This is a genomic window from Hoylesella enoeca JCM 12259 (genome assembly GCF_000613405.1).
Classification (GTDB): Bacteria; Bacteroidota; Bacteroidia; order Bacteroidales; family Bacteroidaceae; genus Prevotella; species Prevotella enoeca.
Map to the genome: position 1 here is coordinate 1 of NZ_BAIX01000013.1, position 57,671 is coordinate 57,671.

Annotated in this window: 42 protein-coding genes, 1 tRNA gene, 1 other RNA gene and 8 pseudogenes (1 of these 52 running past the window's edge); 19 read left to right on the top strand and 33 right to left on the bottom strand. The window is 46.9% G+C overall.

Annotated elements, in window-relative coordinates; genetic code table 11:
* Positions 1–795: DUF6261 family protein (locus tag JCM12259_RS16715; RefSeq protein WP_036888620.1), on the top strand; the 795-nt coding region annotated here is incomplete at its 5' end.
* 158 nt (positions 796–953) lie between these two features.
* Here the strand turns inward: JCM12259_RS16715 and JCM12259_RS05710 are convergent.
* The 7 genes from JCM12259_RS05710 to JCM12259_RS05740 all read right to left on the bottom strand — a co-directional run bounded on the left by JCM12259_RS05710 (position 954) and on the right by JCM12259_RS05740 (position 5,892).
* Positions 954–1,027 (bottom strand) — tRNA-Thr (locus tag JCM12259_RS05710).
* A gap of 200 nt (positions 1,028–1,227) precedes the next feature.
* Complete coding sequence (locus tag JCM12259_RS05715; protein ID WP_025065726.1) at positions 1,228–1,497, bottom strand: PqqD family protein; 270 nt, start codon at positions 1,495–1,497, stop codon at positions 1,228–1,230.
* Between the two features lie 3 nt (positions 1,498–1,500).
* Positions 1,501–1,986: a S24/S26 family peptidase gene (locus tag JCM12259_RS05720; protein ID WP_025065727.1), complete on the bottom strand. Its 486-nt coding sequence runs from the start codon at positions 1,984–1,986 to the stop codon at positions 1,501–1,503.
* Positions 1,962–2,855, bottom strand: coding sequence for a hypothetical protein (locus JCM12259_RS05725; protein ID WP_025065728.1), 894 nt, complete (start codon positions 2,853–2,855; stop codon positions 1,962–1,964). Before JCM12259_RS05725 ends, JCM12259_RS05720 begins: the two co-directional genes overlap by 25 nt.
* 34 nt (positions 2,856–2,889) lie before the next feature.
* The gene (locus JCM12259_RS05730) at positions 2,890–3,324 is read right to left on the bottom strand and encodes a hypothetical protein (RefSeq protein WP_234396567.1); all 435 of its coding nucleotides are present in this window, start codon (positions 3,322–3,324) and stop codon (positions 2,890–2,892) included.
* 39 nt (positions 3,325–3,363) lie between these two features.
* Positions 3,364–4,227: a sigma-70 family RNA polymerase sigma factor gene (locus JCM12259_RS05735; protein WP_025065730.1), complete on the bottom strand. Its 864-nt coding sequence runs from the start codon at positions 4,225–4,227 to the stop codon at positions 3,364–3,366.
* 204 nt (positions 4,228–4,431) lie between these two features.
* Positions 4,432–5,892: a Do family serine endopeptidase gene (locus JCM12259_RS05740; protein ID WP_025065731.1), complete on the bottom strand. Its 1,461-nt coding sequence runs from the start codon at positions 5,890–5,892 to the stop codon at positions 4,432–4,434.
* Positions 5,893–6,404: 512 nt separating this feature from the next.
* Between JCM12259_RS05740 and rnpB the strand changes: the two genes are divergently transcribed.
* From rnpB to mnmE, 7 genes are all read left to right on the top strand, one after another.
* Positions 6,405–6,788, top strand: an RNA gene (rnpB, locus tag JCM12259_RS15800) — RNase P RNA component class A.
* A 63-nt stretch (positions 6,789–6,851) separates the two neighbouring features.
* Entirely contained in the window at positions 6,852–8,177 is a 1,326-nt protein-coding gene (locus JCM12259_RS05745) for a YihY/virulence factor BrkB family protein (RefSeq protein WP_025065732.1), read from the top strand.
* Between the two features lie 16 nt (positions 8,178–8,193).
* Positions 8,194–8,592 carry a hypothetical protein gene (locus tag JCM12259_RS14065; RefSeq protein ID WP_036888622.1) on the top strand — a complete coding sequence of 133 codons (399 nt, stop codon included), beginning with the start codon at positions 8,194–8,196 and terminating at the stop codon, positions 8,590–8,592.
* A gap of 11 nt (positions 8,593–8,603) precedes the next feature.
* Positions 8,604–9,020 carry a YkvA family protein gene (locus JCM12259_RS05755; RefSeq protein ID WP_025065733.1) on the top strand — a complete coding sequence of 139 codons (417 nt, stop codon included), beginning with the start codon at positions 8,604–8,606 and terminating at the stop codon, positions 9,018–9,020.
* Between the two features lie 129 nt (positions 9,021–9,149).
* The gene (locus JCM12259_RS05760) at positions 9,150–10,310 is read left to right on the top strand and encodes a hypothetical protein (RefSeq protein ID WP_025065734.1); all 1,161 of its coding nucleotides are present in this window, start codon (positions 9,150–9,152) and stop codon (positions 10,308–10,310) included.
* 38 nt (positions 10,311–10,348) lie between these two features.
* Positions 10,349–11,221: a nucleoside phosphorylase gene (locus JCM12259_RS05765; RefSeq protein WP_025065735.1), complete on the top strand. Its 873-nt coding sequence runs from the start codon at positions 10,349–10,351 to the stop codon at positions 11,219–11,221.
* Positions 11,218–12,570: a tRNA uridine-5-carboxymethylaminomethyl(34) synthesis GTPase MnmE gene (mnmE, locus tag JCM12259_RS05770; RefSeq protein ID WP_025065736.1), complete on the top strand. Its 1,353-nt coding sequence runs from the start codon at positions 11,218–11,220 to the stop codon at positions 12,568–12,570. Before JCM12259_RS05765 ends, mnmE begins: the two co-directional genes overlap by 4 nt.
* A gap of 103 nt (positions 12,571–12,673) precedes the next feature.
* Here the strand turns inward: mnmE and rpmA are convergent, their stop codons facing one another.
* Positions 12,674–12,937 (bottom strand): 50S ribosomal protein L27, encoded by a 264-nt coding sequence (rpmA, locus tag JCM12259_RS05775; protein ID WP_025065737.1) that lies wholly within the window; start codon positions 12,935–12,937, stop codon positions 12,674–12,676.
* Between the two features lie 20 nt (positions 12,938–12,957).
* On the bottom strand, positions 12,958–13,275 hold the full coding sequence (gene rplU / locus JCM12259_RS05780; RefSeq protein WP_025065738.1) for a 50S ribosomal protein L21: 318 nt from the start codon (positions 13,273–13,275) through the stop codon (positions 12,958–12,960).
* Between the two features lie 616 nt (positions 13,276–13,891).
* On the opposite strand from rplU, the gene JCM12259_RS17250 reads away from it, so the two are divergent.
* A complete protein-coding gene (locus JCM12259_RS17250; RefSeq protein ID WP_051559189.1) occupies positions 13,892–15,103 on the top strand; it encodes a hypothetical protein in 1,212 nt (403 codons plus the stop codon).
* A gap of 2 nt (positions 15,104–15,105) precedes the next feature.
* Positions 15,106–15,936, top strand: a complete 831-nt coding sequence (locus JCM12259_RS17255; protein WP_234396568.1) for a CotH kinase family protein — start codon at positions 15,106–15,108, stop codon at positions 15,934–15,936.
* 236 nt (positions 15,937–16,172) lie between these two features.
* On the opposite strand, the pseudogene JCM12259_RS14080 reads toward JCM12259_RS17255, so the two are convergent.
* The 3 genes and pseudogenes from JCM12259_RS14080 to JCM12259_RS05800 all read right to left on the bottom strand — a co-directional run bounded on the left by JCM12259_RS14080 (position 16,173) and on the right by JCM12259_RS05800 (position 20,852).
* Positions 16,173–17,587 (bottom strand): annotated as a pseudogene (locus tag JCM12259_RS14080) (glycoside hydrolase family 57 protein).
* Between the two features lie 40 nt (positions 17,588–17,627).
* On the bottom strand, positions 17,628–18,896 hold the full coding sequence (locus JCM12259_RS05795; protein ID WP_025065739.1) for a glycosyltransferase family 4 protein: 1,269 nt from the start codon (positions 18,894–18,896) through the stop codon (positions 17,628–17,630).
* 12 nt (positions 18,897–18,908) lie between these two features.
* On the bottom strand, positions 18,909–20,852 hold the full coding sequence (locus tag JCM12259_RS05800; RefSeq protein WP_025065740.1) for a glycogen debranching enzyme N-terminal domain-containing protein: 1,944 nt from the start codon (positions 20,850–20,852) through the stop codon (positions 18,909–18,911).
* A gap of 260 nt (positions 20,853–21,112) precedes the next feature.
* Here JCM12259_RS05800 and JCM12259_RS05805 point away from each other — a divergent pair, with 260 nt between their 5' ends.
* Positions 21,113–21,817 (top strand): Crp/Fnr family transcriptional regulator, encoded by a 705-nt coding sequence (locus tag JCM12259_RS05805; RefSeq protein WP_025065741.1) that lies wholly within the window; start codon positions 21,113–21,115, stop codon positions 21,815–21,817.
* Here JCM12259_RS05805 and JCM12259_RS05810 read toward each other — a convergent pair.
* The 3 genes from JCM12259_RS05810 to gap form a co-directional block, all read right to left on the bottom strand.
* On the bottom strand, positions 21,814–22,746 hold the full coding sequence (locus JCM12259_RS05810) for a diacylglycerol/lipid kinase family protein (protein ID WP_025065742.1): 933 nt from the start codon (positions 22,744–22,746) through the stop codon (positions 21,814–21,816). The two genes, JCM12259_RS05805 and JCM12259_RS05810, sit on opposite strands and share 4 nt — an antisense overlap.
* Positions 22,737–23,660, bottom strand: coding sequence for a tRNA (adenosine(37)-N6)-dimethylallyltransferase MiaA (gene miaA, locus JCM12259_RS05815; RefSeq protein ID WP_025065743.1), 924 nt, complete (start codon positions 23,658–23,660; stop codon positions 22,737–22,739). The genes JCM12259_RS05810 and miaA overlap by 10 nt, the downstream gene beginning before the upstream one ends.
* A 142-nt stretch (positions 23,661–23,802) precedes the next feature.
* Positions 23,803–24,822: a type I glyceraldehyde-3-phosphate dehydrogenase gene (gene gap / locus JCM12259_RS05820; RefSeq protein WP_025065744.1), complete on the bottom strand. Its 1,020-nt coding sequence runs from the start codon at positions 24,820–24,822 to the stop codon at positions 23,803–23,805.
* A 191-nt stretch (positions 24,823–25,013) separates the two neighbouring features.
* On the opposite strand from gap, the gene mscL reads away from it, so the two are divergent.
* From mscL to JCM12259_RS05835, 3 genes are all read left to right on the top strand, one after another.
* Positions 25,014–25,406 (top strand): large-conductance mechanosensitive channel protein MscL, encoded by a 393-nt coding sequence (mscL, locus tag JCM12259_RS05825; RefSeq protein WP_025065745.1) that lies wholly within the window; start codon positions 25,014–25,016, stop codon positions 25,404–25,406.
* Between the two features lie 111 nt (positions 25,407–25,517).
* Positions 25,518–26,234 carry a hypothetical protein gene (locus JCM12259_RS05830; RefSeq protein ID WP_051559196.1) on the top strand — a complete coding sequence of 239 codons (717 nt, stop codon included), beginning with the start codon at positions 25,518–25,520 and terminating at the stop codon, positions 26,232–26,234.
* A gap of 114 nt (positions 26,235–26,348) precedes the next feature.
* A complete protein-coding gene (locus JCM12259_RS05835; protein ID WP_051559202.1) occupies positions 26,349–28,574 on the top strand; it encodes a GH92 family glycosyl hydrolase in 2,226 nt (741 codons plus the stop codon).
* A gap of 99 nt (positions 28,575–28,673) precedes the next feature.
* Here JCM12259_RS05835 and JCM12259_RS14085 read toward each other — a convergent pair.
* From JCM12259_RS14085 to ppdK, 11 genes and pseudogenes are all read right to left on the bottom strand, one after another.
* Positions 28,674–30,103: pseudogene (locus tag JCM12259_RS14085) on the bottom strand (NADH-quinone oxidoreductase subunit N).
* A gap of 16 nt (positions 30,104–30,119) precedes the next feature.
* A pseudogene (locus tag JCM12259_RS14090) lies at positions 30,120–31,624 on the bottom strand (complex I subunit 4 family protein).
* Positions 31,625–31,639: 15 nt separating this feature from the next.
* Positions 31,640–33,598, bottom strand: coding sequence for an NADH-quinone oxidoreductase subunit 5 family protein (locus JCM12259_RS05850; RefSeq protein ID WP_025065748.1), 1,959 nt, complete (start codon positions 33,596–33,598; stop codon positions 31,640–31,642).
* 4 nt (positions 33,599–33,602) lie between these two features.
* Positions 33,603–33,911 (bottom strand): NADH-quinone oxidoreductase subunit NuoK, encoded by a 309-nt coding sequence (nuoK, locus tag JCM12259_RS05855; RefSeq protein ID WP_025065749.1) that lies wholly within the window; start codon positions 33,909–33,911, stop codon positions 33,603–33,605.
* On the bottom strand, positions 33,908–34,429 hold the full coding sequence (locus JCM12259_RS05860; protein ID WP_025065750.1) for an NADH-quinone oxidoreductase subunit J family protein: 522 nt from the start codon (positions 34,427–34,429) through the stop codon (positions 33,908–33,910). The genes nuoK and JCM12259_RS05860 overlap by 4 nt, the downstream gene beginning before the upstream one ends.
* Before the next feature lie 17 nt (positions 34,430–34,446).
* Positions 34,447–34,977 (bottom strand): NuoI/complex I 23 kDa subunit family protein, encoded by a 531-nt coding sequence (locus JCM12259_RS05865; protein ID WP_025065751.1) that lies wholly within the window; start codon positions 34,975–34,977, stop codon positions 34,447–34,449.
* 10 nt (positions 34,978–34,987) lie between these two features.
* Complete coding sequence (gene nuoH, locus JCM12259_RS05870; protein WP_025065752.1) at positions 34,988–36,076, bottom strand: NADH-quinone oxidoreductase subunit NuoH; 1,089 nt, start codon at positions 36,074–36,076, stop codon at positions 34,988–34,990.
* 2 nt (positions 36,077–36,078) lie between these two features.
* A complete protein-coding gene (locus tag JCM12259_RS05875; protein WP_025065753.1) occupies positions 36,079–37,647 on the bottom strand; it encodes an NADH-quinone oxidoreductase subunit D in 1,569 nt (522 codons plus the stop codon).
* Between the two features lie 6 nt (positions 37,648–37,653).
* Positions 37,654–38,276: pseudogene (locus tag JCM12259_RS14095) on the bottom strand (NADH-quinone oxidoreductase subunit B).
* The gene (locus tag JCM12259_RS05885) at positions 38,267–38,617 is read right to left on the bottom strand and encodes an NADH-quinone oxidoreductase subunit A (protein WP_025065754.1); all 351 of its coding nucleotides are present in this window, start codon (positions 38,615–38,617) and stop codon (positions 38,267–38,269) included. Before JCM12259_RS05885 ends, JCM12259_RS14095 begins: the two are co-directional and overlap by 10 nt.
* Positions 38,618–38,843: 226 nt before the next feature.
* Positions 38,844–41,561 (bottom strand): pyruvate, phosphate dikinase, encoded by a 2,718-nt coding sequence (gene ppdK / locus JCM12259_RS05890; protein WP_025065755.1) that lies wholly within the window; start codon positions 41,559–41,561, stop codon positions 38,844–38,846.
* 616 nt (positions 41,562–42,177) lie between these two features.
* On the opposite strand from ppdK, the gene JCM12259_RS05900 reads away from it, so the two are divergent.
* The gene (locus tag JCM12259_RS05900) at positions 42,178–43,713 is read left to right on the top strand and encodes a sensor histidine kinase (RefSeq protein WP_025065757.1); all 1,536 of its coding nucleotides are present in this window, start codon (positions 42,178–42,180) and stop codon (positions 43,711–43,713) included.
* A gap of 39 nt (positions 43,714–43,752) precedes the next feature.
* On the top strand, positions 43,753–44,451 hold the full coding sequence (gene rprY / locus JCM12259_RS05905; RefSeq protein ID WP_025065758.1) for a response regulator transcription factor RprY: 699 nt from the start codon (positions 43,753–43,755) through the stop codon (positions 44,449–44,451).
* A 313-nt stretch (positions 44,452–44,764) separates the two neighbouring features.
* Here the strand turns inward: rprY and JCM12259_RS05910 are convergent, their stop codons facing one another.
* A complete protein-coding gene (locus tag JCM12259_RS05910; RefSeq protein WP_025065759.1) occupies positions 44,765–44,944 on the bottom strand; it encodes a hypothetical protein in 180 nt (59 codons plus the stop codon).
* A gap of 189 nt (positions 44,945–45,133) precedes the next feature.
* Here JCM12259_RS05910 and JCM12259_RS14100 point away from each other — a divergent pair.
* Positions 45,134–47,220 (top strand): annotated as a pseudogene (locus JCM12259_RS14100) (LTA synthase family protein).
* A 217-nt stretch (positions 47,221–47,437) separates the two neighbouring features.
* Here JCM12259_RS14100 and JCM12259_RS15795 read toward each other — a convergent pair.
* A pseudogene (locus tag JCM12259_RS15795) lies at positions 47,438–48,903 on the bottom strand (anaerobic C4-dicarboxylate transporter).
* Between the two features lie 332 nt (positions 48,904–49,235).
* Positions 49,236–50,272: pseudogene (gene hisC / locus JCM12259_RS14115) on the bottom strand (histidinol-phosphate transaminase).
* Positions 50,273–50,358: 86 nt separating this feature from the next.
* On the opposite strand from hisC, the gene JCM12259_RS05930 reads away from it, so the two are divergent.
* Positions 50,359–51,534, top strand: coding sequence for an MltF family protein (locus JCM12259_RS05930; protein ID WP_025065760.1), 1,176 nt, complete (start codon positions 50,359–50,361; stop codon positions 51,532–51,534).
* Here JCM12259_RS05930 and JCM12259_RS05935 read toward each other — a convergent pair.
* The gene (locus JCM12259_RS05935) at positions 51,525–52,400 is read right to left on the bottom strand and encodes a hypothetical protein (protein WP_025065761.1); all 876 of its coding nucleotides are present in this window, start codon (positions 52,398–52,400) and stop codon (positions 51,525–51,527) included. The genes JCM12259_RS05930 and JCM12259_RS05935 overlap by 10 nt on opposite strands.
* Positions 52,401–52,425: 25 nt before the next feature.
* Positions 52,426–53,189, bottom strand: a pseudogene (locus JCM12259_RS14120) (RNA methyltransferase).
* A 313-nt stretch (positions 53,190–53,502) separates the two neighbouring features.
* Here JCM12259_RS14120 and tamL point away from each other — a divergent pair.
* On the top strand, positions 53,503–55,710 hold the full coding sequence (gene tamL / locus JCM12259_RS05945) for a translocation and assembly module lipoprotein TamL (RefSeq protein ID WP_025065762.1): 2,208 nt from the start codon (positions 53,503–53,505) through the stop codon (positions 55,708–55,710).
* Positions 55,711–55,836: 126 nt separating this feature from the next.
* Here the strand turns inward: tamL and JCM12259_RS05950 are convergent, their stop codons facing one another.
* Complete coding sequence (locus JCM12259_RS05950; RefSeq protein WP_025065763.1) at positions 55,837–56,289, bottom strand: HU family DNA-binding protein; 453 nt, start codon at positions 56,287–56,289, stop codon at positions 55,837–55,839.
* Positions 56,290–56,625: 336 nt separating this feature from the next.
* On the bottom strand, positions 56,626–57,671 hold the 3' portion of the coding sequence (locus JCM12259_RS05955) for a hypothetical protein (protein WP_025065764.1). 577 nt of this gene lie beyond the right edge of the window; 1,046 of the gene's 1,623 nt are visible here — the last part of the coding sequence; the start codon falls outside the window, past its right edge; it ends in the stop codon at positions 56,626–56,628.

Genomic DNA, 57,671 nt, shown 5'->3' on the forward strand with positions numbered 1-57,671 from the left:
ACGGCCTGCGTGGCCGACGAAGATCGGGTGCTGAACCAGCCGCGCGCCGGGGCCGATACCAAGGCGCTGGAAGAGGCCGATCGCAAGCGCGACAAATCCTATCAATCATTGCGGTTGCTCGTGGCACTGCATCTCAACAGCGCCGACAAGGCCGTGTTGGCCGCCGCCGAAGCCGTGGACCGCGTGATGAAGGCCTATCCCGACGTGGCCGCGAGCAATTACGACAAGGAGACGGGACTGATCAAAAACCTCGTGGCCGACCTGCGCACGGCTGCACTCGCACCACACGTGGCGCGGATTCAAGCGCAGGTGTATGTCAACCTGCTCGATGCCGACAACAAAGCATTTGACACGCTGTTCCACGCTCGGGTGAAGTCGGGCGCTCCCGCCGGCTCGTTCGACATCAAACCGCTGCGCGCCGCCACCGACAAAGCCCTCAACGCCGTGCTCCGCCGCATCGACGCCCTCGACGAATTGGAGCCGTCGGCCCCAATCACCGCACTCATCACACAATACAACAACTTGGTGGATAACCGTCGGACACTGTTGGCCGGTCGCGCGGCTACCAACAAGGCACACGCCGACAAACAAGCCGAAGAATTGCGCAAAGAACTCGAGCCGCTGATCCGCAAATTCGAGGAAGTAAACGGCATCGCTCCCAATGTCCTCTTCTTTACCGGCAAAACCAAAGGGACTGGCAAGAGCAAGCTCTATGAGCTGGCTTACAGCACCGATCCGAAACGTACGCTGTGGGTCGTACGCGAGAAAGACGCGCTGAAAGAAGTGAAAGAGTGAACGAGACGAAGAATCGAAACGCGTAGCGTAATGGATTTATGAGAAATGACGGATTGTTTGGGCAATCCGTCATTTTTTGATTCATGAAATAAGAGGAGATAATTAAAGGTGAAAGGGTGATAACAACTGCATTGTGTTTTGATACATCTGCTTTTGTGAGCCTCTTGTCGGATTCGAACCAACGACCCCGAGATTACAAATCACGTGCTCTGGCCAACTGAGCTAAAGAGGCGGGGGTGGGTGAGCTACTTACATCGCGCCGCTACAACCAACTACCTTTGCTACGTTCCCGTCCTGGAGGATTCGAAGGGAGCTGGCCGTGCAAGACTCACCCGTATTGCGGTTGCAAAGATAGTTAAAATAGTTTGTATCGATGCATGATTGGCTTGAAAGTTATTTCTTTTAACACTTATTGGAGTGCGGGCTTGGGGTTTATGCTTCGATGATTCCGATTTTGAGGAATTGCTCGATGAGTTCTGTCACATCTTTGCGAGCCTCTTCTTCGCTGACTTCATAGTGGGTGGTGAGAAGCCTGACGAGGTCGTCGGTGGTGAACTCTTTGTTGCCGATCTGTTTCCAGAGGAATGCCGACGTTTCGTTCATGGTGATGATATTGCTGAAATCGATGTTCTCTTCGCCTTCGGCAACGATAATCTGTCTGCCGCAGATGGTGCGGAGGTTGAATCCTTTTTTTGCTTTCATATTTTAAATGGGTTTGAAAAATCTGAGCCAAATATGCCGGTAAGCTGCCAAGAGGTAGCGCCGGATGGGGTAAAGGGACGTCCATAGCCGGGAATAAAGTAGCCACTTGAAGCTGTTGGTCTTGTCGATTGTCTTTCTCCCTTTGCGGTAGAAGCCGATGGCAAAGCCTTTCACGTCCTCGCGTCGGCAATGCTCTTCGAGGAGGTTTCCATCTCCTCGGAGCGTGATATGGTCGCCGTCTATGTTGATGATTCGGTGGAGTACATAGTGTTTCGGAGCAGTTTCGGCTAAGACGACATCGCCTTTATGAATTTCTTTGGCTTTGGTGAGCAAGGCTTTATCGCGATCATTCTCTAAGAATGGGCGCATGCTGAATCCTCGCAGGTTGATGGTGACGGTGTGTCCTTCGTCCATGAGTCGGACCACTTCGGGCAGAAGTTCGGCATTGGAGAACTTGATCTCTTTCACTTCGCTATGGTCTTGTTGCATAAGATGGCGGCTTCTTGGTTGGGTAAGCAATGTAATGTGTAAATACCTGTGGTCTCGACGATTCGCGTGATGGTGTCGCACGCTTTGTTGTATATGTCTGAATCCCATTTCATTGACGAACAGGAAGGGAGCAATGAGGTGAAAGCCTCAATGGGTGAAAGCTTGTCTATGCTGTTTGCCGGCGCTCGATCGATTCGCGTAATGGCACCCAACCGTGCTTTGACGTTGCGATAACAGGGTGTTTTTCCACTCCATGGGCTACCGTAAATATAAGGTTTGCCGTCGATTATACGGATGATCGGATTGTCGTCGTTCATCAAATCGCATCCTGGTATGTATCGAAGCCACAGACTGACGTGCGTGCTTTTGCCTGTTCCGCTCTTAGCATTGAATGCGTATCCATAGCCGTTTTGCCGGACAAGTGAGGCATGAATCAGCAGTGTTTCATACCGACTTCCCCCGAAGGAGAATATCATCATCAATGCATTTTGCAATCCGAAGTAACGCATATTATAATCGCCTTGGAGTCTGCACACGCAGTTTGAGAAATCTTTATCCGTCTGTAACAAACAGCATGTCTGCCCGTCGAGACTCTTGATGATATATTGATAACCGCCGTTATCGAGTCGGTCGACAATCGTGTCACCATTACCTGTTTCGAAAGCTCTAATTCTTTTGCGGCGCTCTTCGGGCACTTCGGTCAGCGTGTCGTTGATAACAAGTTGAAAAAACAGATCTTTTGGCTCGCCCGAATACCTAAAAGGCTCGAAAGAAGGGAGTAAATTTACATTGTCGATAGCGGTATCTTGAAAGATAACGCGGATGTATAAGTCTGCTATGCAATAATGATTGATGCTGTTATTTGCCATTCCTCGTTGTGCTTCCTGCGCTCATTCTCATGTCTTACTTACTCAAAACAGCCTCCGTATTGTCGTCATCCGTGGGACTGACGGCTTGGAATCGAAAGTCGGAAAGTTTGATATACTTCACGTTGAAATTACCTTTGTCTGTATATCTCTTGCGCATTGCGAGAAATTTTTTCTCCACATCGCTACGCTTTTCTTTGTAAACGATGATGCAAGTGCGATGTTGCATGCCTTTATTCGACAGATAGTCGCGTAGCTGATTGGCATAATTCTCTCTGCCGTAAAGAAAGTGCGACTTATCGCTTATATATGCAGCATCAATGGGTTGAATGTCTGTAAAGTAGACCGTAGAATCATTAAAGGACGCCGATAGTCCGTAAGCATAAACCAATGTGCGTTTGTTCTTAGCGGAAGCGCTTGAGAATGCCAGCAAAGCACAAGCAAAGAATGCTATCCGAAAAAGTTTGTTCAATCTCATTTTACCTTAATTATATCAATCTGGAAGCTGACTTTATAGCCCGAGATAGGACTTCAGCATCTTATTCTTCGTATTCTTTCTGAGTCGGCGAAGCGCCTTCTCCTTGATTTGTCGCACTCGTTCGCGCGAGAGTCCATATTTGTCGCCGATTTCTTCAAGTGTCATTTCTGGTTGGTTAATACCGAAAAAACCTTCGATAATGTTCCGCTCGCGTTCATTCAAAGCCAGCAATGCGTGCGAAATCTCATCGCGGAGTGATTCCAACACCAGCTCTCGGTCGGCCATCGGTGCATCGGCGTTGGGCAAAATATCCAAAAGGCTATGATCTTCGCCGTCGATGAATGGGGCATCCACAGAGATATGTTTGCTCGGAGCCTTCATGGCGTCCACGATTTTTTCTTCGGACAAATCCACTTTGTCGGCTATTTCGTCGATGCTTGGGCGTCGCTCGTTTTCCTGTTCAAATTTATTTAATATGCGGTTGATCTTATTCACTGATCCCACTTGATTCAACGGGATTCGCACGATGCGGCTTTGTTCGGCGATGGCTTGCAATATACTCTGCCTAATCCACCACACAGCATAAGATATGAACTTAAATCCACGTGTCTCATCAAATTTTTCTGCGGCCTTGATCAGTCCTAAGTTACCCTCGTTGATGAGATCGGACAGACTCAAACCTTGGTTCTGATATTGCTTGGCAACAGACACCACGAATCGCAGATTGGCTTTGGTCAATCGTTCGAGAGCTTTTTTATCGCCTTTTTTGATGCGTTGGGCCAATTCCACTTCTTCCTCGATAGAGATGAGTTCTTCATGACCTATCTCTTGAAGATACTTGTCGAGTGAGGCATTCTCTCGATTAGTTATTGATTTCGTGATTTTCAGTTGTCTCATTAAGTTCAATCTCTTTATGCGTGATGCAAATTTAATCGATTTCCCGCAGCTTCGCAAATATTTTGCAGTTTATTTGACAAAACAAGCCTGATTTGACTTAATTATACGCCCGTTTGAAACAAATCAGGGACTCGGTTGACTCTCTTTGCTTGTTGTGAGCAAGTGAATCACACCGAGCCCCTGCTGTTCTCAACCTCTCATTGATTATTCGAGCGGAACAGCGAAATAACCTTTCTTACCCGTGGGATAAATTCCTTGGATGTAGAGAACGGGATCTTTGCTTGTCGAGGCATCTTTCACCAGTTGCTGCATAGCGTCGATCGACTTCACCGGTGTATCGTTGACTTTCTGAATAATGAAACCTTTATTGATGCCGGCATCTTTCAATTTGCCGTTGTTTACCTTGATAACTTCGAGCCCGAAACTGATATTGAGCTGTTTCTTTAAGGCTTCTGGCACTTCGCGGAAATTGCCGCCGAGCACGTCTAAGTCTGCTTTCTTGACGATATTCGTATTGCCTTGTTCGTTTTTCAGCGTGATCGTAGCCGTCTTCTTAACTTTATTGTGAAGATAAGTCAGCGTAATCTTATCACCCGGACGTTTGTTGGCGAGAATAGCAGACAGTTCACCGAACTTGGTGATCTTCTTTCCATCAACGGAAACTATGACATCTCCCTCCTTGATACCAGCTGCTTGTGCACCACTCTCTTCCGAAACCTTTGCCACATAAACACCTTCCATCGTGCCGAGATCAATCTCTTTGCCTTGATTCTTTTGATCGTCGATATAGGTTTTCACATCGCCGCCCTGAATACCGATAAAGGCTCGCTGAACTGTTCCGTAAGTTCTGAGATCAGCCACCACCTTATTCATAATAGCAGTGGGGATTGCAAAACCGTAGCCGCTATACGAACCGGTCTCCGAATAGAGCATAGCATTGATGCCGATGAGTTCGCCGCGCGTGTTGACCAGTGCTCCGCCGGAATTACCGCGATTGATGGCGGCATCGGTCTGGATGAATGATTCCACGCCGTTGGCATACAAGGTGCGGGCTTTGGCACTCACAATACCAGCCGTGACTGTATTGGTCAGATTGAAAGGATTACCTATGGCGAGCACCCATTCGCCCACTTTCAGATTGTCGCTGTTGCCGATTACAATCGCGGGGAAGCTCTTTCCCTCGATCTTGATCAGTGCGAGATCGGTGGTTTTGTCTGTTCCGATGATGCGAGCAGAATATTCTTTGTTGTCGTTTGTTGTCACAGTGAGTTCGTCGGCGCCCTCAACCACGTGGTTGTTAGTGACGATGTAGCCGTCTGCCGAGATGATCACGCCCGACCCTGAACCTTGTTGCTTCGGCGTGCGAACCTGTCTTTTCTGCGTACCTCCATTGCCTTGCCCCGGATTTCCGAAGAATCCGAACGGATCACCAAAGAAGTCGCTGAACGGATCCGACTGCACATCGACCGTCTGCACTTTGCTGTTGCGCGTGTTCAATATGTGGACTACACTGGGCAGTGCTTTCTCTGCGGCATACGTCAAATCAACAGGTTGCCCCGCAGGAACGGTGGCTGCTGCGGCGTTGGCTTTGATAAAAGCCCCCGTCGAGAATGCAACGGCAATGACACACATGGCCGTGAGCAAATACTTGGAATACTTCTTCATTGTCTTCTTATTTTGTTTAAACATTCTTTCTGATCGTTTTGAAACGATGATCGGGCTTGAACCCTTGTTTGCAATGCCTGCAAATATAAGGTCAAAAAACGGATTCCTGCCAATCTGTCTTGCTTCTTTATCCCATTTTAACAGTCGAATTTAACATATTAACGGCTCTTAATGAAGCCAGATGAGGCTTTTTACATTCGTTTAATAGTGGTTGGCGACAGGTTGGTCAGATGTTGGCCTACCTTGCTTTTAATATTGCTTATAATTCGTTGTATATCAGCTATTTGTTTCTTCATTGTGAATGACTTTGCAAGTAAGCGTCAATGGCACGTCAATTAATGCTTACATGCACGGTCATTAACGGTTAATCAGTATGCAACTAACGGCTAATTGCGCAGCATTTGGTTGTATTTTGCGAATCTATTTGACTATCAGCGTATTGCGACCGATTGAAAAATAATCTCGATTGGGCGTCATTTGTCGATAAAATTACCTATCTTTGCACATTGAAAGCAGTGTCTCGGCTCTGCCGCCGGTTGAATTTTACTTCACGGGAGGAAAGTCCGGGCAGCACAGGGCACTCCGCTTCCGAAAATAGAAGCTATTGGCAACAGTAGGCTCAGGCAGAAGAAAACAACCGCCATTCGCATGAATGGTAAGGGTGAGAAGGCGGTGTAAGAGACCACCAACAGATGGGTGATCATCTGGTTGTGCCCGCCGGAGGCTGCAAGTTCGCGTAAACCGTCGCATGCGGGTTGCCCGCCCGTTTCGATAAGAGCGGCGGAGGGTGGAACGCTCAAGCTGTGGGGCGACTCACAGATTAGATAAATGGCAGGCATTCCGATGGCTGAAAAGACATCGGGAAACAGAACCCGGCTTATAGAGGCGCTGCTTTCGCTTTTTCATGTCGTCTGTGGTGCGGTTGCGATGAACGCATAAACCCTTTGAAAATGAAATCGATGAGCAAAAGACTTCAACGCATCATACAATTTATGAAGGTAGACATTTGGCGGCTGACACCGGCAGATGTGCCGCCGCCTTACAACGTCGCAGTGAGTGCTTTGAAGAAATTGCTGCTGGCAGTGAGATTTTTCACCACGAAAGGCGTATTCGAGTCGGCCGCGGCCCTGACTTATTCCACGCTCTTGGCCATCGTTCCCATCTCGGCGGTTGTGTTTGCGATCGCGCGCGGTTTCGGCTTTTCTAAATATATAGAAGATTGGTTTCGCAGTGCATTGTCGAGTCAGCCTCAGGCTGCCGACACGATTATCCGCTTCGTAAACTCTTATTTGGTGCACACGCATAGCGGTGTGATTTTGGGTATCGGACTCGTTTTTATGTTGTGGACAGTGCTGATGCTCACTCGAAACATCGAACAAACGTTCAACAATATTTGGCAGGTGGAGCGCGAACGGAGTCTTGTCCGCACCGTGACCGACTATTTGGCGATGTTTTTTATGCTGCCCATCATCATCATATTGATCTCCGGTGTGTCGGTGTTTCTCACGGCAGTGGTCAAGCAGACACATGAATATTTGTTGCTCGGACCGATGATGCGCTTGAGCATCGACATCATGCCTTATGTCATTATGTCGGCCGTTTTTATTGCGCTTTATGTCTTCATGCCCAACACCAAGGTCAAAATCGGTTATACAATCATACCAGGTATTCTGGCAGGTGTGGCTATGCAATTGCTGCAACTGTTCTATGTGCATTGCCAGTTGTTTCTTTCGAGCTATAATGCCGTGTACGGTTCGTTTGCCGCATTGCCTCTTTTCATGCTTTGGGTGCAGATATCGTGGACCATTTGTTTGTTCGGTGCCGAACTGAGTTATACCAATCAGAATCTGGAAACATTCGCTTTCTTGGCCAAGACCGATGATATCAGTCATCGTTATCGCCTGATGATGAGCGCACTGTTGCTAAACAAGATCTGCAAACGATTTGCTGAGGGACGCAAACCTTATTCGGCGCTCGAACTGAAACTGGAAACCGGCATTCCGATTCGCGTCACCACCGATCTGCTTCATGACATGGTGAAGATTCATTTGCTGAGTGAAAGCATCGGCGGGAAACGTTCTGATGATGAGGTGCTTTATCAACCGGCCGAGGATTTGGAGCGAATCACCGTAGGCGTGTTGGTCGATCGATTGGAAGCGACAGGCAGTTGGCGACTCGATTTAGACTTGCATCTGCATTTGGACAGCGTCGCCTGGCGACAGGTGATGCAATCTCGCGAACAATATTTTGGTCAGTTGCGGATGATCAAAGTGCAGGATTTGTAACAAAAAGGAATGAAATATGGAACCGAGAATCATGGATTATGAACACATGGTGACTGACAAGATTGCCGACCACACAGAAGATACCGGCTTTCCCGCCATGGCCGATTATGGAATTACGCGTCGGGAGCTGGACGATTATCTCTTTGACAAACAGGCCATCTTTGATAGTCGCGGAACAGAAAAGAGCCAATACACCGTTTTAGGTATCTGTATCATTATTCCGGTGTTGATTCTTTCTGCTTTTCCCGACCGCTATATGCCCGGCGGCAGATGGTCTTTGCTCTTGGGCGTAGGTGTCGGACTGGTATTTGCTTTGCTTGTTCGATTGTTTACAGATTTATCGATTAAAAAGCGCCTTAGCAAGATTCGCAATGAGAAAATTGAACGGTATATTGCCGATGTGTTGAAATATTGAAAGGACAAAAAATGGATTTGACACAGCTTCCCGACTTTATGAAATATAAAGATAGGTTCACTCAGAGTGGATTTGTTGAAAAAATATCTCGCATTGCCAAACGAGCAGGCGTTAAATTGGTGTATGCCGCCCTGATCCTTTATTATACATTGGAAAGCGATCGGGTGTCGATCAAAGACAAAGCCATCATTATCGGCGCATTGGGTTATTTGATCAGTCCTTTGGATGTTATCCCCGATGCAATCCCCATAGCCGGTCTCGGTGATGATTTAGCCGTCTTGATCTACGTTCTTCGCAAGATTTGGGGCGAGGTTTCTGATGATGTAAAAAGCAAGGCCAAGACCAAATTGTCTCAGTGGTTTGACAATGATGAACTGTCGGAAGCCGTTCGTCTCTTTGACGATAATCCCGATTGGGGCGAAGAATAGTTGATAATTGAGCGTTGAGAATTGATGGTTGAGAGATTCGTTCACTCTAAAAAAATATAAATATTGGTGCAGACAAAGGAATGCTTAGATTCATATTTGCTACCTTTGTTTAGCCAAACGAAATCATAAATGAGGAAACACTATATTCTAACAATGGGCTTACTGTTGGCGATTCACATCGCCGCATTCGCACAGAAGTCGAAAGGGCGTACGCCAAAACGTGTGAAAACCGTTGTAGTGACGGAAGAAACACCTGCGCAAAAACTATATCAGAGTATGCTGTCAGCCACAGCGCGGGTGATGTTTATCGATAGTACGGTGGTTGACAAGAGTGATTTCTTACGTCATGTACCGCTCAACGCCGAGTCGGGATCGCTGATGACGTATGAACAATTCTTCAATACGGATCGAATGCAAGATGGAGCGGTGTTTCAAAATGAATTCCGCAATCGTTGTTATTATTCCGATGGCGGGCGATTGATGACAAAAGATAGGATCGGGGAGCAATGGGCATCGCCACAAGTGATTGAAGGTATCGGCGACGAATTTGTAGAACCGGATTATCCTTTTATGATGGCCGATGGCATCACACTCTATTTCGCGGCGAAAGGAGCCAATAGCATCGGAGGATATGATATTTTTATGACGCTTTTTGACAGCGAGTCTGATCGTTTTTATAAGCCCGAGAATTATGGATTGCCTTTTAATTCCACAGCCAATGACTACTTGTTGGCTATTGATGAGTTGGATTCGCTGGGGTGGCTTGTCAGCGATCGCTATCAGCCCGAAGATAAAGTGTGCATTTATACATTTGTTCCCGTTTCGCCACGGGTGAGTTTGGGAACAGAAGAAGGTATCACGGGAGCAGCATTGGAGCGCTATGCCCGACTTGAACGAATCAAAGATACATGGCGATTCGGCAATCGAAATCGGGCAATGGAACGCTTGCAACAGATGATCAAGCGGTCTTCTCGGAAACAGATGCAGCAAGATTTCTCTTTTGTCGTGAATGATGACGTGACGTATCATCGGTTGACTGATTTTCGTTCGACATCGGCACGAGAGATGTATGTCCGTTTGGAAGCGCAACATAAATCGTTGGCCGATCATGAGAATATGCTGGAGCAACGACGAACGGAATACCATAATGCTTCGGCAAGCGCACGACGTGAGATGCGTGAAGAGCTATTGCGGCGTGAACGAGTGATAGAACAACAGCGGATTGATATTGCACGCTTGGAAAAGGAAGTGCGCAATGCCGAAAATAAGGCGTTGGGTGTGGATCGTTGATATATGAATATTGTCGAACGAATTAAAGAATAAAGATTATGAAGAAGTATTTTGCCGAATCGGAACTGATTATCAATGGAGATGGAAGTATCTTTCATTTGCATCTCAAGCCAGAACAGTTGGCCGATAAGGTGATTCTCGTGGGTGATCCGGGACGAGTGGCGATGGTTGCCGCGCATTTTGAAACAAGGGAATGCGAAGTGAGTAATCGAGAGTTTATGTCTGTCACGGGTACATACCATGGCAAACGCATCACTGTTCAAAGCACGGGTATTGGATGTGACAATATCGATATTGTGGTTAATGAATTGGATGCGCTCGCCAATATTGATTTCCACACTCGTGAAGAGCGTGACCAGTTACGGCAGTTGACGCTTGTGCGCATCGGGACTTGTGGTGGTTTGCAGCCCAATACACCTGTGGGCACATTCATAGCCAGCGAGAAGAGCATCGGTTTTGATGGTCTGCTTAACTTCTATGCTGGTCGAAATGATGTTTGCGATTTGGCTTTTGAGAAAGCATTCACGACATATATGGATTGGAATCCGCAACTCTGTGCTCCCTATGTGATCGATGCCGACACTGAGCTTCTCGATCGTATTGCCGGTAAGGATATGGTGCGCGGCGTGACCATTGCATGTGGCGGCTTTTTCGGTCCGCAAGGTCGAGAATTGCGTATACCGCTCGCTGATCCGAAGCAGAATGAGAAAGTAGAAAACTTTGAATACAATGGTCATCGTATCACCAACTTCGAGATGGAAAGTTCGGCCCTTGCTGGTCTTGCACGATTGATGGGGCACAAGGCAATGACTTGCTGCATGGTGATTGCCAATCGATTGGCTAAGGGAGCAAACACGAATTATAAGAATAGCATCGATAACTTGATAGAAACAGTTTTGGAAAGAATATGATGGGCGACACGATTTGTGCGCTTGCCACATCTGCGGGTGGAGCAATTGGAATCATACGTGTCTCAGGGCAGAATGCAATAGCGTTGACCGATATTGTTTTTCGTCCTGCCGGTGGAAAGTCTTTATGCAAAGCCGAGGGTTATACCATTCATTATGGTGAAATCATTGACAAGACGAGTGAAGTTATCGACGAGGTCTTGGTTTCGGTCTTTCGTGCACCTCATTCTTATACGGGTGAAGACAGCACAGAAATCAGTTGCCATGGCAGTCGATATATTTTGCGCCAAGTGTTGCAGACGCTAATCGATCGAGGATGCCGACAGGCTCAGCCTGGTGAATATACGCAGCGGGCCTATCTCAACGGTAAGATGGATCTGAGCCAGGCCGAAGCTGTGGCCGACTTAATTGCTGCCGGTAATCGTGCTACACATCGTTTGGCATTAGGACAACTCAAAGGACATTTCAGTGAAGAATTGGCGCGTCTTCGCGAACAGTTGTTGAAGATGACTTCACTTCTTGAATTGGAATTGGATTTCAGTGATCAAGACGTTAACTTTGCCGATCGGCACGAGTTGTTGGAATTGGCACTCACAATTGATCGTCGCATCGTATCGTTGGCTCACTCTTTCGAAGCTGGGAATGCTTTGAAGAAAGGAGTTCCTGTGGCTATTGTCGGCAAGACCAATGTCGGAAAAAGTACGCTGCTCAATCGGCTACTTCATGAAGAACGTGCCATTGTGAGCGATATCCATGGTACTACACGCGATGTGATCGAAGATACTGTTGATATTCGTGGCATCACATTTCGCTTTATCGACACTGCCGGTATTCGTCACACTGTCGACCGAATCGAGCAGTTGGGTATTGAGCGCACTTATCGGAAATTGGATGAAGCTACCATTATTCTTTGGCTCTTTGATGAACCGCCGACCACAGAAGAATATGATCAGATGAAAGTTCGCACGGCTGGTAAGAAACTCATCAAAGTATTCAATAAAGTTGATTTGCCACGTGTTACACCATCTTTGCCACAGGACATTCTTCTCCTTTCAGCCAAGCAAGGTGATGGTGTTGCGCAACTGGAAGAGGCGCTGTGTCAGGCAGCAGATATTCCTGAATTCAATGAGAATGATGTTGTCGTCACCAGTGCCCGTCACTACGATGCGCTTACACATGCTCATGACGCACTTGTTCGTGTCATTGATAGCTTGGAGCAGGATGTTAGTGGCGATCTTCTCAGCGAAGATCTTCGTCAGGTTCTTACCTATCTTGCTAATATTACCGGGGGTGTTATCACTACGGATGAAGTTTTGAATTCTATTTTCAAGAATTTCTGCATCGGGAAATGATATTTGTCCACTATTCGGGACATGATAGAAAAGTAAATGTGCCAACTTTCATGTAGAGAGTTGCACATTATGCTATTTGTTTGGAATAAGTTGTTATTATTGACTAAGCCTCAGCCTCGGGTATAACCGATACCACGCTCTTGTCGTGACGACCTCTGTGGAAATTAACCACGCCGTCGGTCAGTGCATAGAGCGTATCGTCCTTACCGATACCGACATTCTTGCCGGGATTATGCTTCGTGCCACGCTGGCGAATAATGATGTTACCGGCAATCACTTTCTGGCCGCCCCAAATCTTAACGCCTAATCTCTGTGAAGCGGATTCGCGACCGTTCTTCGAACTACCAACACCTTTCTTATGTGCCATTCTGATTGTCCTCCTTTACTTTAAGCGATTACTTGTTTAACTTCTACTTCTGTGAACTGTGCGCGATGGCCGTTCTTCTTACGAGAATCTTTTCTGCGCTTCATCTTGAAAACGATGACTTTGTCACCCTTTACAAGTGGATTCACAACTTCTACTACTACTTTGGCACCATCAACAGTGGGTGCTCCGACAGTCACTGCTCCTTCATTGTCAACAAGAAGCACTTTGTCAAACTCAACAGTTTTGCCGGCTTCCACATCCTTGATGTGATGGACAAAGAGCTTTTTGCCTTGCTCAACCTTAAACTGCTGACCGTTAATTTCTACAATTGCGTACATTTTATTTGATTAAACGGTTTCTCCGCAAGGCGAACGACGCTGTGCCGATACTTTTTAAGCCTTAACGGACTAAATCGGATGCAAAAGTAATAATAAAAAATGAGAGAGCAGAGGATCTGTGAGAATACCTTTTCAGATTTTAAGAGAGATTAACGCACTCTTATGCACAAGAAAAGCGATGACCTTCACAGGCGATCGCTCCAAATCTTCAATAGGTATTAGTCCTCCTTTAAGGTAAAAAGATTGTCTTCAGGATAACACTTGCAAAGTTAAGGTATTTTTTCTTACCACCAAATATTTTAAGCGCTTTTTTCCAAAAAATCTTTCTGTGTCCCTACACAGGATGAGAGAAAGTTTCTATTAGGGCGTATTTAGGGAGAGAAAATGGGATAATAGTAGCAAAAAGAGGCTTCTTTTTTGAGAAAGGAAATCCGGTTAAATGCAGCCACATCCTTCTATTGGTGCATCTTGGAGGGATCCAAATCTTAAAAATGTTAAGATCGAGGACGCTTAATTGGGTAATATTCAGTAACTTTGCACGCATAATTGTATTTTTAGTATAAAAATCATAAATAAAAGAGCTGAGGAAACCATCTGCAAAATCCAATAACAAGCAATGAAGATAAATATTTTTTCGCTGGTTGTCATATCGGGCCTACTGACATTCACAGCAAGCTGTTCGAGTGATGATATGGCGCACAGTGCGGACAAAGCATCGGCAGATCATAACAAAAAGACGCGCCTAACCGTCTTCGTTGCCCGAGGGAATGGGAGCGATAGTGGCACGCGGACATCCTTTGACTATGCAAGTGGCCGTTTCTTCTGGGATGCTGGCGACCGCATTTATGTGAGAGATGATAGTGGCACTTTCCAAACCAGCAGTAACACCGTTACCAACAAGAATCCTCTATTTACCTTTATGATGCCCGGCACTTATGCCACCGACGGCTATGTGGTCTATTATCCCGGGACCAAAGGGCATGATAATCAGGTGACGATTGCCGACAAACAGGTGCAGAGCATTCCTTACACCACCAAGCATTTTGGGGATGCCGGAGACTGTGGAATGGGGATTACCACAAGAAATGCCAGCGGACAACTCGAATTCAGGATCAATCACAAGGCGGCCTACCTCTGCTTTCAACCTTACGCGAAGTATAATCGTGTCAGCACTTATATCACGGCTATCGAAGTGACTTCCGACGATAACATCGCCGGCACTTACTGGCTTGATCCCGTCGATGAGAAACTCAAAGGTGTCGGAGACAAGCGAACCATCATGCTCACGACCAAAGGGCAGGGGGATGATGACAACGGTCTTCCCTTGAAAAACGCTGCGCCGGCTCTACGAGAGAACGGAGCTTTTATGGTGATTGCGCCCGGAACGCATCAACTGACAGTCAAATATCACATCCAAAACGTTTTGACGCATGCACAGGGCGTCATCACCAAGAAGTTGCAATCGTTTGACTATCAACCCAATACTTACTATGATGTTAAGTCCCAGTTAGACATCACAGATCTTGAAGCTCATGTCAGCATTCCCCGCATCGATATCAATATCGATGGCGGTGCATTTGTAACCGATAAAACGACTTATCTCAATGCACTGTTCAAGATCAGCGGGATAGGTAGCAAATTTGATATGGCAGAGCCTGTGCAGATCAAGGGACGAGGCAACAGCAGCTGGAACGCTGCAAACCCATATGACAAGAACCCTTATTGCCTGAAATTCAGTAAAGCCGTAGCGCCGTTTGGATTGGCTCGTGGCAAGAATTGGGTGTTGCTTGCCAACAAACAACCAAGATCAATGATGCAAATGCCGTAGGGATGAAGCTTGCCTCCTTGGTGCAAACGGTTGCCCCCAATCACATCATACCCGTGGAGCTTTACATCAACGGGGAATATCGCGGGAGTTATACGCTTACCGAGAAGGTGGGATTATCCGACAACAGTGTGAAGCTCAAAGATAAGTCAAAAGCCGCTCTGTTGGAGTTGGATACCTATTACGACGAAGAACTCAAATTCCGTTCTTCTTTTTATGATCTGCCCGTCAACATCAAGGATAGCAAAGACAAATCTCCCCAGATGGTTGACCTTATCCGAACCGATTTCGATCGTCTCTGCTCCACCTTGAAAAACGGCGAAAGCATTGCCCATCTCGTGGATGTAGACCAGCTTGCCCGTTATCTGATGGTCAACGAATTGCTCTGTAACTATGAGCTTATGCACCCTAAAAGCACCTATCTTTATAAAGAAGATTTCACCTCGCCCGATGGTAAATACATCTTCGGACCAGTGTGGGACTTGGATTGGACGCTCGGCTATGAAACCAACCGTAATTACGGTACGTCGGATCCCAAAGCCGACTTTTGGCACCCTGCACTCCCGAACTATGAGCACCAGCAGTTTATGAGGGATCTCCGTTTCAAGGACAAGGCCGTGCGCGAGGCTTATTATCGTGTATGGAAAGAATTCATGGAGCATCATTTGCAGGAGTTGCTCATTTTCTGCGATGAATATATACGGTATGTGCGGTCATCGTTCCTACACAATAACACGAGATGGAACAAGACCGACGACTATATGGTCATATCTCAGCACATGAAGGTTTGGTTGCAACGTCGGGCTAATCACATCTACTCCCAGCTTACGTCATAGGAGATACTGGCAAGTGTTTCATTCTTCTTGGGCTATACTCGTCGGTGAGAAGTATAGGACTTCTGCCTGACAAGTCCCAGGGGAGTCGTCGTCTACTCGTATAGTTCTCGTTTGACACAAACAGGGGATAGCAAGTGACGGAATGTCACGGTGCTTGTGCACCTTTCAAGAAAGGGCGAAAAAAGAGGGATATGCCATTGTGCTGCATATCCCTCGGACTTTTGAAGAATGATCAATCAGACCTTCTCAGGAGGAGTTGTTTCAGGGGCGGCTTCGGTCGTCTGCTTGACCGAAACCTTTTTCTTGGCAGGCGTCTTTGCCTTATCGATCTTAGCCTTCACTTTTTTCTCGGCCGCCTGCATCTTCTCGATCTTGGTTTGCAAGCGGATGATCTCTTTCTCCTTTATCTCGATCTCGGTGTCTTGATTCTTGATGGTGGTGAGAAGGCTGTTGAGTTCGTCGTTGTCAATCTCTTCGGGATAAAGGCTGTTGACGCGCGTGATGAAGTCGCCGAGTATGTTCATATAATTGGTAAACGCGTCAAACGGACTGCTGTATATACCGCGGTCTATGCCGACGTTGGAGGATTTCGTAGTCATGAAACGGAAGTTGTTGGAAGCCTGCAAGTAGTCCCAATCCACGTTGATGCGGGGATCATTGGCAATGCGTACACGGTCGGCCACGCTGTATAATTTGTTGAAGGCTTCGCGCTGCATGGGATTGCCCAGCCAGCTGCTCACGTCGCGCTCTTCGTCTGTCCAGGAGAGTGTGTCGGGTACGTCGAGCGTTCCTACGCTCTTCATTTTCAGACAGAGTTCGGTGGGGGTGGAGAATGTGATGCCTTTATTTTTGGCACAGACGGGGAGTGCTTTGATAAATTCGAGGATATTGCTCGACAAGGGTTGTGCGATGCCTAATGCCGATAACTCCATAAAGATGTTGATCACTTGCTCTTCGTTGGGCAGTGCGGCGATCTGGTTGATGTAATTGTCGGCAAATAGTGGATAACCGGGCCACTCGCTATTGTTGAATCGCAGCGAGATGTCGTCACTGAGGTTGACGTCGCGTAATAGCAGTTTGAGATGTGGGGCGAGGGCGCAGTTGTATATATAATGGGGTGACTTCCAACCCAGCACGTGCTTGGCTCCCTCGGTCAGCATGCCCTTGAATCCCATTCGAGCAGCTTGCAGACCGATATCATCGCTGTAAATGAGCGAGGAGTTACGTAACACCTTTGGTGTCTGGCCGAAATACTCTTTCATCTTCTCGCACTGCTTCTTGACGTCGCGCGAGAAACAGTCCTCATTGGTGAGTGAAGACAAGCCGTGAGAATAAGGCTCGGCCAGAAACTCTACACAACCCGTCTCGTTGAGTTGTTGTAATTTCTCTAAGACCTGGGGTGCGTGCATTTCCAGTTGCTCTATGCCAACGCCCGAGAGTGAAAAGGCAACCTTGAAATACTTGCCGTTGGCTGGATCATCTCTTGTAGGGTGTTGAGTGCCGGCATATACGAGCGCTCGGCAATGTCGGCGATGCTACGTTCGTTCTCGAAGTCGTCGTAGTAATAATGATCCGTACCAATATCAAAGAAGCGGTAACGCTTGAGGTGGATGATTTGGTGTATTTCGAAATATAAACAAATAGTCTTCATTGATTTATGGTTTTATGATTAGTATTGTGTTCTTGATCTCTTATTGGTGGCTTAATGCTCGCTCATATAGTTCACGAATCCAAAATCCCACTTTCTCCCATGTGAATTGGTCGACCTCTTTCAGTCCTTCCTCCTGCAAATAGCGGAAGAGACTCTCATTGTGGCAAATGCTGTACATGGCGTCTGCCAAAGCGTGGATGTCCCAGTAGTCGACTTTGATACAGTTATCTAAGATTTCGGCGCATCCGCTCTGCTTGGAGATGATCGAGGGTGTGCCGCATTGCATGGCTTCGAGTGGCGAGATGCCGAAAGGTTCGCTTACGGATGGCATCACGTAAACGTCGGAGTCTTTCAGACATTCATACACTTGTTTGCCTTTCATGAATCCGGGGAAGTGGAAGCGGTCTGCAATACCTCGTTCGGCCGCAAGATAAATCATCTGATCCATCATGTCGCCCGAGCCGGCCATGCAGAAACGCACGTTGCGCGTGCGTTGAAGTACCATGTTGGCTGCTTCGACAAAATATTCTGGTCCTTTCTGCATCGTCAGCCGGCCTAAGAATGTGACCACCTTCTCTTTATTGGTGTGGTCGGGGCGCGGAATATCTTGCAATTCCTGTCGTAAGGGGTAGACGGCATTGTGCACAGTGAAACACTTGCGCGGATCTTGGTGATATTGATTGATCACCGTTTGTCGGGTCAATTCCGATACGCACATGATGCAATCGGCATTATCCATTCCGTCTTTCTCGATCGAATAAACCGTGGGATTGACATGCCCGCGAGATCGATCGAAGTCGGTGGCATGCACGTGGATGCACAGTGGCTTTCCCGATACTTGTTTAGCGTGGATGCCGGCAGGATAAGTGAGCCAGTCGTGTGCATGGATAATGTCGTAGTTCAGTGTGCGTGCCACTACGCCTGCAACGATAGAATAGTTGTTGATCTCATCGTGCAGATTGTCGGGGTAGCGCCCAGAGAATCCCATACAACCTAAATCGTCGAGATTCATATAATTAAAGTCGGAATAGATATGGTCGCGGAGGCGGAAATATAGGTCCGTATCCATCACATTGCCTATGCGTTGTCCGACATAGTCGGCATTAACATCACGCCATCCGATGGGCACACAATTCATTGCAATGATGTTAGCAGCGGTTTTGTCTTCATCTCCCCACGGCTTTGGTAGGCAGAATGTGATGTCCATATCTCCCTGTGCATGCAAACCCTCTGTGATGCCGAAACTGGCAGTTCCGAGACCTCCGAGGATATGAGGAGGATACTCCCATCCAAACATTAGTACTTTCATCGTCGTCCCTCCCTAATAATGATATTTTTCGAGTAATTCTAAGGTTCGTAATACCTCTGCCACATTGATGGCAAACGAAATGGCACCGCGTCCGCAGAATGGTGGATTCCCGTCGAAGAGTTCGGGTATTGTGCCGATACAATGGCTGAACATTTCATCTTCATAACCCACCATCTGTCGCTCGATGAAACTCAGGCGGGTTCGTTTATAGAGTTTAAGACAGGCTTCCATGTAGAAGCCACCTAACCAAGGCCAGGCCGTACCTTGATGATAGGCATAGTCACGTTTTGTTTGTGGCCCGATATAGATAGGATTGTAGCCTCCGCTTTTCGGAGAAAGTGATCGCAGACCCTTGGGCGTGAGGAGTTCGCGGGTGCAGACATCCAAAACGCTCTTCTTCTGGTCTTGGCTTAAAGGCGAATAATCTAATGCTACGGCAAAAATCATGTTAGGGCGGACACTCCAATCCATCATATTGCCATCGACGTAATCGAACAAATAGCCGTACTCATTTAAGAAAGTGTCAACAAAAGATTTCCGGCATAATTCGGCCAAGGCTTCATAATGCGCGATCTTCTCGGTCTCGTTGTTCAATCTTGCCATTGCTGCGGCGAATTGAAGTGCATTATACCACAATGCGTTAAATTCGACAATATAGCCAGTTCGTGGGATGATCGGACGCCCGTTGGCTGTGGAATTCATCCATGTGACAGGTGTTTCGCGGCCATTGGTATACAGTAGTCCATTAGCATCAAGGCGTAGATTGGGATGCTTTCCATTTTCGATAAAATGAATGATGTCGTTCAATAGTTTGCCGTACATCTGCAAACACTTCTCGTTTCCCGCTTCCTTGGCATATTGCTGGATAGCCCAAATGCACCATAATGGTACATCTGGCTGCTCAATTTCATAGATTTTGACCGTCAGAGGTTTTCCTTCCATAAATTCTCGAAGACCTCTTTCGGCTGTTTTCATCACAAGTTCAAAATAGTCTTGCTCGTCAATGGCAAGTGTCAGACCCGGTAGAGCGATGAATGTGTCGCGTGCCCGGCATTTGAACCATGGATAACCCGCAAGCAAATAGCGATCATCATTTTTCATACTGATATGAAACTGATGGGCTGCATTGACTAAGCAGTGAAAGAAGTTATCGCGCGGGCTACGCTCGTTAACTTCCTCTTCGAAAAGTTTCTTCAAACTTCCCGATTTGATTTCAGCTGTAGATGCTGCAAAAACGATACTCTCTCCCTTTCGGATATTCATCTCGAAATAGCCGGGAACATATAAATCTTCATTTGAAGCATAGCCACGCTCCTGCTCTTTCGGATATTCCACACCTCTATACCAGTCGGGTTGGAAGATAAATTCGTTCTTTTTATTGAATTGCATATATAGATCTGGATATCCTGCATACATGCAAGTCTTGATTCCATTGTCAACAGGGAAGTAAATTCGGCTGGCTGTTGCATTCTCGTGTGTGAATTGGCGAACGCTTCGGAATGCTAAGAAAGGACGGAAGCGGAGTGTCGTTGCCGAATGAGCATCGACCAAAGTGTAGCGCAATAGGATTCTGTCTTCATAATGTTGGAAGACTACTTCTTTTTTCAGCAACACACCGCCGACGCGATAGAGGGTTGTAGGAACGTTGTCACAATCAAACTCCCGAATATATTTGTGACCTTTTGGACTGTAATTATTGCCTTGATATTTGTGCAGTCCTAAATTAAATTCAGCTCCGTGTTGAATGACCGTAACATCCAAAGACGATAGCAAAACATGATTCTCATCATCCAGTTCCGGCACAGGAACGACAAGAAGTCCATGATATTTGCGCGTGTTGCAGTCCACTATCGTTGAACAGGAATAAGCACCGGATCTGTTTGTGCGGAGCAATTCCTTTGATAACGACTCTTCAAGGTTAGTCATCAGAGCTTTCTCAAATCGCAGATAACTCATAGTCGGTCTGTTAAGGTTTAATGTTTAATACTCTGTTTTGTGGGAATCGAGAGCTGTCGTGCACCTCGCAAACCCGCTTTCAAAAGTACGAATTTTTATGCTTTACACAAAATAAATATCTTATTTTATTTAAAGAAAATATCAGTTTTTTGTTTCATAAGATAAAAAAACGTCATTCAGTTTATTGTAGATAGTGTTTTTTTTGTATTTTTGCAATAGCGTACAAGAGATAAACAAGACAATTATTTAAGGTAGATCATATGATTTTAAAAGATGATTCGATCAAAATTGAAATAGCAGATGCCATTTCAAAGTTATGGACATCGCTGACCGAGAAGCAACAGCAAGCACTCTTTGAGCACATGAATGTCTATCAATTCAAGAAAAACGAAATCATATACAAGAATTTGGAGTATCCTCGTAATTTGCTATGTCTGTTTCAAGGGAAGGTAAAAGTTTATAAGGATGGAATCAGTGGAAAGAATCAAATATTGAGAGTGATTCAGCCAGTCGACTTCTTCGGTTTTAGGGCTTACTTTGCTGAAGAATGTTATCGAACGGTAGGTGTGGCCTTGGAATCATCGATTGTCGCTTTCATTCCTATCGAAGTATTAGTAGATTTATTGAAAGAAAATTATCATATTAGTCTTTTCTTTATCCGAAATTTGTCCAAAGAATTAGGCGCATCCGATGATCGGACCGTCAGTCTCACTCAAAAACATATTCGAGGACGTCTCGCCGAGGCGCTACTTTTCCTTAAAGATAGTTATGGTGTGGAAAAAGATGGTTTCACACTGAGTATTTATCTAAGTCGTGAAGATCTCGCGAACCTATCGAATATGACGACAAGCAATGCCATACGTACGCTTTCCAATTTTGCCGGAGAGAAATTAATTACCATCGATGGACGCAAAATCAAAATTATTCGAGATGACGAGTTGCGTCGAATATCCAAAATGGGTTAATCGGGAATCAGAAAATTGATTACCTCTTGTTCCACTTTAATCCAGAAATTCCCTGTCGGTGTGTTCATCAATCGACCGTCAAGACCCACCAAAGCATGCTGTGTCTCGATGACTTCTATTTCTCGTGTGCGATAGGGATGCACGCTGCGGTGATTTAAGAACTTACCTCTTAGGAACAGATAAAAGCCTTCTATCAGTTGCATCATCTCCGGATGATAAACCACAGAGACGTCGAGCAGACCGTTATAAGGCACGGCATTCGGCGTCTGTCCATATCCCAAGGCGTTTCCCACACACACTGTCATAACCTTTCTTTTGATGACATCCGTATTGATTCGAAGTGTCATCTTGTAATCCAAACGTTGAAACAGCATCAGAATAAATGAAAAAATGAAAGACAATGTGCGCGATCCAAGCAAGTGGCGAGTCTTTCTGCGCAGGTTCATGATGGCTGCAATCAGTCCGATATTGATACAATTCAAGAAATAGCGATGACAAGGCTCACCACTTTTGTTTTTATAATTGATCCTTCCTAAGTCTATTTTTCTGACGCGATGGCGCTTCAACCAAGCCACAGACTGTTCTATTTCTCCCTCTTTAAAGCCCCAAAAATGTGCGAAATCATTCATAACCCCATTGGGAATCACCCCGAGCGCAATTTGATTTCGTGTGTCGGCATCCACTTGCATCAGGCAATTCACGGCATCGTTTAGAGCAGAGTCTCCTCCAACAATAATGATCGTCTTATATCCATTGTTGATCATCATCTTGACAAGACGCTCTACACTACCCGTATTTTCACTCTGCACATAGTCGAAATCGATATGATTCTCATGCAGACATTTCTCTATCTGCTCCCAACGTTTCTGTTGGCGAAGCGTGTTTTTAGGGCAATAGAGTATTCCCCAGCGTGTTTCGTTCATTGCCATAACTCTTTAATTTTTTTTATTTTGTCTGCCATAGGCAGTTCCGCATCTATCCAATGGATCTGGAAACCGCGTCGTTCCATTCCGCGAAACCATGTCATTTGCCGTTTGGCAAATTGATGGATTGCAATTTCCAAATCGTGAAACATGTCATCGTAAGATCGTTTTCCGATGACGTACTCGGTGATAAACTTGTATTCAAGACCATAATAGATCAAGTCTTCTGCGGGTATTCCCTCATCCAGCAATGTCCGAATCTCATTGACCATGCCGTCTGTCAAGCGTTGTTTCAGTCGTTTTGTGATTTTTTCCCGCCTTTTGTTGCGGTCGAGATGCAATCCGATGAGCAGCGAATTGATGGTCGGCATCGGCCTTGCCGGCATTGGATGCTCGCAATTGTAGGTCTCAATCTCAATGGCGCGAATGGCCCGTTGAACTGTATCTACGTCTGTCCGATTGTGCATCGAGGAGTTGTTCCGAGCCTTCAAGTCGGTTAGTATCGTCGTCAACTCATCCAACTGCTTATCTGCCAAACGATTGCGCAATTCCGGATTCTGCGGCACTGGCGATAGGGAATAGCCTTTCAACACGGCTTCTACGTATAATCCTGTTCCCCCGCAGAGAATCACCGGCACTTTCCGAGACGTGATTTCCTGGTGTGTCTTACGGAAATCTTCTTGATATTTAAATAGGTTATACTTGGTGCCGGGCTCGGCAATATCTATCAAATGATAAGGGATCGCATGTCCATTCACCGTGTAATCACTCAGATCTTTGCCTGTTCCGATGTCCATCCGACGATAAACCTGTCGGCTGTCAGCGCTGATGATTTCCGCCCCAATGTCCGTTGCAAGCTCGGCAGCTACTGCTGTTTTGCCGCTGGCTGTCGGTCCTATGATGGTGATCATCTTTTGCATAGCTTGATTTACCTTCTTCCTCGTTAACTTGTTAACTCGTATGCTTATCTATTGACTTAAATCTCTGTGTGCAAAAATAATAAAAAAAAGTCATCCGACAAATATCGGATGACCTTTTCATTGGGTTTTATCGTGAAATCGATTAGCCGTTGACCTTAGCCATGTGCTTAATCAATTCTACAACCTTGTGAGAATAACCGATTTCGTTGTCATACCAAGATACAACTTTCACGAAAGTGTCAGTCAAAGCGATACCGGCCTTAGCGTCGAAGATAGAGGTGCGTGCATCACCGAGGAAGTCTGAAGAAACGACAGCCTCTTCTGTGTAACCTAATACACCTTTCAACTCACCCTCTGAAGCATCTTTCATTGCCTTGCAAATCTCGTCATAAGAAGCTGCTTTCTTCAAGTTGACCGTCAAATCGACAACAGAAACGTCCAAAGTCGGTACACGCATAGACATTCCGGTCAACTTACCGTTGAGCTCAGGAATAACCTTGCCCACTGCCTTTGCAGCACCGGTAGAGGACGGAATAATATTGCCGGAAGCAGCACGACCACCGCGCCAATCCTTCAAAGAAGGTCCGTCAACGGTCTTCTGAGTTGCAGTTGTAGAGTGAACAGTCGTCATCAAACCATCAGCAATACCAAACTTGTCGTTCAATACCTTAGCGATGGGAGCCAAACAGTTGGTTGTGCAAGAAGCGTTAGAAACAAACTGCGTGCCCTTAACATACTTGTCGAAGTTTACACCACATACGAACATTGGCGTGTCGTCCTTAGATGGAGCAGACATAACGACATATTTAGCACCTGCATCGAGGTGACCCTGAGATTTCTCTTTGGTTAAGAAGAGACCAGTAGATTCAACAACGTATTCAGCACCAACCTCGTTCCATTTCAAATCAGCGGGGTTACGCTCTGCGGTTACGCGAATTACATTACCATTAACAATGAGCTGAGATTTCTCTACATCAGCTTTGATTGTACCCTGAAACTGTCCGTGCATTGTGTCGTACTTCAGCATGTAAGCCAAGTAATCAACCGGGCAAAGGTCGTTAATACCTACTACAACGACATCTTTTGCGTTTGCCTCTTCCAAAGTGGCACGGAAAACGAAGCGACCGATGCGGCCGAATCCGTTAATACCAATTTTAATCATTTTACTTTCTATCCTTTTTAAAGAGTTAAAAACTTCTACCTATTTTTACCTTTTATGTTGGTTCTTATCTCAGCAAAACTTGAATATGATACTGGAAAGCATCTTTTCACTCATTTTGTGCCGCAAAGATACGATTTTTTCCTTATATTTGCAACAAATTTCAGTATTAAATAATAATAAAAAACAGAAGTATGAGTCATTTTCTCAGTGAATTTAAAGCCTTCGCTATGCGTGGCAATGTGCTTGATATGGCTGTCGGTGTAATCATTGGCGGTGCTTTTGGCAAGATCGTTAGTTCGTTGGTAGACAACATTATTACGCCGATCATCGGTTCGCTTACGGGCGGTGTGGATTTCTCTGGCCTTGCTATTACCATCGGGAGTGCGCAAATCAAATACGGAATGTTTATTCAGAACATCATTGATTTCTTGATAATAGCTTTCTGTATATTCTTTCTTATCAAGGGTATCAATAAAGTTGTTGCTAAGAAAGAACCCGAAGCAGAAGCTCCTGCAGCACCGGAGCCAAGCGCAGAGGAACGTTTGCTTGCTGAGATTCGCGATCTTTTGAAAGCGAAGGGTTGACGAAGTCACTTTTCAATAACGCTTAGTTGTAATGCAAAGAACGCTTAGTTGCAATGCAATCAATATCTAATTGCAAGGTAAAAAAGCATAAACTAAAACGAGGACTGTATCATGATGGATAACATGATGATAGATTTGATTCGTGAGTTGGGGCAAGAAACCGATCACGGGAAGATGGTCTGCATGATGCAGCAGACGATGAAACTGCTGCTGACGCACTATGCCGTGAATGTTTGCGGCATAACAGTTTATCCGCTGGAAACGGAGAGTTATTTCATGCGCAAGGGTGTTTTCGAAGACTGTTATGTGCATGACAATGATTTGCAGATGAATCATTTCGGACGGCTTTATATTCATCGGCGCGGCCGAAGTGCTACGGCGAGTTATAAAGCAGACAACCGTGTGTGTATGGGTGTCTGTCTGTCGGACAGTGATACCTATTATTATAGCACGCTGGTGCGCAGTGCCGTGATGTCAGACGGCACTATGATTTTCGGTCCGAACAATGTGTTGACGCGTATCGTGCAGCAAATCAATGCGCGAGAAAAGAAGATCGAACCTGCCTTTTTTGATCATCCACGACACGGAAGTTGTGAGATGGTTGTCTATTTTCCTGCAATGGAGGCTGTGCCGGCATTGATTCCGGTTGACGACCATGCTGATCCGAGGGATCATCAAAATCTGTTTTACTCCACGCGAGTGGGACTTGGCGACGATGATCCGTATTACCGAGATTTGCGTTTGCGTGCACTCACGGGTCAGCTCACCGTGGAATATAAGTATAAAGAGAAGAAAAAAATCAAGGAATTGAATAAAACACAAGGCTGACTCATGCTTGCTTTTCGCACGCGAGTGCATGATTCTACGATTTATGAACGATAAAAACAACATTTTATGACAATCAAAAAATATGCGATTGCAGTGGGATTCTGCTTGCAAGCGATGGGATTCGTACAGGCTCAGAAGCCGGTCGAGTATGTAGATCCATTCATCGGTACCACCAATTTCAGTGTTTGCAATCCCGGAGCAGTATGTCCCAATGGCTTGATGTCGGTTGTTCCGTTTAATGTGATGGGTTCCGACCTGAATGTTTACGACAAAGACGCCCGCTGGTGGTCGGCTCCCTACGAGTTCAACAATAAGTATTTCACTGGCTTTGCGCACGTAACGCTCAGCGGAGTAGGCTGTCCCGAACTCGGTACACTGCTGCTGATGCCCACGGCGGAAGCGTTAGACGTAGATTATCATCATTACGGTTCTACGTACAGTAACGAACGAGCCGTGCCCGGATATTATGCAAACAAACTTGATAAATATGGAATCAAATGCGAAGTAACTTCTACCTTACGTTCGTCTATTGAGCGATTCACCTTTCGTAAAGGACAAGGAAACATCCTGCTCAATATTGGTGATGGACTTACCAACGAAGTCGGGGGAATGGTGAAGCGCGTCAGCGACACTGAAATCGAGGGATTCCGACTCTTAGGAACGTTCTGTTATAATTCTCAAGCTGTGTTCCCGATGTATTTTGTGATGCGCGTGAACAAGCAACCCACAGAGACCGGCTATTGGAAAAAGCAGCCAACAAAGACCGGAGTAAAAGGACAATGGGACACAGACAACGGTAAATACAAACTGTATAAGCACTATGGACGCGAGATGGCAGGCAATGAAATAGGCTATTATTTCAGCTTCGATTGCGCTGAAGGCGAGCAAATAGAAGTGCAGATGGGCATCTCGTTTGTGTCAATTGCCAATGCACGCGAGAATCTAACAGCCGAACAGCCTACCATCGACTTCGACAACGTGCGGCGAAAAGCCTATAACCAGTGGAACAAGACGCTGAGCCGAATCACCGTAGAGGGCGGCACCGAGGCCCAGCGGCGTATCTTCTACACAGCACTCTACCATACCCAACTGCATCCCAATATTTTGCAGGATGTAAACGGACAATACCCCAAGATGGAAAGTGCAGAAATCGGCACCACCCGAGGTAATCGCTACACCGTTTATTCGCTTTGGGACACTTATCGCAACGTGCACCAGCTTTTTACATTGCTCTATCCCGACAAGCAGCTCGATATGGTTCGTTCGATGATCGAGATGTATAAAGAGTGGGGTTGGATGCCGAAATGGGAACTCTTCGGCCGTGAGACGTGGACGATGGAGGGCGACCCGGCCATTCCCGTCATCACAGACACTTATCTGAAAGATCTTCGAGATTTCGATGTCAACACAGCCTATGAGGCGTTCGTCAAGTCAGCTACCACGCCAAGCAAGGACAACAAGATGCGACCCGACGTCGACCCGTATCTCGCCAAGGGTTATATCCCGCTCGGTCTTTATGCCGCCGATCAGTCTGGCGACAACTCCGTTTCGCACGCCTTGGAATATTATGTGGCCGACTATGCGCTTTCGCAGCTGGCCGATGCACTCGGAAAGAAGGCCGATGCACGACATTTCCGGCGATTGAGTAGCGGTTGGCACAATTATTATTCAAAGGAATACGGAACACTTAGACCTAAATTGGCCAACGGTCAGTTCCTCACGCCGTTCGATCCCAAAGCCGGCGCTGACTTCACCAATGCCCCCGGATTTCACGAAGGATCGGCTTGGAATTACACGTTCTATGTACCGCACGATATTAAAAAGCTCGCCCACGTAATGGGTGGCCCTCAACAGTTTGTCGATAAACTGCAAAAGGTGTTCGACCAAAACCTCTATGACCCGGCCAACGAGCCCGACATCGCTTATCCCTACCTGTTTTCGTATTTCGATGGACAAGCCTGGCGCACGCAGCAACAAGTAGCCCGACTGCTGGAAAAATATTATAAAGCCACACCCGACGGCATTCCCGGCAACGACGATTGCGGTACAATGTCGGCCTGGGCAATCTTCTCGATGATCGGTCTGTATCCCGACTGTCCCGGTTCACCCACTTATACGCTCACCACACCCGTCTTCGATCGCGTCACACTACACCTTGACCGCTGCTATTATCCTGCCGGCGACATTGTTATCGAAGCCCCCCACACCTCGGCTCAGTCGATATATATAAAGGGTATAACGCTCGGTGGCCGCCGTTACAAGTCTTACCGCGTTTCACACGACGATCTGATCAAAGCCCGTACACTACGATTCGATCTGACTGAGAAGCATCGGGATTGATGTGATCAGAGAAAAGATGGATTAAAAAAGAAAACGGATTATAGCCGAGAGAATGATTCGGCCATAATCCGTTTTCTTGTTATTTTGTTTAGGTAGCGGCTACGCTGCCATTTCTATCCAATCGTAAACGACTGAACAAACACCGAACAACACGATGCCGGCCGTGCAAAGAGCCAAAGCAATCTTTGTATTGAGCCGCTGGCGAATGTTGGCAATGGCGTATCGGTCTTCTTGATATACATCGCTTTCACAATCAACAGGTAATAGTAAAGGCTGACCACAGTGTTGATCAAGGCAACGAACACGACTCCATAAGCAAAGACACTGCCTTGCTGGGCCGCTGCCATAAAGACAAAAAACTTGCTGAACATTCCGGCAAACGGCGGAATTCCACCGAGCGAGAACAGTGCTAATGTCATCAGAAATGCCAATTTAGGATTGGTGGCATATAATCCATCGTAAGCATCGATGTCGGTTACGCCACCGTTATGTTCTTCTACGGCACTGATAATGGTAAAGACGGCCATATTGGCAACAACATAAATCAGTACGTAATATGATAAGGCGGTCACACCCATCGATGAGTTACCGATGACAGCCAGCATAATATATCCGGCCTGCGAGATGGAACTGAATGCCATAAAGCGCTTTAACTCACTTTGGCGGATAGCGAATAGGTTGGCGATCGTAATGCTCAATACGATCACAATGTACAACAGATATTGCCAATATTCTGTCATCGGTGCAAAGACCTTCATCAAGATGGCACAGAGCGTGAAAGCAGCTGCACCCTTGGAAACAACGCTTAGATAACCAGTAACAGTAGTGGGAGCTCCTTGATACGTGTCTGCCGTCCAAAAGTGGAACGGAACGAGTGAGATCTTGAATCCGAGTCCACTGAAAAAGAACACGAGTCCCATTATCGTTAGTGGCGAAGTGGTGATAGCTGCTGCTACATCGTCAAAATAGAGTGTACCGACCGCCCCGTAAAGAAACGAAATACCATAAAGCATCACACTGCTTGAAAAAGTAGCCGTGAGAATAAACTTTGCTCCGGCTTCGGCGGAATTATGACGATATTTGTCGAGAGCAATAAGGCAGGCCATCGGCACTGATGCCATTTCAAGTCCTAAAAAGAAAAGCAAAAAATGGTTGGCACTGACCATCATATTCATACCCAAGAGGGTGGAAATAATCAGTTCGTAAAACTCTCCTTCCTTAAAGGATGTATCAGGACGCGCCATCCATTCACGCGACTGAATCAACACGATAAGCGTTCCCAATGCAAGGATGGTTTTAATGACACCGATAGAGTCATTGGTCTGATACATCCCGCCGAATGTTGTAGATGTCTCGACAGGAAATATGTTGATCACGAGGTGAGCAACCATCAGTACGCAAACCAGAGGATTAAACCATTTGCGCTCTTTACCTACGCTGAAGAAATCTGCCCCGAACGTGATAACCAACATAGCCATCAGCGTTACTTCGGGCAACATTCTCAAAAATTGACTGTAATCTATATTCATTTTCTTAGCGTTTTATTTAGAGTGAAGCCATTACAGATACAGAATTGATGTGTTCGAGGAGCGGACCGAGCGTGTCGCTAATGACATTGCTTGCCCACAGAGGTGCGATACCGAGTCCGGCCACACAAAAGATTAGACAGACAACGGCAACGCGTTCATCCCAAGTAGCATCGGTCAGCGTTTCATAATGCGGATCGGCCACTTTTTGGTAAAGTATTTTCCCAACCACACGAAGAATGTAAACCGCCGTAACTACGATGGATGTACAAGCAATTATCGTAGCAGCACGACGGAACGTATCGGCATTTTGGAACGAACCGATGAAGATAGTCATCTCTGCAACAAATCCCGAAAATCCCGGAAGACCAAGATTGGCTAAACCTGCTACGACATAACCGACGCGAGGAAAGGCATTATCTTCATCAGGCCGCCGAGTTTGCGAACATCACGTGTGTGAGTTCGGCCGTAAATCATACCGATGAGCGCAAAGAACAGAGCCGTCATCAGTCCGTGAGACAGCATTTGCAGAATGGCTCCGGTGCAAGATGTCTGCGTCATCATTAGCAATGCGAACAATACCAAACCGCAATGGGAGACGGATGAGTAGGCATTGATATACTTCAAATCTGTTTGTACACAAGCCGACAAGGCACCGTAAACAACGGAAATGGTGGTAAGAATCAAGAAGACCCATGCCAGTTCATGAGCAGCCTCAGGCAACAGGTACATCGCAATGCGGAAACAACCGTAGCCTCCCAACTTCATCAGCACACCAGCGTGAAGCATTGACACTGCCGTTGGTGCCGAAGCGTGACCATCGGGCGACCAAGTATGAAACGGGAACAATGCCCCAAGCACACCAAATCCGATAAACACAAATGGAAAGAATATTTTCTGAATGTGTACCGGAATATTATGTAATTGCGCAATCTCGATAACATTCATCGTTGTTGCACCGCTAAAGAAATAGATTCCTAAAATTCCGATAATCAATAAAGCAGAACCTCCCATCAGCATCAATGTCAACTTCATTGCAGCATATTCTTTCGGACCACTTCCCCAAACACCTATCAAAAGGTACATCGGAATCAGGGCCACCTCATAGAACATAAACATCGTGAACATGTCGATTGAAATGAAGAAACCATAGACACCTATACTTAGTAGAGTAAACCAAAGGAAGTATTCCTTGGTGAGTGGTTTCAACTGCCAAGAAGCAAATGTTCCGGTGAAGACTATAATGCTGGACAAAAGCAACATTACCACAGATATTCCGTCGACGCCTATCGAATAAGCAATATTCAGCGGTTTAAACCAAGGAATGCTGTATGTGAACAGCATCGCATCGGTATTGCCTGCGTGTCGCATCTGAATAAAAGCAATGGTCAGCCAAATAGATAAAGCCAATAAACAGGATGCTCCTACCACCATCACACCACGTACTTGATTAAGGCTACGGGCCATCCAAAGCCCGAGTAACATCAGTACGGGGATAACTACGAATAATGTTAATATACTCATTTTACCATCAATTCTTTAAAGACAACATAACAATACCAATGTGAGTGCAATCGTACCGGTCAGGAACCACACGGCATACTGACGCACATCACCGCTTTGCCACGGACGAATGGTCTCACCCGCCTCATTGGTTCCCCACGCGAGGAAATTGAATGTCCCATCGACAACATTACGATCGAACCACGCAATGGGTGTAGATACACAGCGGAAAATAATTTTGTGAGTGACAAACATCCAGATTTCATCCATATAAAAACGCTTATAAGCAGCTCGGTGAAGTGCGGGAAACATCTTGGCAAGCTTATCGGCAATCGGTGTCTGCTCACCCTTATACATCATTGTGGCAACAGCAATGGCAATAAGTGCTAAGCCAATACTGATACCCGCGACCATATAATTGGTATGCGTGTCAAAGCTCAAGCCATTGGCTGAAATGAAATGTCCAAATGGAAGGAAGCCGCAAGTTAATGTAATGGCAGACAGAAATATCAATGGAAATGTCATTGTGAGCGGCGCCTCGTGAGGTTTCTTCGCTCCTTCGTCAATGTGACTCTCATAATAACTCTTACCCCAGAATATTACATAATACAGGCGGAACATATAGAACGCTGTCATCATTGCAATACCGCTCATTATGGCTCCCATCAGAGGATGGAAATTATAACAAGCAACGAGTATCTCATCCTTTGAGAAAAAGCCTGAGAAAGGTGGGATTCCGGAAATTGCAAGGCAAGAAATCAAGAATGTGATATGCGTTATCGGCATATACTTTCGCAGGCCACCCATATAAAACTTTTCATTAGAGTGTACGGCGTGAATGATACAACCGGCACCCAAAAACAAACAAGCCTTAAACATTGCATGGGTGAAGAGGTGGAACATACCGGCCATATAGCCCAGCCCATTAACATCAGCATATTCTTCCGTCATCGCTACTGCACCTGTCATCGGATCAGGAAGACTAACACCAAGAGCAACAAGCATAAAGCCGATTTGCGAGATTGTCGAAAAAGCAAGCACGCGCTTAATATCACTCTGACAACAAGCCACTGTTGCTGCATAAAAAGCTGTGAAAGCAGCAATATATGCAATCCAGTGTAATTGCTCCGGAGCGAACTGTACGAAAATAGGAAACAGACTCGCAACCAAATATACACCAGCTACAACCATTGTAGCTGCGTGAATCAATGCAGATACAGGCGTAGGACCTTCCATTGCATCCGGAAGCCAAATATGCAGTGGGAACATCGCACTTTTACCGGCACCACCGATGAACATCAAAAACAATGCTATCGGCATCAAGCCTGCTGCTCCCGCAATCTGTGCATGTAACTGGGGCATTACTGTCAAATCATAATTGAAAGTGCCTACATAAAAACTATAAATGAGGATTCCTATCAAGAAAAACAGGTCGGCAAAGCGTGTCACAATGAATGCTTTCTTAGAAGCTGCCACTGCTGTATGTTGCGGATAATAAAAACCGATCAGCAAATAAGACGATACGCCGACAAGTTCCCAAAACAAATACATCTGGAAGATATTCGTTGCAACAACCAATCCAAGCATTGACATTGTAAAGAGAGACAGAAAAGCGTAATACCGCTGGAATCCTTTCTCACCGTGCATATAACCGAATGAATAGATGTGAACCATAAAGCTAACTGTCGAAATGACAATCAACATCATCACGGAGATAGGGGTAAGCCGGAAACCGATATTGAATGTCAACAGTTCGGTAAACTTCAGCCAAGTAAAATTGAAAGCTGTCACGGTGGGATACAATTCATTCGCATCTCTCCCCTGTCCAAAGAAATACTCAAATGCGGTATAGCAAGAGAGACTGAACACCGTACCCAACACAATGGTACCAATCAATCCCGCCACCTTATGCGACATTTTCATACCCGCAAGTCCCAATACGACGAAAGAGAGTGCAGGTAGAAGGAGTATCAAAAAGACATAACTGTAATCCATTTTCTTATAATTTCATATTTTCAATACTGTTCACCTGATCACTATGGAAATTACGGTAAACGTTCAGAATAATTGCAATCGCAACGGCAGTTTCGGCTGCACTGACACCAATAGAGAACAATGAGAAGAAGAACCCTTCTAACTGGCCGGGAAACAAAATACGATTAAAAACTGCAAAATTTATATCCACCGAGTTCAGAATTAACTCGACAGAAATCAGCATTGCTATTAGATTACGCCGGGTTACGAAACCGAAAAAGCCGATAAAGAACAACAACGTACTAAGTAATAGTAAAAGTTCTACGGGTATCATTTCTTATCCTCCTTTCTTGCAATCATTATGCCACCAATAATACAAGCCAACAGAAATACGGAGATAAACTCAAACGGGAGTACATACTGATATTTCTCTGATCCTAACAGTGCCATTCCAATTTGATTCATCGGTACTTCCGTATCTGCCATTTGTGTAGACATATTGATAAAATGATTCTTTAACAACACGGTAGCTACGGTTGCGAAGCCAATCAGTGCAACCAGACATCCAGAAATAACTCGTTTACCTTTCAGTCGTTCTTGCATACCTTGCAAAGTACGCTTAGACACCAATTGGATTGCAAAGATATACACCATTGTTATACCTCCTGCGTAAATTGAAATTTGTGCCGCACCGAGGAAAGTATAATCGAGCAGGAAATAGATACCTGCTACACCAAAGAGCACAAAGAGCAGGAACGTAGCAGCTCGCATAATACTCTTAGTTGAGACGCATACCATAGCCGAACCTAAAATGATTACGGCCAAGATGCAAAACATTACTAAATTTGCCATATCTGTCTGTTCCTCCCCTATTTAGTTTTCGTATTAAACGTGCCGATTTCTTCGGGAGCACCACCATCAAGGATATTAGGCAGCGAACTCTTATAATGCTCTTTGTCAAGATGCAGAACGAGTCTGTCTCGATCAAACACAGAATTCTCGAAATCATTGGTGAAATCTATCGCATCGAAATTACAAGCATTGACACACAACTGACAGAACATACAGTCACCTAAGTCATACTGATAATCCACGAGCTGACGTTTCTTCTTGCCTTCATCATTGGTAACCATCTCCGAAACAATCTTGATAGTGCCGTTAGGACAAGCCTTCTCACACATAAGGCAAGCTACACACTTCACTACGTCAGCCTCGTCGCGTTTCATCATTAAACGCCCACGATGCCGTTTAGCCACGTGCAACGTCGTCTTACGGTTCTCCGGATACTGCTCCGTTACTTTGGGAGTAAAATACTCACGCAGTGTAACGCCGAGTCCTGTCACAAGCGATCTTAATCCGTCTCGTATTCCGCCGAAATATGATTTGTTATTTTCTTCCATTTCTTATACCTTATTTAATATACCAGCCCAATGCTACAATGATTGTCATCAATACCAAATTGAGCAAAGAAAGTGGCATCAGATATTTCCACTCCAAGTTAAGGATTTGGTCAACACGCAGACGTGGGAACGTCCACTTAATCCAAAGCAACACCCAAACAAGTAAGAAAGCCTTGGCTAAAAACCAAACGACACCTGGAATGTAATCCATCACTCTGTCAAAACCATCGACACCGATGTGAATAGGCATCCAACCACCTAAAAAGACTGTAGCTGCAAGACCGGCAACGATAAACAAGTTCAGATATTCAGCTAAATAGAAAAAGCCAAATCCCATACCGGAATATTCCGTATGATAACCAGCAGTCAACTCACTTTCTGCCTCGGCAAGGTCAAAAGGTCCTCTATTGGCTTCGGCATTACCTGCAATCAAGAATACAATAAAGGCTATAATCGCAGGAATATGCCCTTTGAATATCAGCCATCCGAATGGACCGCTCTGTGCTTCGATAATTCCGCTGAGCTGCATTGACCCTGTTAGGGCCACGGCTGCAATGAGGCTAAGCCCAAGTGACATCTCATAAGAAATCATCTGCACGGCACCACGCATAGCGGAAACTACACCGAACTTATTGTTTGAACTCCATCCGGCAATGAAAATACCGATGACGCCGATGCTTGATATTGCTGTCAAGAGAAATACTCCCACATTAAAGTCAAGAATCTCTGCCCCTTTATTCCAAGGCATAAATGCAAAAGCACCGACAGAACCGATCAGAACGAGGAACGGAGCGATAGAATAAAGCAACTTATCAGCCTTATCCACGGCAAAGATCTCTTTAATCAGCATCTTCACAACATCTGCAAAGACTTGGAAAAGTCCCCAAGGTCCTACGCGCATCGGGCCGAGACGGCACTGAAAATAAGCACAGACCTTACGTTCCATAAATATCAATATGATGGCGAGCAGGGCATACGCTGTGAGAATAAAAAGTCCAACAAGTACACATTCAATAAGAATTGCCCAAAAGCTACTTAGTCCGCAGGTGTTGCGAAGCAGACCATCAAACCACGTAGATACTATTGAAAAATCAAACATAACTATCTGTCAATATCAGGGATTACATAATCTAATGAAGCACCGACAGCGATCAAGTCGGCAATCTTCTCACCACGCAGCATTTCATCCATTGCAGAAACCAATGGAAGTCCCATCGGACGGAATTTCAAACGATAAGGACTCTTATCACCTTTACTGTCTAAATAAACACCGATCTCGCCGCGAGATCCTTCACAAGAGAAATACCACTGTCCCTCGGGAACTTTGATAATCGGCTTCTGCTTGATATAGAAATCGCCTTCGGGGATATTATCAATGAGTTGCTCGATGATATGGATGCTCTGTTCCATCTCGTCCATACGCACCATATAACGATCGAAGCTATCGCCATTGTTATAGACAATCTCTTTGAAGTCCACCTGATCGTACATGGCATAGGGATGATTCTTTCGGACATCATTGGCCCATCCCGATGCACGACCGGTTCCGCCAGTACAGCCATAACTGATGGCGTCTTCCTTGGAAAGCATGCCTACCTTCTTGAATCGATTGTGCAAGATTACGTTTCCAGTGAAAACATCGTGATACTCTTTGAACTTCGGCTTCATATAAGCACAGAGTTTCTTGACGTTTTGCACGAAATTAGGATCGATATCATCCTGACAACCGCCGATTCTGTAATAATTCTGAATCAGCCGACCTCCTGTTGTCTCTTCCATAACGTTCAAAACCTGCTCGCGATCACGCATGCCATAGATGAATGCAGTCAATGCGCCCAGGTCTTGCGCGCAGCAGCTATAAAACAAGAGGTGAGAATCAAGACGTTGGAGTTCGTCCATGATTGTGCGAATGTATTTGATACGGTCGCTCAATTCCACTCCCATCGCCTCTTCGATAACGCCTACCAAAGCGTGGCGGTTCATCATCGCACTGAGGTAATCCATACGATCCGTGAAAGCGAGTGTCTGCGGATAGGTATAACTCTCAGATATTTTCTCGATGCCGCGGTGAATATATCCGCAGTGTGGATAGACTTTGCGGATGGTCTCTCCATCCAGAATCGTTTGCAGACGAAGCACACCGTGTGTGGCAGGATGCTGCGGACCGATGTTGATCACATAGTCGTCGTCTGTAAATAGAGGTTTCTTCGTGGCCACGAGTTTGCCTTCTTGGTCTAAGCTATACGTTATGGTATAGTCCGGTTCGGGATCGTCAAACATCGGAGCCTTGTTCTTTTCGGGGTCCATGTCGAAGTCTTTACGGAGCGGATAACCCACAAAGTCGCTACGCAAAAACAATCGTCGCATATCGGGATGACCGACAAACTTAATACCCAGGAAATCAAAGACTTCACGTTCAAGCATCTCGGCGGCTTTCCAAAGGTGGCTCACCGTCGGCAGAAAAGCTTCGTCTCGACTTTCGGCTACCGCCTTAACAGAAATCCGCTCGTGGCTTTTCGTATTTTCAAGGATATAGATGCACCCCAATCCTTCATCACCGAAATCTTCTCCGATGATGGTCACAAGGAAGTCAAACTGCTTCTCGTTTTTCAATTTAGACATCTCTGCCGAGAAGTCGTTCAGATTGAATTCTAAATTATTCAGCTTCATAATGTCTTACGCTTCCTTTACATTAAAATCTTCGGGGACATCCGTTACAATGATCGGCTTGTGCTCTTTACGATTAGCTCCACCAAAGAATTTCTCGACCTTCACTTTGCGTTGCAACTGCATCATACCGTAGAGGATAGCTTCCGGCCGTGGAGGACAACCCGGGATGAATACGTCCACGGGCACGATCTCTTCGATGCCGCGTACAACATGATAGCTGGATTTGAACGGACCGCCGCTGATGGCGCATCCTCCACTGCAATGACATATTTCGGATCGGCCATTTCGTCGTAAAGGCGACGCATCACGGGAGCCATCTTGTTGGTGATTGTGCCGGCACACATAATCAAGTCGGCCTGACGGGGAGAGTTTCTCGTTACTTCGAAACCGAAGCGGGCGAAGTCATAGCGGGCGCATCCCACTGCCATAAATTCGATTCCGCAACAACTCGTGGCGAATGTCAGCGACCAGAGAGAATTGCTGCGGCCCCAGTTCACGGCCTGATCGAGTGAACCGACAATGACGTTGACACCGCCTTCGTTTAATTCTTTTGCTATTTTTTCAAGAGATTCGTTATCCGTAAATTCGCCATAAGGAATGCTCTTGATATGGGGCTTTCTTACTTCCATTCCAATGCTCCTTTCCGCCAGGCATACGCCAAGCCAAATACTAGTACCAATAAGAAAAAGCCGATGCTGACAAGTGCCATCGCACCAAACTGTTTCACGACTACGGCCCAAGGATAAAGAAAAACGGTCTCGATGTCGAACATTAGGAAAAGGATGGCAAAGAGGTAATATCCGATATGCACGGGAATCCACGAGGAGCCGCGTGTTGGAATACCGCATTCGAAAGGTTCTCCTTTTACCGGATTGTATGACCTCGGACCGATCAACTTAGCGATGACATAAGCTGCCACAACCAAGAATACGGCTGTTATCAAAACGGTAATCAATAAGATAAAATACATATAACGTTATTAATGTTGTAATTCTGCTCTTATATATGTTGCGGATGCAAAGTTAACAATTATTCCGTAATTAGAATATCACTTTGCGCTTTTTATTAAAGACATTTCCCCTGCAAACTTCTATCTATCTGTCTGGGAATAAAACAAAGGCACGAGTCCGGTGTCTTTACCGGACTCTGTGCCAAGCGTATCATCTGAAATGATTCATCATTAGGGGATGGCGTATTTATTCCACTGCCGCCTGTGCCGCAGCCAGACGTGCGATGGGAACACGGAACGGAGAGCAGCTCACATAGTTCAATCCCACTCTGTGGCAGAACTTGACCGAAGTTGGTTCGCCGCCGTGTTCGCCGCAGATACCGCACACCAAGTCGGGGCGAGTGCTGCGCCCTTTCTTCACGGCCATTTCAATAAGCTGACCCACACCTTGCTGGTCGAGCACTTGGAAAGGATCCACTTTCAGAATCTTCTTCTCCAAATACACGGGCAGGAAGCTCGCGATGTCGTCGCGGCTATAACCATAGGTCATCTGCGTGAGGTCGTTGGTTCCGAAGCTGAAATATTCGGCTTTCTTCGCGATCATGTCGGCGGTGAGTGCTGCGCGCGGTATTTCGATCATCGTACCGACACGGTAAGGAATCTCTACGCCTTCTTCGCTGAACAGTTCTTCGGCTGTCTTCCGGATGACTGCTTCCTGCACGTCAAACTCTTTGACAATACCAATCAGCGGAACCATGATCTCGGGATGCGGGTCATAACCCTCTTTCTTCAATTGGATGGCTGCACCCAGAATCGCTTTGGTCTGCATGGCCGTAATCTCGGGATAAGTGTTCCCCAATCGGCAACCGCGATGACCCAGCATAGGATTGTGCTCGCTCAGCGAGTTCACGCGTTGTTGGATGTGCTGAACGCTCACGCCCATCTCCTTAGCCATCGCCTCCTGACCTTCCAGATCGTGAGGCACAAACTCGTGGAGAGGTGGATCCAGCAGACGAACATTCACGGGATAACCATCCATAGCCTTCAAGATGCCATAGAAATCTTGTTTCTGATAGGGCAGAAGTTTTTCGAGCGCTTTCTTCCGACCGTCGGTGGTCTCAGCCAAAATCATCTCGCGCATGGCCTTGATCTTCTCGTTCTCGAAAAACATGTGCTCCGTACGGCACAAACCGATACCCAACGCACCGAAACCACGGGCCACCTTGGCATCGTGGGGCGTGTCGGCATTGGTGCGTACTTGCAGCTTGGTATATTTCTCGCAGAGCTTCATCAGCTCGGCAAAGTCGCCGCTCACCTCAGCCGGTTTGGTCTGCACTTCGCCCAGATAAACCTCACCCGTCGAACCGTTCAGCGAAATATAGTCGCCCTCTTTCAGCACCACACCGTCTATCTCCACCGCGCGAGCCTTATAGTCAACGCTGATCGCACCAGCACCCGACACACAGCATTTACCCATACCGCGGGCAACCACCGCAGCGTGCGAAGTCATGCCGCCGCGAGCGGTCAATATGCCTTCGGCAGCCGACATACCGGCCAGATCCTCGGGCGAAGTCTCGATCCGCACCATGATCACCTCATGACCATCGGCATGCCACTTCGTTGCATCGTCGGCAAAGAACACGATCTGTCCGCAAGCAGCGCCCGGCGATGCCGGCAAACCCCGTGTGAGCACCTTGGCCTGACTCTGTGCGAGCTTGTCAAACACTGGATGCAGCAGCTCGTCGAGCTTGTTAGGCTCGCAACGGTTCAGTGCGGTCTTCTCATCGATCTCGCCCTCGCGAAGCAGATCCATCGCAATCTTCACCATAGCCGTACCCGTGCGCTTTCCGTTGCGGGTCTGCAAGAACCACAGCTTGCCTTCCTGCACCGTAAACTCCATATCCTGCATGTCGTGGTAATGCTTCTCGAGCTTGTTCTGAAGATCATTCAGCTGGGCATAGATCTCGGGCATAGCCTCTTCCATCGAGGGATATTTCGAAGCCCGAACCTCCTCGTCGACGCCCTGCAACTTGGCCCAACGCAGACTGCCTTCCTTCGTGATCTGTTGCGGCGTGCGAATGCCGGCAACCACATCCTCGCCTTGTGCATTGACGAGATATTCGCCGTTGAACCTGTTTTCGCCCGTGGCGGCATCACGACTGAAGCAAACACCCGTAGCCGACGTGTTGCCCATGTTGCCGAATACCATCGCCATCACCGAAACAGCCGTGCCCCATTCCGAAGGGATACCTTCCATCTTGCGATAGAGGATCGCACGCTCGTTCATCCAACTGTCAAACACGGCACAGATCGCCCCCCATAGCTGAGTCATCGGATCGGTCGGGAAATCTTTACCCGTCTGCTTCTTGATCGCCTGCTTGAAGAGCGTCACAAGACTTTTGAGTTCCTCCACACTCATCTCATTGTCGAGCTTGATACCGCGCTTGGCTTTCACCTGCTGAATGATGGCCTCAAAGGGATCGATATCTTCCTTGTTGACGGGCTTCATACCGAGCACCACGTCGCCATACATCTGCACGAACCGACGATAACTGTCATAAGCAAACCGCTCGTTGCCAGTCTTCTTGGCCAAACCCTCGACCACTTCGTCGTTCAATCCCAAATTCAGAATCGTGTCCATCATGCCCGGCATCGAAGCACGCGCACCCGAGCGCACCGACACCAGCAGCGGATTAGCAACATCGCCGAATTTGGCATTCATCAACTTCTCAATGTGGTGCACCGATGCTTCGACTTCTTTTCGCAACAAGGCTACAACTTCGGCCTTGCCCCGCTCAAAGTATTCGTTACAAACATCCGTGGTGATCGTGAATCCCGGAGGAACAGGAACGCCGATCAAGTTCATCTCAGCCAAATTAGCGCCTTTACCGCCCAGCAGATTTCTCATATCCGCCTTGCCTTCGGCCTTACCGTTGCCGAAGGTATAAACTCTTTTTTCGCTCATAGTGGGTTTATATATATTATATGAATGTTAGATCTCATTCTGCGCTGCAAATATACGTCAATTTCATCACGTAGCAAAACTTTTACCCGGAAAAATGCAAAGTCGACTTTACATTTCTGTTTGTTATCGCAAACACCCCGCATGACAGTCTCTCACGGCGCTCTTTCGTCCGCCCCCTATGATCATCTCGTCCGCCTCCTATGATCGTTCGCTTATTCATTTACTCGGGAATTCGTATCTTTTTCTACCGCTACTCGTAATGCAGAGATCATATCCAAATCGGAATATCATCGTGATGAGAAATTAGTTTCATCACGATGGTATTAAATTTTCATCATGATGAAACAAATTTCTCATCACGATGATATTTCAAAAAGAATACGTTCTCTCAATTGCGAGTGCTATTGGAAAGAATGATCTTTGCATGAGTAGGATATTGAGGGAAGCGTGGGTTGTTGAGCATGGATGCGTTGGTGGATCGTTGGCGATGGGTAAATGGGATATTGTTTTATTATATGTATTTAAATTCCCGGTTATAGTTAACGAAACAAAATATCATGGAATTAGTTAACATCATTGTGTTAACGCTTTAATTTTTTCGGTTATCTTTGCAGTTATGAAGAAGAAAACGATTTGGACAATAGCAATTATCATGGGACTCTCGTTCCTTGCCTTGCTTTATCTCCAGCTCAAATACATCGAGGAGATGGCTGAGATGAAGAAGGAGCAATTCGACGAATCGGTTCACAGGGCGCTCTATCAGGCGTCTCGAAACTTGGAGTTGAACGAGACGCTGCATTATCTTGACAAATATGTGAGCGAGGAAACGCGGCGTACTTCAAAGAAAGACTCGCTGGAAAAGAGCAGTCGACATACGCATCGGCATGCGTCGAAGAAGCGCGAGACAGATTACTCGGAGTTTAAGTTGAAGACGATCACCACCAAATTGTCGCAGAGACCGAAGGGGCTGATACTGAACAACGACCGGAAATCGCTCGACGAGACGTCGAAATCGATGCAGGAGCTGGTCAAGAGCGGATATAATTATCAAAAATCATTGCTCGATGAGGTGGTCAACGGCATCTTGTATGCGGCTTCGGACAAGTCGTTGCGCGATCGGGTCAATTTCAAATTGCTGGACTTGAATCTCAAAACGGCATTGAGTTCGAATGGTATCCGGATTCCGTATCATTTCACGGTGTCGACGCAAGACGGTCGGGAGATCTATCGTTGTCCTGATTACACCGACGACGGGATAGAGTATTCCTACTCGCAGCAGCTCTTCCGCAACGAACCTGCCTCTAAAACGGGCATCGTGAGGATTCACTTCCCGGATATGAATAGCTACATCTTCTCGTCGATTCGGTTTATGATTCCTTCGGTGATCTTCACGTTGGTGTTGCTGGTGACGTTTATCTTCACGATCGTTGTCATCTTCCGGCAGAAGCGTTACACGGAGATCAAGAACGACTTCATCAACAATATGACGCACGAATTGAAGACGCCGATCGCCAGTATTTCGTTGGCGGCGCAGATGCTCAATGATCCCGGCGTGACGAAGAGCGAAACGATGATGGCGCATTTGGGTAAGGTGATCAATGACGAGACCAAAAGATTGCGCTTCTTGGTGGAAAAGGTGTTGCAGATGTCGATGTTTGACCGTCGTAAGGCAGTGTTTCGCAAGAAAGAACTCGATCTCAACGAGATGGTGGAAAATATTGCCAACTCTTTTACCTTACGTGTAGAGCATACGGGCGGAAAGATCTATACTGATATCGAAGCCGTTGATTCGAAGATCTATGTGGATGAGATGCACTTCCAAAATGCGATCTTCAACTTGATGGACAACGCTGTGAAATACAGCAATCCCGATCGTTCGCTCGACATATATATGAAGACTTGGAACGATGACAACAGTCTCTATCTGTCTATTCGGGACACGGGTATCGGCATTAAGAAGGATAATCTGAAAAAGATCTTTGAAAAGTTTTATCGCGTTCACACTGGAAACAGACACGATGCAAAGGGTTTCGGGCTCGGACTTGCGTATGTCAAGAAGGTGGTCGATCTGCATAGAGGCGAGATTCATGTGGACAGCGAGTGGGGCAAAGGCACCACGTTCACCATCAAATTGCCGATCATTAAGGATTAAATAACAACAATATCATTAACTTTTAAAATAACAACGACTATGGATGAGAAATTAAAAATCTTGCTTTGCGAGGATGATGAGAACCTCGGAATGTTGCTTCGTGAATATTTACAGGCCAAAGGTTATCAGGCAACGCTATGTCCTGACGGCGATGCCGGATATAAAGAGTTCATGAAAAACAAGTTTGACATCTGCGTGCTCGACGTGATGATGCCCAAGAAAGACGGTTTCACGCTGGCCCAGGAGATTCGGCAGGCCAACGCCGAGATGCCGATCATTTTCCTCACGGCTAAGACATTGAAAGAAGATATACTTGAAGGCTTCAAGATTGGAGCAGATGATTATATCACCAAACCGTTCTCGATGGAAGAGCTCGTGCTGCGGGTGGAAGCAATCTTGCGCCGTGTTCGTGGTAAGAAAAACAAGGAATGCTCTGTTTATCACATCGGTCGCTTCACCTTCGACACGCAGAAACAGCTGCTCACCATCGGTGACAAGCAGACCAAGTTGACCACGAAAGAAAACGAACTCTTGGCGCTTCTCTGTTCGCATGCTAATGAAATTTTGCAGCGCGACTTTGCTTTGAAGACCATTTGGATTGATGACAACTATTTCAATGCGCGTTCGATGGATGTGTATATCACTAAATTGCGCAAGCATTTGAAAGATGACGACCAGATCGAAATCATCAATATCCACGGCAAAGGTTACAAATTGATTACGCCGGAAGAGGATTAAGACGAATCGATCAATAGTGGAATGTAATTAGGAAAAGGGTTTATCCGCATAGGATAAGCCCTTTTTGTTGGTACCCCGAAAGATAAAGAGACAGACTGAAACACGTTTTGTCGCCCGTGTCGTTATTTCATTGACGAATTAGCTTTTGACCAATTGGTTGGCCCATGTGTTTGGGAGCTGTTTCTAACGAAGCGTGAGTTGTGCTTCGATTAATGGTTCGTTGCGCGGCAAAAGACCGTTCGTTGTCGTGCATTTAACGGTGAATGAAAATACGCTTCATTTGCTGGTTATTTCTCATTATGCGTTTTGCCATTCAATAAATGCCGTCTCGGCGTTGCAAAACGATATGGATGATGATGCCGATGATGATCAATGCCAAGCCGGTCAGCATCGGAATATTATACCGAGTCCAGCCCGTTGCATAGCAGATCAGCAACGTCAGCACGCCGATATACACGACATAGAGTCCTAAATGTTTAGAGATCTTTCTCATTTCGGATGCGAATTTGCGGGCAAAAATAAGGAAAAACATCGTGAAAAGCGACTTTTCGCCATGGTTTTCTACCTGATCTGATTGCTCATTACATCAATTCGTGCTCACTTTTTATGTAAAAACAAGATGTGAACGGATAGCTTTTTTAAAATTGTTTTGTAATTTTGCGTCCCAAATAAAAACGTATAAATGAAGGCTCATTTCTTTCAAGAAGGAAGCGTGCGACGCAGAAATCCCGTTTTCCTGATGATGTGTAAGTTTCTGAAAGCATATCTTGCTGTCGGTTTTCTGCTTCGTATAATCCTGATGTTGACCACGCCTTCCGATGCTGGTCTCACTTTTGGGTCGGTGTTCAGATGTTTGGGCGTGGGCATTTTGGCCGATTTCGGTATGGGGATTTTGCTCACTGTCCCGCTGATGATTCTCTATCTCGGTCTGAATGAAGTGAAGTATGGACGAAAGACAGGCTTGGTCATCAACGTTTTACTGTTGGTGGCTTTTCTCTATTCGTATTGGCCTCAGTCTATTTTTTATCAGTATGGTGGCGGCGCACCGAAAGTGGCCCACCTCTTTTTAGGTTGGAAACTGCTGAGTTTCTCTTTCCGCCATTTCATTCCACGGATCAGAATGGTGTGGCGGAGACTGTCTCTTTATTTTGCATGGGCTGTTTACGTGTTTCTTATGTTGGTTGTTGCCGTTGGCGAATATCTGTTTTGGCAGGAATTCGGCGTGAGATACAACTTCATTGCCGTGGATTATCTTGTTTACACGCATGAAGTGATTGGCAATATCATGGAATCTTATGCCATCATGCCATTGAGCGCGGTGCTGTTGATGCTTTCGGTGGGTATCATTTATGGGCAATCGCGGAAAGAACGATTCAAATTGGAGAAGCTCTACGGCCCTAAACTTCTGGCAGTTCACTTAGGGATCTACCTGCTTTTTTGTGCTGTCGGTTATGGAATAACAGTATCGACACATTCGTTGTCGAGTCAAAACCAATATGTTACACAGTTGGAGCAGAATGGTGCATGCGATTTTGTGATTGCCTTTCAGAGCAGTCGGCTGGATTACGATGCTTTTATGCGATGCTTCCCGAACAAAAGTGCAAGACGCTTTACCGTCAATTGGCGGGCTTGGATATGCAGGGTGAGAAGTCGATCGGTGATTCGTTGCAACCTCAACGCTGCAATATCGTGCTCATCACAGTGGAGAGTTTGAGTGCAGATTTCTTGAAACGATACGGCAACAAGGAGCAGATCACGCCCAATATTGACCGATTGATGGATCAGAGTTTGGTCTTTGATCGACTGTATGCGAATGGAAACCGAACCGTTCGCGGCTTAGAGGCTCTTTCGCTTTGCATTCCTCCGAGTGCCGGCGAAAGTATTATCAAACAAAAAAACAATCGAATGGGGAGTTTGTCTGTGGGTGATGTGCTTCGGAAACAGGGTTATTTGGTGCAGTATTTGTATGGAGGCGACAGCTATTTCGATAATATGGGCGACTTCTTTTCGCACAATGGCTATCAAGTTATTGATCGTTCGTCGATCAATCAGCATGACATCACCTTTTCTAATATATGGGGCGTGTGTGACGAAGACATATTTAATAAAGGTTTGAAAGTTTTTGATGACAATGCGAAGCGTAAACGGCCTTTCTTTGCACAGTTTATGACAACCAGCAATCACCGTCCTTACACCTATCCCGACGGCAAGATCAAGGTTGATGGAGATAAAAACACACGTGAGGCTGCCGTGAAATACACCGATTATGCTATTGGGAAGTTTATCCGCGATGCCTCTCGCAAACCGTGGTTTGGCAACACCGTGTTTGTCATCATTGCCGACCATTGCGCTTCGAGTGCCGGAAAGACATCGTTGCCGATAGACAGATACCATATTCCCGGCTTCATTTATAGTCCCGGACGCATAGCACCCAAGTCGGTCGATAAAGTTTGTTCGCAGATCGACGTGATGCCGACACTATTTGCTTTGCTTCATTTGCGGTGTCGGGTTCGCTTTGCCGGCCAAGACATTCTGTCTCCGTCGTTTCATTCCCGGGCTTTCATGGCCACGTATCAGGACTTGGGTTATTTGGAGAATAATCGTCTGACGATTCTTTCGCCAGTGAAAAAGATCACGCAATATGATGTGACGCCGCTTGCTGACGGCACTTTCGAAGAGACGCCGACACATCGACCGCAACCGTCGCTCATCATGAAAGCGCAGGCTTATTATCAATACACCAATCTCTATTTACGCAAGAATAGATGATAGAAAGGTCATTTGTGATTTGAATTTATTCGATCAATGCATACGACAACGCCGCAAGTCATCCGAGCTTGCGGCGTTGTCTGTTTCCCAATCCGATCAGAATGCTATGCTGATTAATGGTTAAATGCACGCCAACTAACGCTTGATTGCAATGCGATAAAGCATGAATGAGAATGCGACTTAACACCGCCGACTGATCGATGCATGACTTATCGTATCAATACAAGCCTAAAATGCCATGGAAAACATACGATAACGCGTAGGCAACGAGCGTACTCGTGATGACGCTCACGAGGCCCGGCATCATGAAACTGTGGTTTAGCAGATATTTACCAATCACTGTCGTGCCCGACCGATCGAAGTTGACGGTAGCAATATCTGATGGATAATTCGGGATGAAGAAGTAACCGTAAACACTCGGAAATACGCCCAGCAACACCCATCCGTCGATGTTCAGCTTGTAAGCCAACGGCAACATCGCCACGACCACAGCTCCTTGGGAATTGATTAACACCGAAACCAGGAAGAAAGCAATGGCGATGCTCCATGGATAAGACGCCACCATGTTGCCCAGCATAGCCTGCATCTCTTTCAGATAGTTGCCGAAGTAAGTGTCGGCAAGCCATGCGATGCCGTAGATTGCGACCACGGCGACCATGCCACTTTGCCAAACTGCACCATTCACAGCTTTTTTCGGCGAAGCTTACAGCAGATGATCATCAGCGCCGCAGCACTGATCATGATGATCTGAATGACGAGATTCATCTTCAAATACTTCGACACTCCTTCTGTGACGCCTTTCACCACTACGCCGGCTTGGGCTAATTGCGCTGCCGACTCACTCACACCGTTTATGAGTGTGATGCTACTTTGCCCGCCTTTCACCACTTGCACTTCATCATAACTCGGCAGAAGCCCCTGGAAAATAGCAAACAACACGATGACAGCCAGTGCGCCGAAGAAGATATAGACGGATCGTTTGGCATTCGCGTCGATCTTTTTGTCGAGTGTCGTAGCCGTTTCTCCGTAAATGTAAGTGTATTGAACAGGATCTTGCAATTTAGTTTGGAACATCGGATCTTTATCCAAATCCAATCCGCGATGATAAGAAGCGACCGCTGCTGCCATCAATCCGCATAGGCAAGCGGGGATTGTCACCATCAGCACTTGCGGTATGGTGACATCGAAATGATAAGCACTCGAAATCGTAACGAATGCCACCACGGCCGCAGCGATAGGTGAACACGTGATGCCCACTTGTGAAGCAACGCTGGCCACACCGCAGGGACGCTCGGGCCGGATGCCTTTTTTGATAGCAATGTCGCAAATAATCGGCATCAATGTGTAGACAACATGCCCTGTGCCGACCAATACTGTGAGGAAAAACGTGCACAATGGAGCCAGAAACGTGATGCGATCGGGATGCTTACGAAGCAATCGTTCGGCCACTTGAATGAGCCAATCCATACCGCCCGAAGCCTGTAAGATACCCGCACAAGTCACAGCTGCGATGATGATATAGATGACATCGGTCGGCGGCGAGCCTGGTTTCAATCCGAATCCAAATACGAGTAGTGCGAGTCCGATACCCGAAATAGCACCAAGAGCGAGGCTTCCGTATCGGGAACCCACCCAAAGAGCCAGCAAGACAATGAGCAGCTCGATAATCATTGTAATAGTCATAATGTTTGGAGTGATTGTTGGTTGTTATGTGTGCAAATATAACCGTTTTTTCAATACTAACCTATATTTATATCAAACAAGATTTAAATTCGTTGAAAAAAGAAGTGTTTGACAGGTGGACGAGGGTGAGAAGTGGACGAGTGAACGTCTTGACGAGTGGACAAACGGATGAGTTAAGGAGGGGGAGAATTAGAAAATAAATGCGCGAGTGATATAAAGCGTGCACTGATTAATGGTTAAATGCACTGCAACTAACGCTTCATCGCGCTGCAACTAACCGTCAATTGCAGTGCAATGAAGCATGAATGAGAATGCAGCTCTGTGCTGCTGTCTTAGTAATACTGTCTCAATGCGGCAAGCAAAGCATTGTTTTCGCTCTTGGTCCCGATAGAAATACGTAGGCAATTTGTGCAAAGCGGTGTGTCGATGAGCATGCAAACAAAGATCTGTTTGTGCAGTAAGTATCGTAAATGGCCGCTGCATCGGTCATCCTGACAAGTATAAAGTTGGCGTCGGTGGGGTAGACGGCTTCGCAGATGGGCAACTCTCGCAGCGCGTCGAGCATCCGGCGGCGTTCCAAAAGCAGCATCCGCACCCACTTGTCTACCTCATACGGATCGCGAATCGACTCGATGGCTTGTTGCAAAGTGAGCTTGTTGATGGCGTGCGGAGGACGCACTCGCTCGAAAACATCGATGATGTCGCGTTGCGCAAAAGCCATGCCTAATCGGATGGCAGCGTTTCCCCATGCGTGACTCAACGTGTTGAGCACGATCAGATTGGGGTGGGTGGCGATCTCATGACGCATCGAACGTTGCGCGGCAAAGTCGCCGTAAGCCTCGTCGACGACGACAATGCCATTGAATTTGGTTACGACCTGCAACATCTCTTCGCGTTCGAGACTGTTACCCGAAGGGTTGTTGGGTGAACAAAGCCATATTATTTTGGTGCGCACATCGCATGCATCGAGCACTTTCCGAGCCGAAAGTGCGAATCGTTCGTCAAGTATCACGGCCCGATAAGTCGTTTCGTTGAGATCGGCATAGTGTTGATACATTGTGTAAGTGGGCGAAATGGCTACTGCATTATCTTTTTGTGGTCGACAAAAGATACGAAATGATAGGTCAATCAGTTCGTCGCTGCCGTTGGCCAATGTGATCTGCTCGGCTGGGATACCCCTGATTTCGGCGATCAAAGCCTTGAATTGCCGTTCCAAATCAGTGGGATAACGATTAAAAGGAGCGTTGTAAGGATTTTCGTTGGCATCGAGTCGGATGCCGGTTTCACGCGTTTCGCTTGTAGCAAAGAAGTCGGCGGACATCGAAAGCGCATGAATATTGGGGCGAATCAGTTCTTGTAAACTTCTCATTGATGGTTAATCAGCGTTTCACAGCACAAAAATAGGTATTTCAAAAGATATTTCCAAGAAATGTATTACTTTTGTATCGTTTTCGTATGCACATCAAATCGATCTGTTTTTTGTTTCTTCTCGCTTTCATGATAAGTTGTTCCGAGAAGAGAGAACCGGTGACAACGCCTTGGGGAACATCGCTGGACAGCGATTCGATACCTGCTTCCGGCGACTTCAAACTCAATGATATTGTGAATAACGGCGAGTTGATAATGCTTACGTTAACGGGTCCCGACAATTATTATGACTATCACGGACATGGCTTAGGCACGCAATATCTGCTGTGCGAGAAGTTTGCCCAGAAGTTGGGTGTGTCTCTTCGAGTGGAAGTTTGCAAGGATACGACAGAGTTGGTAACGCGTTTGCGCAAAGGCGATGGTGATATTGCGGCTTTTCAGTTACCTCGAACCACGCGCGGCGTGATGTTTTGCGGAACAAGAATAGATTCTCTTCGTACACAATGGGCAGTGCAGTCGAGCAACAACGAATTGGCAGACGCACTCAACCGATGGTTTAAGCCGAGAATGATCCAAGAGATTCGTGCAGAGGAAGCATTCTTATTGTCCACCCGAAGTGTGACACGCAGGGTCTTTTCGCCGATGTTGAACCGTGCGGGTGGCGTGATCTCGCACTATGATCACTACTTTCAGAAATATGCTCCGTTGGCTCGTTGGGATTGGAGACTAATGGCGGCACAATGCTATCAGGAATCTACTTTCGATCCGCAAGCGCGTTCTTGGGCAGGTGCTTGCGGACTGATGCAGATTATGCCGGGGACAGCCGCCCACCTGGGCCTACCTCAATCGAAGATGTTCGATCCAGAATCGAACATCGCTGCATCGGCTAAATATTTGCAAGAGTTAGAGGGTAAGTTTTCGGATGTGCGTAATCGGGTGGAGCGTTATTACTTCGTGCTGGCCAGTTATAATGGCGGTTATTTCCACATTCGTGACGCCATGGCACTCGCCCGTAAGTATAATCGAGATCCATACCGCTGGGACGACGTTTCAGAATTTGTTTTAAAGCTACGCGAATCGGCTTACTACACCGATCCAGTAGTGCGTTATGGCTATATGCGTGGTGGTGAAACGGTGGGATATGTATCGCGCATTCGCGATCGTTGGGCGCAGTATCGCGGCGTGACCCATAGCGGGTTCTCAGGCGTTTTTAGCCCGACAACGCCTCAACGCGCAAAGCATAAATACAGGTTTCATATCTGACCGCGTTCCCGTTCGGTGGCTTCGATCGAACCATAAGCATAATAGAGCACGAAGATCGACCAAATCACAAGGTAGATCGAGAGGAAAAACGTTATCAAAGCAGTGCCGTAAAGCAAAACTGAGAATCCCGACGGAACGCCCGACAGATCGCCTTGCAATATCCCTATTTGGTTGCACACCTGCGCCATGGCTATGATTCCGAAGGGTATCGAAAGTACAAACAGGATAAGACCGAAGATGAGCGCCATGACAAACAGTGTGATGAAGAGGAAGCCCCAATGCCGCAGGCCACGGCGATAAGCTTTGCCGAAGACGACAGACAGTTTCATATCCGGCTCTATCCAATATTTCATGAGGGAGAAAGCAAGGGGCAACAGGGCGGCGCCGATGATGGTTGCAAGCAAGATTAGGATGCCCCATGAAGCCACGCCAGCCGTTTCTGCCGACATTTTCATACTGAATAGGGCCTTCATGGCGAGTACATCTCCTTCTCTGAGGACGATCGCCGCCAGAAGGATGATGCCCGCTAAGAAGACATTCAGCAACAGTGAGTGCAACAGATTAGACCGTTTTGGCAGACCGTTGAACAGACTTGCCAAGACCGTTGCGATCCAAACGCTTGAAGCCAGGGCGAGAACATCTACGCCTCCCATGATCAACAACCTCTCGAATGGTGTCGACAAGCCGGCATCTGTCCATGCTTTGTTCGGCATATATAGGATGATCAGCGCAGCCAACACCATCGAATAAACCAGGACCGGGAACCACGTACGTTTGAAGACGGTGGTGAGATGGGTGCTGAAAAGGATGTAAGCGGCTTTGATACAGGCAGAGTGACTGCGGCTTTTGTATAATTCTGTTTCCATTATTTGATTCCTTTCATTGATTGTTTTAAAGAGTTTGACGACGCCGAAACTCGCTGCATGCGATAGCGGCTGCGATGGCCACGTTGAGACTCTCGGCTGTCTCGCGACCTGGCGGGTAATTAGGAATGAGAAGTCGGCGTGTGACGCGCTTACGAATCTCAGGCGAGATGCCATTGCCCTCGTTGCCCAACACGATGAGTCCGTTACCCGACAGCGTTTCGCCATACAGATCCTTGCCATCTAAAAGTGTACCGTAAACGGGCGTACCGGCTGGGAGAGAGTCGATCAACTGCACCAGATCAGTGTAAGTGACGCGCACTCTCGCGATGCTGCCCATAGTTGCTTGCACTACCTTGGGATTATAGACGTCGGCTGTGTCGCGACTGCAAAAGATGTCGGTTATACCAAACCAGTCGGCTATGCGGATGATCGTGCCGAGGTTTCCAGGGTCTTGAACGCCATCGAGCGCCATCGACAAGGTTTGTGAAGCGATCGATCCATCGGTGCTGTCTGCGAATTGTGGGAACACGGCCAGCACCTCCTGCGGATGCTGCAAGAAACTGATATGCTGCAATTCTTCGTCTGTCACCGTCGTAATCTCGGTCGACCGGCTGAGCATGGCCGATGAGCGACTATCCAGTCGACTGTGGCAAAGACTGCTCGGGCAGGCAAGACGGTCAGCAGATCACCCACCGTCTTCGGCCCTTCGGCAACGAATAGCCCAGTGTCGGCACGATTCTTCTTGCGTGCCAATGAGCGGATATAGCTGATTTTGGCTTTGCTGATCATTCTATTTATAATTGAGTCCTTGTCTCTTTCCTATGGGATAGGTTTATTTCCGGATTACCCGAGCAAATTTACTGCTTTTTCCTGGCCCAACCAAATCGTCGGAGTGAATTTCTTGTCCGCTGCCGCTTTCTTTCAGCCCGATAGTTTATAGCTCACTCACATATTTCTTAAATATAGCGAGTCTTTGGTGAAAAACTATTGTTTTGAGGCTTTTGATCAAGGGAAAACGGAGTTTTTAATATGTTTTATTGTAACTTTGCTCCACTTATCTCATTTTAAAGCATTGAATAGATTGGATTTCCGACGCATCATCATGAATCATCTTGCCAAGAGTCTGTGGTTGGCAACATCGGTTGTCGTATTGGCGGCATGTTCGGCCACCAAGTTTGTGCCCGACCGGTCGTATCTGTTGGATCGGGTAAAAATAAAGTCGGCCGACAAATCGCTCAACACAGCCTATCTTGAATCCTATATCCGACAGAAGCCCAATTCGCGCTGGTTTTCTCTCTTCAAGGTCCCCTTGGGCACCTATGCCCTTTCGGGTCGGGATACGACCCGATGGATCAACCGCACGTTGCAGCATATCGGCGAACGACCGGTGATATTCGACACGTTGCAGGCGCGCCTTTCGTGCGACGATCTGCGCACGGCTTTACAGAATATGGGATATATGAACGCAGTGGTCGGACTCGAAACGCGTGTCAAGAGCAAGCGGCTCAAGGCCATTTACACCTTATATCCCGGTGAACCTTTCCGCATCGGAACGGTCAACTATGATATTCAAGATTCGGTCATTGCCCGCATGCCGCATCTGACCGATGCGCAGCGGCAGGGGCTGAAGCCCGGGATGCAATTCACCGTAGACCGTTTGGACGCCGAGCGAAAGCGCATCACGACGCTGTTGTTGGATAGTGGTTATTATCGTTTTCATAAGGACTTCATCCAATACGAAGCCGACTCAACGCGCGGGAACCGACTGGTGGATATCACGCTCCAACTGTTGAAATATCGTGTCACTGCCGAGTCGCCCGAAACGCTGCATCCTCGTTACACCATTCGTGACGTAACTTACCAGAGCAGCGATTCTGTCCACTTGCACCTGCGTCGTCGGGTTTTGGAACATAACACGGCCATCAAGGTGGGACAACCTTTCTGTGCTGCCGACTTGCAGCGCACTTACAATAACTTTGCACGCTTACAGGCCGTGCGCTACACCAATATCCGATTCACCGAGCAACCCGATAGCACACTCTTGGATTGCCATATTCATTTCAGCACCAACAAGCCGTCGACCATCGCTTTCCAACCCGAAGGCACCAACACGGCCGGCGACTTCGGGGCGGCTGCATCGCTGACCTATGAGAACCGTAATCTGTTTCACGGCAGTGAGACATTCAGTGTGCAGTTGCGCGGGGCCTTCGAAGCCATCACCGGGCTGGAAGGTTATCAGAATCACAACTACAAGGAGTATAGCGTCGAGACCAAGCTGGGATTCCCGCGGTTTGTGGCGCCGTTTCTGTCGCGCACATTCCGCCGCCGTAGCCGAGCCACATCAGAGTTGGCCTTGGGTTGGGACTTACAGAATCGACCCGAATTTCACCGCCGCGTCTTCTCCGCTTCGTGGCGTTATAACTGGGCGGAGCTTCGCCACCACACTGCATATAGATTGGATTTCCTCGACTTGAATTATGTCTACATGCCTTGGATCAGCGAGACATTCAAGCAAAACTATCTCGATAACGCCACCAATCGCAATGCCATTCTGCGCTATAATTATGAGGATCTGTTTATTGTGAAGATCGGGTTCGGTCTCACTTACAACAACGGTGTCAATGTGATTCGTGCCAATGCCGAGACATCAGGTAATCTGCTCAATGTCGTTTCGCGGCTCACAAGCATGCAAAGGAATGGGCGCGGACAATACACCTTGTTTAATATAGCCTATGCTCAGTATGCGAAGTTTGATTTTGATTATACCCATCTGCATCGTTTCGACGAGCATAATCTGCTGGCGCTGCATGCAGGCTTAGGCGTTGCCTATCCTTATGGCAACAGCAAGGTGTTGCCGTTTGAAAAGAGATATTTCTCGGGTGGGGCCAATTCGGTACGCGGTTGGGGCGTACGCGGCTTGGGACCGGGTAAGTTTCGCGGCACAGACGGTGCTATTGACTTCATCAATCAGACCGGCGACATGAAGTTGGACTTAAACGCTGAGCTGCGCACCTTCCTGTTTTGGAAATTCGACGGCGCCTTTTTCATCGATGCCGGCAACATCTGGACGCTCCGTAATTATGCCGAACAGCCTGGCGGACAATTCAAGATCGGCGAGTTTTACAAACAGATTGCCGTGGCTTATGGGTTGGGGTTAAGACTCAATTTCAATTATTTCCTCCTGCGTCTTGACATGGGTGTCAAGGCCATTAATCCGGTTTATGTCACGCGCGAGGAGCATTACCCCCTGTTTCATCCTCGCTACGGTCGCGATGTCTCTTTTCATTTCGCCGTTGGTCTCCCATTTTAGTTCTCCCCGCTTATAGATAAAGGTGAAAAGGTGAAAGGGTGAAAAGATGCTGGCACCACACAGGCAGGCATGCTTTCACCCTTTCACTCTTTCACCTTTTCACTTTTAAATCACTTTTTCACCTTTCTAAGGTTTAGGTTTCGCGGGCTTTTTCTTCTCTTCGCCTTTCCATTCCTCCCACTCAATCTCCACGTCCGACAGGCCGCGGATGGCGCGTTTGCCGGCAGCGCTACCTGCACCGTTCTTGCTGAAACGTGTTTCGGGAATGAAGCGCACGCGAACACCGGTGATTTGATTGGTCGTCACTTCCTTCTCCGTTGCCACACCGCCTTTGGCAGCCACGGCGGTGAAATAGAAAGTGCCGATGCCGTCAAGCTTCACCGAACGGCCTTGTGCCATATAGTCTGCCATAATTGGTGCTAACGCGGTGAACACGGCACGCACGTCGGCCGCGCTAACAGTTGATTCGGCAGCGATGCGCTTGCATAGTTGTTCTGTACTCACGGGGCTACCCACCAAAACAGATTTGGGGTACCACCTGTTGTTAATTTTCATCAAGATCTTTTTCCAAAATGCCATAGTTTTAAATGTATTGTGCTTACGGTTGAAATCGAAACGCAGACGGCGGTTGGTCTGTCTTAGGACTACATCACGTCTAAAGTAGGAGTAGATGCCATCTGAAGTAGGACTACATCTCGTCTGTAGTAGGAGTAGACAAAACCTATATCAGAACAACATTCCGTCCCTTTCCTACCGACCTTTCGTCTTTGTCTCTTTTTCGCACATAAGCGGATGAATAAATATGTTAACTAAAAAATATTTCTTGTTGATACCCTCCGTCCTCGGCTGTCAAGCGAGGAGCGCGAGGGGGATATTAATTGCAATGGTTTTCACAGGGGTAGTAACCACTTTGAATCACTCAAACGGTCGCACGAGGAACCCCTGGTTACGGACCGACCAGTCGTATATGCCCAATTTGGGGCCAAGGCAGATTAGATAGTATGAGGTATCGGAATAGCCTGGCACCCCACTTGACGACCAATAGATAAGTTCCTCGTGGATATCCATGAGGGTTCCATTGCTGAAACAGCCCAAGGCTGGGAGGAAAAAGTAATCGGTGGTATTGGTGGGGATGTCGCGGGAGTAAGAGACATCGCTGAGAGGAAGGATAGAGATACGGTAATCACTGCCCGCTGCGTCTGTGCTGGATGAATAGTACTTTTCTTTCATGTCTGCTTGAGAAGTAAGCTGGTTGTAGCCTGCGGCTTTTAAGTCGTTGTAGATTACTGATTGCTTCTTCAACCATAAACCGCCCACGTAAAGGTGACCCTTGAAAGCCCAAAGGTTTTTGGATTCATAACGTGGGTCGCCATGCTTTTGGTAATAAAGCAATTCGTTGACGTTGGGGGCAATGGCGCAAGAGTTGGCGGCATTGGTGGCTACACCGGAGCCGTTATTAGCGGTGCTACAGTTGCTATTGGCGGAGCGAGTGCCATAACTATCGTAATTGGTATTGTTTTCGAGCACATCGGGTAAGGTTACGCCATCCCAGTAAGGAGCCTTAGCATCCCATTGGCAGTAATAATTGAGCCATGGACTGTAGTCGATCACTTGCAGGTCGGTAACCACACGACGGTTTTTGCCCGCAGTAAGGGTAATATTGTTGTAAGTCTTGGTAATGGTGCCGTCTATATGGGTGATTTTGTCTCTCAGGGTGTATTCCACGGTGAGAGTGCTGTAGGTGCCGGGAGCTAATACCATGATGGCTGCGTTCTTGGAAGGGTCGGGGGACGTGCCTTTGGGGATGGTGAAGTTGTTGAGCATGAGCAGGATGCTTTTTGCCCATGCGTCTGTGGGGCGCGATGTGAGGTCGATACCGTTGTCGTTGAAGTTGAACTGACCTGCAATGGCCTTGTCGGCTGTTACCCTGATATAAACGAGGGAAGCTTGGGAAACTACAC

Bases quoted from the DNA above. Each gene is read 5' to 3' on its own strand.
- JCM12259_RS05830 (WP_051559196.1), top strand. From the start codon at position 25,518: ATGATGGATAACATGATGATAGATTTGATTCGTGAGTTGGGGCAAGAA.
- JCM12259_RS14065 (WP_036888622.1), top strand. From the start codon at position 8,194: ATGGAACCGAGAATCATGGATTATGAACACATGGTGACTGACAAGATT.
- ppdK (WP_025065755.1), bottom strand. From the start codon at position 41,561: ATGAGCGAAAAAAGAGTTTATACCTTCGGCAACGGTAAGGCCGAAGGC.
- JCM12259_RS05725 (WP_025065728.1), bottom strand. From the start codon at position 2,855: ATGGCAAATAACAGCATCAATCATTATTGCATAGCAGACTTATACATC.
- JCM12259_RS05760 (WP_025065734.1), top strand. From the start codon at position 9,150: ATGAGGAAACACTATATTCTAACAATGGGCTTACTGTTGGCGATTCAC.
- JCM12259_RS05745 (WP_025065732.1), top strand. From the start codon at position 6,852: ATGAGCAAAAGACTTCAACGCATCATACAATTTATGAAGGTAGACATT.
- JCM12259_RS05930 (WP_025065760.1), top strand. From the start codon at position 50,359: ATGCACATCAAATCGATCTGTTTTTTGTTTCTTCTCGCTTTCATGATA.
- tamL (WP_025065762.1), top strand. From the start codon at position 53,503: ATGAATCATCTTGCCAAGAGTCTGTGGTTGGCAACATCGGTTGTCGTA.
- JCM12259_RS05850 (WP_025065748.1), bottom strand. From the start codon at position 33,598: ATGGATTACAGTTATGTCTTTTTGATACTCCTTCTACCTGCACTCTCT.
- rpmA (WP_025065737.1), bottom strand. From the start codon at position 12,937: ATGGCACATAAGAAAGGTGTTGGTAGTTCGAAGAACGGTCGCGAATCC.
- JCM12259_RS17250 (WP_051559189.1), top strand. From the start codon at position 13,892: ATGAAGATAAATATTTTTTCGCTGGTTGTCATATCGGGCCTACTGACA.
- nuoK (WP_025065749.1), bottom strand. From the start codon at position 33,911: ATGATACCCGTAGAACTTTTACTATTACTTAGTACGTTGTTGTTCTTT.
- JCM12259_RS05805 (WP_025065741.1), top strand. From the start codon at position 21,113: ATGATTTTAAAAGATGATTCGATCAAAATTGAAATAGCAGATGCCATT.
- JCM12259_RS05935 (WP_025065761.1), bottom strand. From the start codon at position 52,400: ATGGAAACAGAATTATACAAAAGCCGCAGTCACTCTGCCTGTATCAAA.
- JCM12259_RS05910 (WP_025065759.1), bottom strand. From the start codon at position 44,944: ATGAGAAAGATCTCTAAACATTTAGGACTCTATGTCGTGTATATCGGC.
- JCM12259_RS05735 (WP_025065730.1), bottom strand. From the start codon at position 4,227: ATGAGACAACTGAAAATCACGAAATCAATAACTAATCGAGAGAATGCC.
- JCM12259_RS05950 (WP_025065763.1), bottom strand. From the start codon at position 56,289: ATGGCATTTTGGAAAAAGATCTTGATGAAAATTAACAACAGGTGGTAC.
- JCM12259_RS05755 (WP_025065733.1), top strand. From the start codon at position 8,604: ATGGATTTGACACAGCTTCCCGACTTTATGAAATATAAAGATAGGTTC.
- JCM12259_RS17255 (WP_234396568.1), top strand. From the start codon at position 15,106: ATGAAGCTTGCCTCCTTGGTGCAAACGGTTGCCCCCAATCACATCATA.
- JCM12259_RS05720 (WP_025065727.1), bottom strand. From the start codon at position 1,986: ATGCAACAAGACCATAGCGAAGTGAAAGAGATCAAGTTCTCCAATGCC.
- JCM12259_RS05740 (WP_025065731.1), bottom strand. From the start codon at position 5,892: ATGAAGAAGTATTCCAAGTATTTGCTCACGGCCATGTGTGTCATTGCC.
- mscL (WP_025065745.1), top strand. From the start codon at position 25,014: ATGAGTCATTTTCTCAGTGAATTTAAAGCCTTCGCTATGCGTGGCAAT.
- JCM12259_RS05800 (WP_025065740.1), bottom strand. From the start codon at position 20,852: ATGAGTTATCTGCGATTTGAGAAAGCTCTGATGACTAACCTTGAAGAG.
- rplU (WP_025065738.1), bottom strand. From the start codon at position 13,275: ATGTACGCAATTGTAGAAATTAACGGTCAGCAGTTTAAGGTTGAGCAA.
- JCM12259_RS05860 (WP_025065750.1), bottom strand. From the start codon at position 34,429: ATGGCAAATTTAGTAATGTTTTGCATCTTGGCCGTAATCATTTTAGGT.
- rprY (WP_025065758.1), top strand. From the start codon at position 43,753: ATGGATGAGAAATTAAAAATCTTGCTTTGCGAGGATGATGAGAACCTC.
- JCM12259_RS05715 (WP_025065726.1), bottom strand. From the start codon at position 1,497: ATGAAAGCAAAAAAAGGATTCAACCTCCGCACCATCTGCGGCAGACAG.
- mnmE (WP_025065736.1), top strand. From the start codon at position 11,218: ATGATGGGCGACACGATTTGTGCGCTTGCCACATCTGCGGGTGGAGCA.
- JCM12259_RS05765 (WP_025065735.1), top strand. From the start codon at position 10,349: ATGAAGAAGTATTTTGCCGAATCGGAACTGATTATCAATGGAGATGGA.
- JCM12259_RS05810 (WP_025065742.1), bottom strand. From the start codon at position 22,746: ATGGCAATGAACGAAACACGCTGGGGAATACTCTATTGCCCTAAAAAC.
- gap (WP_025065744.1), bottom strand. From the start codon at position 24,822: ATGATTAAAATTGGTATTAACGGATTCGGCCGCATCGGTCGCTTCGTT.
- JCM12259_RS05835 (WP_051559202.1), top strand. From the start codon at position 26,349: ATGGGATTCGTACAGGCTCAGAAGCCGGTCGAGTATGTAGATCCATTC.
- JCM12259_RS05900 (WP_025065757.1), top strand. From the start codon at position 42,178: ATGAAGAAGAAAACGATTTGGACAATAGCAATTATCATGGGACTCTCG.
- JCM12259_RS05795 (WP_025065739.1), bottom strand. From the start codon at position 18,896: ATGAAAGTACTAATGTTTGGATGGGAGTATCCTCCTCATATCCTCGGA.
- JCM12259_RS05875 (WP_025065753.1), bottom strand. From the start codon at position 37,647: ATGAAGCTGAATAATTTAGAATTCAATCTGAACGACTTCTCGGCAGAG.
- JCM12259_RS05865 (WP_025065751.1), bottom strand. From the start codon at position 34,977: ATGGAAGAAAATAACAAATCATATTTCGGCGGAATACGAGACGGATTA.
- miaA (WP_025065743.1), bottom strand. From the start codon at position 23,660: ATGCAAAAGATGATCACCATCATAGGACCGACAGCCAGCGGCAAAACA.
- JCM12259_RS05885 (WP_025065754.1), bottom strand. From the start codon at position 38,617: ATGTATTTTATCTTATTGATTACCGTTTTGATAACAGCCGTATTCTTG.
- nuoH (WP_025065752.1), bottom strand. From the start codon at position 36,076: ATGTTTGATTTTTCAATAGTATCTACGTGGTTTGATGGTCTGCTTCGC.